This is a genomic window from Caballeronia calidae (genome assembly GCF_900044055.2).
GTDB lineage: Bacteria > Pseudomonadota > Gammaproteobacteria > Burkholderiales > Burkholderiaceae > Caballeronia > Caballeronia calidae.
On the sequence record NZ_FCOX02000011.1, the window covers coordinates 1 to 57,671 of the forward strand.

Genomic DNA, 57,671 nt, shown 5'->3' on the forward strand with positions numbered 1-57,671 from the left:
GGTCCAGTTTTCGCGCATCAGTTTTCGTATTCATACTTCTCTAACGCACGAGGCAGTATTTGGTGCACCGGTCAGTATCATCGCATCCGCGCCGCCATCAAGCAGGCCGCGAAGGAGGCGTGAGATGTCGCAAGGACTGATCGAAGCGGGACGTCATGCAGCTCGCAAGGAATTCTCGCGCCGCGCATTTCTGAAACTCGGTGTGAGCGCGGGCGTTGCCGCAAGCGGCGGATTGCTGATCGGCTTCAGCCTGCCCGCTGCGAGTCAGGATCAGGGCAAAGGCAAATCCGTGATCGGGGGCGATGGCATCGAGACGCCGCAAGACGGCGTATTCGCGCCGAATGCATTCGTGCAGATCGACAAGAGCGGCAAGGTCGTGCTCATCATGCCGAAGGTCGAGATGGGGCAGGGCGTCTATACCGCGCTGCCGATGTTGATTGCCGAAGAACTCGATGTGCCGCTCGATAGCGTCACCATCGATCATGCGCCGCCCAATGAGAAGCTCTTCACGGACCCATTGCTGGGCGGTCAACTGACGGGCGGCTCGACCTCCGTGCGCTATGCATGGGAGCCGTTGCGCAAGGCGGGCGCCGCCGCGCGCATGATGCTCGTCGCGGCGGCGGCGCAGCAGTGGCAATGCGATCCGTCGTCCTGTCAGGCGCAAGCCGGCAAAGTGATGCATGCATCGGGCGATCGCAGCGCAAGTTATGGCGATCTCGCCGAGGCCGCCGCGAAATTGCCCGTGCCGCAAGACATCAAGCTCAAGGATCACAAGGACTTCAAGATCGTGGGCACGCCGGTGAAGCGTCTCGATTCGCCGGAAAAAGTGGACGGCACCGCGGTGTTCGGCCTCGACGTGCGCCTGCCTGGCATGGTGTACGCCGCCATCGTCAATTGCCCGGTATTCGGCGGCACGCTCGCCTCCGTCGACGATAGCAACGCGAAGAAGATTCCCGGCGTGCGCCAGATCGTGAAGTTCGACAACGGTGTCGCGGTGATCGGCGATCATACGTGGGCCGCGAAACGAGGCGCGGCTGCGTTGCAGATTCAATGGAACGAAGGGCCGGGCGCGAAGGTATCGACGAAGCAGATCGTCGATGACATGGCGAACGCGTCGCAGCGCGCGGGTGCGGTCGCACGCAAAGACGGCGATGTGAACAATGCGTTCTCGAATGCGAAGACGCGTGTCGATGCAATCTACGTCCAGCCGCTTCTCGCGCATGCGACCATGGAACCGGTCAACTGCACCGTGCATGTTCGCCCCGATGGCTGCGATATCTGGCTCGGCACGCAAGTGCCCACGCGCATCCGCGATGCGGGCATGAAAGCCACGGGTCTGCCGGCGGAGAAGATCGTCGTGCATAACCATCTGCTCGGCGGCGGCTTCGGCAGGCGTCTCGAATTCGATATGGCCACGCAGGCGCTCAAGATCGGCAAGGCGCTCGGCGTGCCGGTCAAGGTGACATGGTCGCGCGAAGAAGATATCCAGCACGATATGTATCGTCCGTGCTATTACGACAAGCTATCCGCGGGACTCGATGCGAACGGCAAGCCGATTGCATGGACGCATCGCATCGTGGGATCGTCGGTGCTCGCGCGTTTTGCGCCGCCCGCCGTGAAGGACGGTGTCGATCCCGATGCGGTGGAAGTCGCCTCCGATCTTCCCTACGATCTGCCGAATCAGCTCGTCGATTACGTGCGGCTCGAACCGCATGACGTGCCCACCGCCTTCTGGCGCGGCGTGGGACCGACGCGCGGTACCTTCGTCGTGGAAAGCTTCATCGACGAACTGGCGGCGCAAGCGAAAGCGGATCCCGTCAAATACAGACGCGATCTGCTCGGCAAGTCACCGCGTGCGCGCAATGCGCTCGATGTCGCGACGCAGGCGGCCGGCTGGGGACAAGCCTTGCCGCAAGGACAAGGACGCGGCGTTTCGGTGATGCACGCATTCGGCAGCTTCTTTGCGATCGTCGCGGATGTCGCCGTCGATAAGGACGGCGCGGTGAAGGTGAACCGCATCGTGTGCGCGGTGGATTGCGGCATGGTCGTGAATCCCAATACCGTCGAAGCGCAAGTGCAGGGCGGCATCATCTTCGGCATCACGGCTGCGCTCTATAGCGAAATCACGATCAAGGACGGACGCGTCGAGCAAAGCAATTTCACCGATTATCGAATGCTGCGCATTCATGAAACGCCGCCGGTGGAAGTGCATATCGTCAAGAGCACCGAGGCGCCCGGCGGCATCGGCGAACCGGGCACGGCGGCGCTCGCGCCCGCCATCACCAATGCAATCTATGCCGCGACGGGCAAGCGACTGAGACAGTTACCCGTAGGCGATCAATTGCGTAGCGCTTGAGGAGGCCGTCCATGAAGAACGCATTCAAGCCGCGCTTTGCAGCGCTGATCGGTGCAGGTCTCGCGTTTGGCATGATGTCTTCCGCAAGCGCCGCCGATGATGCACTCGTCGCGCGCGGCGCGTATCTCGCCAAAGCCGGCGATTGCATTGCCTGTCATTCCGCGCCGCGCGGCAAACCGCTCGCCGGCGGCTTGCCGATGATGACGCCGTTGGGCGCGATCTACACGACCAATATCACGCCCGATGCGGACACAGGCATCGGGCGCTATGCGGAAGAGGATTTCGCGCGCGCACTGCGCGAAGGCGTGGCGAAGGACGGCCACAATCTCTATCCGGCGATGCCTTATCCGTCGTATGCGAAGATCAACGACGAGGACATGCACGCGCTCTACGCGTATTTCATGCATGGCGTCGCGCCCGTCAGGCAGGCCAATCGCGAGCCGGACATCAAATGGCCGATGAACATGCGCTGGCCATTGAAGTTATGGAATGCGGTGTTTCTCGACAAAAGCGTTTATCAGAGCAAAGCCGGAAAAGATGCCGCCTGGAATCGCGGGGCTTATCTGATTCAGGGGCTCGGACATTGCGGATCGTGTCACACGCCGCGCGGCATTGCCTTTCAGGAAAAAGGACTGGATGAGAGCAGCAGCACTTATTTGACGGGCGGCCTGCTCGACAACTGGTTCGCGTCCAATCTGACCAACGAGCACAACACCGGGCTCGGACGCTGGTCCGAGCAGGATGTCGCCACCTTTCTAAAGACAGGCGCGAACGCGCACGCATCGGCATTCGGCTCGATGACGAGCGTCATCAACAACAGCACACAGGAATTGACCGACGCGGATATCGCCGCGATGGCGCGTTACCTCAAATCCTTGCCCGCGGCGGGCGGCAATGGCGGCGCGCCGTATTCGTATGATGCGAAGGCCACGAAGGTATCGCTGACACGTCCCGCCGCAAGCGACTCGGGCGCGCGTGTCTACACGGCGTATTGCATGCATTGCCACGGCGCGGACGGACGCGGCTTCGCGCCGATGCTCGCGCCGCTCGCCGGCAATCCGAACGTGCTGGAAAGAGATGCGTCGTCGCTCATCAATGTGACGTTGAACGGCACCGGCGACCTCGTTCTTCATGGCGTGCCCGCGCCTTATCCGATGCCGCGTTATGCACCGGTGCTGAGCGATCAGCAGATCGCAGACGTGCTGACGTTCATTCGCGGCGCCTGGAACAACAGCACGCCGGCGGTTAAGACGGAGGATGTCGCGAAGATGCGCAAGGCGACTCAGGCGGCGCGCTGATCGCGCCGCTTAGTGCTGCTTTTGCAATAGCGGATGCATCAGGAAGAAAAGTCGATGACGTCCAGATTGACCGAATTGGACGGATGTGCAAGAAACTTTCGATGCACGCGCGCGCTGATGCGTTCGTAGCCGTCGCTCAGCGCTTTCAGCAAACGCTCGTCGCTCGCTCCCGTCGGCGCCCAGAAGCATTGCTCCAACGCCTTGCGCGTGATGTTGCATGGAATCGCCCGCTCCCGGGAGAACGCGATAAAGCTGACGGAGGCGCGGTCCGCCGAGATGGTGGCATCGATCGAGAGCTTGCTTGTCATGATTCGACAGGAGAAATCCGGGTTTGCTGGTTTTTATTGTGTCAGAAATCGACGAGTTCGCGCATCCTCGAATAAACGCGAAACGTGCGCAAACGGTCAAATGAAACCGTGCGGCCGGGCTTTGTTGTATCGACGAGACTCGGAGCGTGGGGCACCGCACAAACGTATGAATATTATTTCGAACGTTCGTTCGATTGAAGCAGCCGTTATACGTTGTCCAGCTTTCGACCCGGCGTCGCGCTTCCGCAAGACCACAGTTGACGCACCTGTTCGAGCTTGTCCAGGAAAAATGAAAAGAAAAGCATGCTCAGGTGTACTACTCTAGGAACGATCATCCGAAGCGGCGCGGCACACCGGCTCAGGAAATGGGACGTGCGGCGCATTCCCGGAACTCCATCGGCAACGTCCGCCCAACTTCTGTTAAGGCGCGCGCTGTCGCCAGCAGGAGCGGAACATGAAGCATCCATCATTGATGGATCCCTGGAGCCGTACCCTGGCAATGCTCGATAGCCGTTCGAGCCGGCCGTCGGAAGTGAACGACAAACTACCGTTGATGTCACGATCGCTCGTGCGCAATGTGCCGGGCAAGAGCATGTGCGCCGGATCGGGCGAAGGTCATTGTGTCAATATTCGCGTGCTGGAGCGCCTGAGCGATTCCACGCTGGCGCTATCCTGGCACGATCCCACTTCGTTCAATTACTCCGAGCAGGTCTGGGCGCTTTGCACTGCGCGCAAGCGTGGAACATGCGCTCTGAGCGGGCAGGCCATCAGACGAGGCCAACCGGTTTATCGACCAAGGCGTGTCGGCAGCTCGGTTCCGCTCAATAGCGGCGCGATGATTCTCGCGCTTGCGCTGACACCGGCTGAACAGGAAGAGAGCCTCGTTTCCGATTGATTGCCTGAAGACTCGCGGGACGCGTGCGCAATGCACGCCTTGTGTCAATCGCGCGTGTCAGGCGATCGGCATATGTGATATCGCTTGAATCGGACGAATGCATGAAGCCCGTATAGGGCAACTTGCTGATGATATGCACCTTTGGAAATTGAAGTATTCAAAGGAAATGTTTTGCGAAAGAGTGCTTATCATCGACGTCGTCCCTATGAGCTTTTCAGTGCATCGGAGTCTGGGCGCAGAGCCACGAAGTGGGGAGGAAGAATGGCCACATTGGAACAGCTGGAAAGCCAGATTCAAAAATTGCAGCGCCGGGCCGATGCATTACGGGAAAGAAAATCAGCGGAAGCGATCGCCAAAATTCGCGCGATGATGGACGAATACGGCTTGACCACAGCCGATCTCGCCAAGGCTGGCTTAGGGGCGGCGAAGAAGCGCGGACGTCCGCCCGGATCGAAGAATGCGGGCGGTTCGGGAAAAGGTGCAACCGGGTCCAGGCTCCCGCCGAAGTACCGCGACCCGGTATCGGGCGCAACCTGGAGCGGTCATGCGCGTCCGCCCGCATGGATCAAGGATGCGCCGGACCGCAGCGCATATCTGATCGATGCTGCGGACGGTGCCGCAACGGCGAAAAGCGGTGCGGCGAAGAAAGGTGCGCGGCGCGGGCGCGCGGCATCGGCATCGCGCGCCGCGGGTGCGAAGCGGGCCACTCGAAGCGCGGCCAAGAAATCATCGAAACGCGTTGGCCGAGCGGCCGCCAGGAAAACCGCGCGCAAGCATGCGCCAGCCGCCGCCTGAACCTCGCGCGCTTCAATCGAGCAAGGGACTGCGCGCGCCGGAAAATCCGCTCGCGCGATCGTATGCGAGCCCGATCTGCAGGACGCCCAGATCGCATTGCGTCGGCCCGATGATCTGCAATCCGGCCGGCAGGCCGCCAGGGCCGAAGCCGGCCGGCGCGCTCAGCGCGGGCAGCGAAGCCATCGTTGCAGGAACGACCGTTTCCATCCAGCGATGATAGGTATCCATCCCGCGGCCGGCAATGGCATGAGGCCAGTCCAGTCCGGCGTCGAATGGAAACACTTGCGCCGAAGGCAAGACCAGATAATCGAAGCGATCGAACAGCGCATTGATCGCCTGATACCAGGCCGAGCGATTGCGCACGGCGCGCGAAACGTCTTCGCCCGATAACTTCAGGCCCCGCTCTATTTCCCATATCGCTTCGGGCTTGAGCAACTTGCGCTTCGCGTCATCCCGATAGAGCGGCGCGTTGGTGCCGGAGAACGTGAGGCTGCGCAGATCGATCCATGCTTCCCAGAGACGGTCGAGATCGAAATCGATCCTGGCCGCATCGACGGTGCAGCCCGCCGTTTCGAAGTGACGCAGCGCCGATACATACGTGTCCATCAAACCTGCTTCGATCGGCAAGCGTCCATTCAGATCGCCGAGCCATCCGATGCGCGTGCCGCGCATGTCGCGCTCGAGGGAACCGGCGAAATCGGCGGGATTGTCGCTTCGGCGCGATAGCGGCGCGCGCGCATCGAAGCCCGCCTGCACGGACAACAACAAGCCGAGATCCGGAATGTTTCGCGCGATCGGACCGGCGACACTGAATTGCTGAAAGAAGACATCGTCGCTCGGCGCATAAGGCACGCATCCCGGCGTCGTGCGAAAGCCGAACACGTTGTTGAATGCGGCCGGCGTGCGCAACGAGCCCATCATGTCCGAGCCGTCCGCGCAGGGCAGCATGCGCAATGCGACGGACACGGCCGCGCCGCCGCTGCTGCCGCCCGCCGAGCGCGATGGATCGAAAGCATTGCGCGTCGTGCCATAGACCGGGTTATAGGTATGGCCGCCCAGGCCGAACTCCGGCGAATTCGTGCGGCCGACGAAGATCGCGCCCGCCCTGCGCATGCGCTCGAACACGACCGCATCGACCTGCGTGACTTCGCCTGCATAGATGGGCGAGCCTTTCGTCGTCACCAGGCCGGCGACGGGCAAGATGTCCTTGGGCGCCTGCGGAAAGCCGTGCAAAGCCCCGAGGCTTTCGCCTTTGGATAACTGTGCGTCGCGCTCGGCGGCGAGGGATAACAATGCATCGCGATTCTGCATCGCGACGATCGCATTGACGGCCGGATTCAAGCGATCGATCTGCGCGAGATAAGCGTTCATCACTTCGACGCACGAGACGTTGCGTGCGTGAATCGCGCGGGAAAGCGCGACGGCATCGAGCGAAACGATATCGTCGGGCGGCGAGGTAGCGGAATTTGCGTCGAGTGCGGTCATGGTCTTGTCGTGAATGAACGGGCGGATTCAGCGATGAAACTCGGGAAGCACATAGGCGGCGACTTCTTCGATGATATCGCGCGCGGGCCGTCGTTCCGAACTGATGTTGAGCGTGACGTGGTGCGTGCCGCGCTCGCGCATGTCATGCAGCAGCGATGCGAGCGCGTGACGTCCGGTGCGATAGCCGAGCGGGATATCGGTTGCAGGCTCGTCTGCGTCGTCACTGAGATCGAGCCGCATCGCGACGCCGAATGCGCGAAAAGCGCCCGATGCCGCGCGCTCGACAGCCGCGCGCCACATGCCATAACGGCCGCGTTGCGCTTGCGGCTCGCGATGATAAGTCATCCAGCCGAGCGAATGACGCGCTATCCAGTCGACGCTCTGACCGCCCGAACCCACCGCGAGCAGGGGAATGGATAGGTTTTGACGCGGCAAGAGATAGAACTCGGGCGCGCCTTCGGGGGTGCTGTCGGGAATCACGCGAGAGGGCACGTTGACAGTGGCGGCGAGCGTTTCCCAATGCTGCCGGTACAGATCGCGTCGTTCGTCGGGATTTCGGCCGAATGCGGCGTATTCCGGAGGACGATCGCCTGAGCCGATGCCGAGGATGAAGCGTCCGTGAGAGAGCGTATTCACGGAGATCGCGCCCTTCGCGACATGGAGCGGATGTCTGAGCGTCAGCACGATCGCGCCGCTGATGAGCGCGATGCGTTCCGTGTTCGATGCGAGCGCACCGAGCAGCACCCATGGGTCGAGATGCCCGACAGGATCGGGATAGTCGATGCTGTTGAGCGGCACGTCGCGAACCCAGAGCGCGCGATAACCGAGTTGATCGGCGAGCCGTGCAAGCGCGATCTGCTCGCTGAAGTCGACGATGCTCTGATGCTCGTGCGTGATCGGCAGCGTAATGCCGATGGAGAGCTTGCCCTCTTCGAACACGGTGTTATCGCTTGCGGTCATGAGCGCTTGCCGACGAGCATCGCGCGCTTGCCGCCGAAGCCCGCGACCTTGCGATACTCGAAGCCGTTGTTGAGGAGCGCGCGTTTGACATCGCCCGCGCTGGTAAAAGTGGCGAAGGTCGCGTCGTGCGTGGCGATGCGTGCGAGCGACGCGAAGATGGCGGGCGTCCACATGTCCGGGTTCTTGGCGGGCGCGAAACCGTCGAGATAGATGGCGTCCACCGTGACGCAATGGTCAGCGAGGCGTTGGAGAACATCGGCTGCATCGCCGAAAGCGAGCGTCAATGTCATCATGCCGGCATCGAACGCAAGCCGATGCAGACCTGCTTCGAGCGGCGGCCATGCCGAGACGAGCGATGCGGCGAGCGGGACGACAGCGGCATCGTCGATGATCGCCGCATGTGCGCGGTGCAAATCGTCCACGCTGAACGGATGCTTTTCTATCGAAATGAATTCGAGCATCGTCGCGTGATGTGCGTCTTCTCGCCATGCCGCCCATGTCGCAAGAAAATTGATGCCCATGCCGAAGCCGGTCTCCAGCACGATGAAACGTTTGCGCGCGCGCCAGCGCGCAGGCAGGCCGTTGCCCTGGAGAAATACATGACGCGCCTGAGCCAGCGCGCCCGCCGCGCTGTGATAGATATCGTCGTGACGCGGCGAATACGCTGTTCCGTCGTCGCGAAACACGAACGATGCCGATGTCAGCAGCGCGTCCATGAGTCAGGCATCGGACGGCGGCTGATCCAGCGCAATGCCCAATTCACCTGCCATGCGCTCAACCATCGCGCGCAATTGCGCGACTTCGTGAGCAAGGCGCTTTTGCTCCGACTTCAGCGCTTCGAATTCGGAAAGCGAATACGATTCGCCGCCTTGCCCTTCGCGTAAAGGCATATCGCTGATGTTTACTTCGCCGCAAAGCAGATGCATCCAGCGGCTCTCACGCTCGCCGGGCGTGCGCGGCAGCTTCACGACGCGCGGCGGGTCGTTCTCGGCGAGTTCGTCCAGAAAGCTTTCTACCGATGATATGTCCGCAAACGAATGCAGCCTCGCGCTGTTCGCGCGCAGTTCCGCCGCCGTCTGCGGGCCGCGCAGAAAAAGCGTCGCGAGCAGTGCGACGGACTGGCTCGGCACGCCGAGCACGCGGTTCACGTTATGTTCGAAGCGCGGCACGCGGCTGCTGCTTCCTTCGATGACGAGGCTCAAGCGCTTGAGGCCATCGATGGTAGTCAGCACTTCGTCCTCGCTGACGCTCATGACAGGCGAGCGCGCGGTCTTCTGATTGCAGCCCGATGTTAGGGAATTCAACGAAAGAGGATAAGTGTCCGGCACGGTATGCTGCTTTTCGACAAGCACGCCAAGCACGCGCGCCTCGAGAGGCGTGAGTTCGCGCAGGGCGGGACGGGGTGCGGCTTCGGAAGGCGTATTCATATGCGTAGTGACGTGCGGTGAGACGCCTATGATACCGGTGCCGCGAAGGGTTCCCGCATTTCGCGCACCGTCGTGCAGCATGAAACCGATCCTCATGCTGTGCAGACGCCTGAAGTGATGCGTCGTTATGGTGCAAGCGCGTGATTCAATCCTGATTAAACGTGCGTATCGCAAGGAGGCACATCACATAACACATTGGCATTGAAGTTGCTTTTTCTGATTCGGCACTGGGCTGCCCACGCAAGCGATGTTTCACACGAAACGGTGTGAAAGTTATGGAGCATCGCGCTTCGAGGTTGCCTATCGACGGGTCCGCAATGCGGGGCGCGTCGCGTCTTTCGGGCTCTTCAAGCGTCTTGCGAGTGCGACCAGGAATACGAGCGAAGGGGAATCGCCACCCCGGTATGCACTTCATATGGAAGACCGGTTATGACGCAAGCATTCTTCAATGAGATGTTCGAGCGCAGCGATCTGGAGGCGCGCGGCCTGCCGGCGGCGGCGTTCCGCGCCGTGGGCGATCCGCGCACGCATTACCGCGACTTCTTGATGTGGCTCTCCGCGCAAAGCGAGCAGCAGATCGATATCAAGCGCGCGGAAGCGGATCTCAACTTCAGGCGCGTTGGCATAACATTCGCGGTATATGGGACGAGCGATCTGCCGGGCATCATTCCCGAGCGCACCATTCCCTTCGATGTCATTCCGCGCATCTTTCCCGCCGACGAATGGCGCGCATTGGAGCGCGGTCTGCGGCAACGCGTGAACGCGCTCAACCGCTTTATCCGCGACATCTATCACGAGCAGGACATCATTCGCGCGGGCATCATTCCCGAGGCGCAGATTCTCGGCAACGCGCAGTATCGTCCGGAAATGCGCGGCGTCGATGTCACGCGGGATATTTATGCGCATATCGCGGGCATCGATATCGTGCGTGCGGGACAGGGCGAATTCTATGTGCTCGAGGATAACCTGCGCGTTCCGTCGGGCGTGTCGTACATGCTCGAAAACCGCAAGATGATGATGCGGCTCTTTCCCGATCTCTTCGCGCGCAACCGTGTTGCGCCGGTCGCGCATTATCCGGACTTGCTGCTCGATACCTTGCGTGCCGCCGCGCCCGCCGCAGCGGAGAATCCGACGATCGTCGTCATGACGCCGGGCATGTACAACTCGGCTTATTTCGAGCACGCGTTTCTCGCGCAGCAAATGGGCGTCGAGCTGGTCGAAGGGCAGGATCTCTTTGTCGAGAACGACTATCTGTATATGCGCACGACGCAAGGGCCGCAGCGCGTCGATGTGATCTATCGCCGCATCGACGACGATTTTCTCGATCCGCTCGTGTTCCGTGCGGACTCGGCGCTGGGCGTGCCCGGTTTGATCGGCGCCTATCGTGCGGGCAATGTCTCGCTGTGCAATGCGGTGGGCACGGGCATCGCGGACGATAAATCGATCTATCCTTACGTGCCGGACATGGTGCGTTTCTATCTCGGCGAAGAGCCGATCCTCAACAACGTGCCGACGTGGATGTGCCGCAAGCCCGACGATCTCCGCTATGTGCTCGATCACTTGTCCGAGCTCGTCGTGAAGGAGACGCACGGCGCGGGCGGTTACGGGATGCTGGTCGGTCCTGCGTCGACGGCGGCGCAGATCGCCGAGTTCCGCGCGGTGCTCGAAGCGCATCCGGAAAAGTACATCGCCCAGCCGACGCTCGCCTTGTCCACATGCCCGACTTATGTCGAAGCGGGCATTGCGCCGCGTCACATCGATCTGCGTCCGTTCGTGCTGTCGGGCCATGAAGTGCGCATGGTGCCGGGCGGCCTGACGCGCGTCGCGTTGCGCGAAGGCTCGCTCGTCGTGAATTCTTCGCAGGGCGGCGGCACGAAGGATACGTGGGTGCTGGAGCGCTGAAACAAGACAAGCCGAAGCAGGCAATGCGGTCGTAAAGACAAAGATAAACAAACGGGAACACCCATGCTGAGCCGTACCGCGGATCATCTCTTCTGGATGGCGCGTTATACCGAACGCGCCGAAAACACCGCCCGGATGCTCGATGCGAACTATCAGCTCTCGCTCCTGCCGCAGTCCGATGAATATGCGGAGCTGGGCTGGCGCGCGATGCTGTCGATATCCGAGCTGAGCGGCATCTATTCGGCCGCGCATCACGGCATGAAAAGCCGCGACGTGATCGACTTCATGGCGCGCGATCTGACCAATCCGTCGTCGATCGTCAGTTGTTTGCGGGCCGCGCGAGAAAACGCCCGCGCCGTGCGCAGCTCGACGAATAGCGAGCTATGGGAATCGCTCAATACGACATGGCTCGACTGTCAGCGCATGCTCGCCGACGGCATTCTCGAACGCGAGCCTTATACCTTCTTCGAATGGGTGAAGTTCCGCTCGCATCTGTCGCGCGGCGTGCAGCTCGGCACGCTCGTCAAGGACGATGCGTTCTATTTCATGCGGCTCGGGACATTCATCGAACGCGCGGACAATACGGCGCGCATTCTCGACGTGAAGTTCGAAATGATGGAACAGCGCGCCGATACCTCCGCACAACCGTTCGATTATCACCATTGGGTAGCCGTGCTCGGTTCGGTGTCGGGTCTGGAGGTGTATCGCAGGGTTTATCGCGATGTCATTACGTCGGAACGTGTCGCGGGGCTGCTGATTCTCTATGGCGACTGGCCGCGCTCGCTCGCGGCGAGCATCGCGGAAGTCGAGCAGCTGATCGGGCAGGTGACGAAAGGGCGCGATACGGAAGCGGCGCGTCTTGCGGCGCAACTCAGCGCGGAGCTGAAGAACGGCCGCATCGGCGACATCCTCAAAGGCGGGCTGCACGCTTACCTCGTGGATTTCCTCGCGCGTGTGAATGATCTCGCCAGCCGTGTGAGCCGCGAGTTCCTGTTGCCGATCGCGCCCGAAGAACCCGCCGCGCCGGAGCCGACGCAGTCGCAGTCGCAGTCGCAGTCGCAAGGTACGGCCTGAGCGCATGCAATCAGCGCTTGGCAGCCGCCGCGACGACGCGATGGACGAAACGCAATTTGTCGATGACCGCGGGCGCGAGCGTGAACGGATAGCCATCCGGCATGCCGAGGCTGCGGTTGAGACTGTTCAGCACATAGGTGAGAGGAAACCAGCGTTTCATGAGGTTATCGAACGTGGTTTCCTCGACCGGCGTCTGGTCGGTGAGCGTGGGTTCGTGCGGGCTGTCGGGCACGAGCACGAGTCCGCACGATACCGCGGTGTCGAGGGTATCGACGATATGCAGGTAATGCGCCCAGGTCTCCGCCCAGTCTTCCCAGGGATGCACCGCGGCGTAGGCGCTGATGAAGTTGTCCTCCCAACGCACGGGCGGACCTTCCTTGTAATGGCGATCGAGCGCGGCGGCATAGTCGGCTTGTTCATCGCCGAAAGCGGTGCGAAACGGCGCGATGCGCGCAGTGTCGGCGATCAGGCGGTCGAAGAAATAGTGCCCGGATTCATGACGGAAATGACCGAGCAAGGTGCGGTAAGGCTCGTGAAGCGCGGAGCGTGTCTTCTCTCGATGGGCGTCGTCGGCCTCGGCGATGTTGAGCGTGATGATGCCGTTGTTATGCCCCGTCGTCACGCCGTGGCCTTGTGCGTCGCCTTCGAGAAACTGGAATTCGAGGCCGCGTTCGGGATCGTCCTGACGCGATATCACGGGCAGCCCCAGTTCCGAGAACGTGTAGAGCAGCCGGCGCTTCGCGGCCTCGATGCGATACCAGTAAAGGCGGTTCTCCGGATTCGAAAGGTTGGGAATGGTGCTCGTCAACTGACACGAGCAGCAGAGCGTCTCGGGCGTATCGGTTTCGGGCGCGGGCACCATCCAGTTGCAGACGTTCTCGACCGCATAGTTATGGCATGGCCGATAAAAAAGATCTTTCGCGAGCGGATGCAGGCTGCGCCAGCGGCCGTCACCGGTCTGGTCGAAGGCGCTGATCTGATTGATGTCGGGCACGTAGCCGAGCAACGCGCCGCAGCTTTCGCAATGCGTGTTTTCGAAGAACACGAGCTGGTTGCAGCGATTGCAGTGAAAGGTCTTCATCGTGTGGTCGGCGGAAGTGTTGTCGCGCGATGTGGCGCGCGTGCTGTCGGCTGTGCAGCCGCAAACATCGTGCCGCATATCGTGCAGGGAAAGCGGCGTTTTTTCCATGACAAACAGAAAACGCGTTGCAGCGCGTGTCGCGCGCACGGCGTCATTTGAACAAAGGAGTCAGGTGTGTCCATACGTGTCGCGTTGAACCATGTCACGCATTATCGTTACGACCGGCTCGTCGGCCTGTCGCCGCAGGTCGTGCGCTTGCGGCCGGCGCCGCATTGCCGCACGCCGGTCGTGTCCTATTCGATGCGCGTCGAGCCGGAAGATCATTTCATCAACTGGCAGCAGGACGCGTTCGCGAACTATCAGGCGCGCCTCGTCTTCCCCGAGAAAACGCGCGAATTCAAGGTGACGGTCGATCTCGTCGCCGAAATGGCCGTCTATAACCCGTTCGATTTCTTTCTCGAGCCGTCGGCCGATAACTTTCCGTTCGCCTATGCGCCCGAGTTGCTGCACGATCTCGCGCCCTACATGGTGAAGCGCGAGCCGACGCCGCGTTTCGCGGCATTCGTGGAAAGCATCGATCGTTCGCCGCGCGTCACGGTGGATTTTCTCGTCGAGCTCAATCAGCGGCTCGCGCGTGAAATCCGCTATCTGATCCGCATGGAGCCTGGCGTGCAGACGCCCGAAGAAACGCTCGAAAGCGCGGCGGGCTCATGCCGCGATTCGGGCTGGCTGCTCGTCGAGACGCTGCGTCATCTCGGTCTCGCCGCGCGCTTCGTGTCGGGCTATCTGCTGCAGCTCGCGCCGGATACGAAATCGCTCGACGGTCCGAGCGGCGCCGAAGTCGATTTCACCGATCTGCATGCGTGGTGCGAAGTGTTTCTGCCGGGCGCGGGCTGGATCGGCTTCGATCCGACGTCGGGACTGCTCGCGGGGGAAGGGCATATTCCCGTCGCGTGCACGCCGGAACCGGATAGCGCGGCGCCGGTCTCCGGCGCGGTGGACCCGTGCGAAGTCGAGTTCGTCCACACGATGTCGATCGAGCGCGTGCTCGAAACGCCGCGCGTGACGAAGCCGTATAGCGAAGAAGACTGGAGCGCGATGCTGCGCATGGGCGCGCAGGTGGATGAGCGGCTGAATGCATCCGACGTGCGCCTCACGATGGGCGGCGAGCCGACCTATGTGTCGGTGCGGGACCGCGACGTGGCCGAATGGAACACCGACGCGCTCGGCCCGACGAAGCGCGCCTATGCCGTCTCGCTGATGGACAAGCTGCGTGCGCAATACGGCGCGAGCGGCTTTCTGCATATCGGTCAGGGCAAGTGGTATCCGGGCGAGCAACTGCCGCGCTGGGCGCTGTCGCTGTTCTGGCGCGCGGATGGCGAGCCGTGCTGGCACGATCCGGCGCTCTTCGCGGACGAGCGCAAGCCCGCCTCGTACACATCGGACGACGCCGCGCGGTTCATTCACCATCTCGCCGGCAAGCTGTCCTTGGATTCAAAATACATTCAACCGGCATACGAGGACACCTGGTACTACCTCTGGCGCGAGCGCCGCTTGCCGGTGAACGTCGATCCTTTCGACTCGCGCCTCGACGACGAACTGGAGCGCGCGCGCCTGCGCCGCGTGTTCGACGCTGGCCTTTCGTCCGTCACGGGCTACGCGCTGCCGATCTCGCGCGAAGGCGGCCCGGAGATGCAGCCGGAGCGCTGGACGAGCGGGCCGTGGTTCTTCCGCGACGAGCGCATGTACCTGATTCCGGGCGATTCGCCGATGGGTTATCGCTTGCCGCTCGACTCGCTGCCGTGGGTCTCCGAAGGCGATTACCCGTGGCAGCACGCGCACGATCCGTTCGGCCCGCCGACGCCGCTGCGGACCGCAACGGAATTACGCATGCAATATGCGGATCTGAATAATGAATCACGCATGCAAAATGCCGATGCGGGCGGCACGCACTACGCCATCGCGACAGGAGAAGCGCGGGAGCGCAAGCCCGAGCGCGGCGAGTCGGCCGGCTGGATCGCGCGCACCGCGTTGTGCGTGGAAGCGCGCGACCCGGCGCGCGCGGCCGGTCCGAAGGCGGAAGCCGATGCGCTGGACACGCTCGGCAGCGGCAACAAGCTCGTGCACGTATTCATGCCGCCGCTCACCGAGGTCGACGATTATCTCGATCTGCTCGCCGCCATCGAAGCGACCGCCGCCGATCTGGAGATTCCGGTCATCATCGAAGGCTATCCGCCGCCGCGCGATCCGCGCCTCAGGATGCTGCAGGTGACGCCGGACCCCGGCGTGATCGAGGTGAACATTCATCCTGCGGCGAACTGGAACGATCTCGTCGAGCACACCGAGTTTCTCTACAACGCGGCCCACGAGTCGTATCTGAGCCCGGAGAAGTTCATGCTCGACGGCCGGCATACCGGCACGGGCGGCGGCAATCACTTCGTTCTCGGCGGCGCGACGCCCGCCGATAGTCCATTCCTGCGTCGTCCCGATCTGCTCGCGAGTCTGATCGCGTACTGGCATAACCATCCGTCGCTGTCGATGCTGTTTTCGGGGCTTTTCATCGGACCGACGAGCCAGGCGCCGCGCGTCGACGAAGCGCGCAACGATCAGGTGTATGAACTCGAAATCGCGTTCGCCGAATTGCAACGTCAACTCGACCTGCTCGGCGGGCGCGGCAATGCAACCGTGCCGCCGTGGCTCATCGACCGCATTCTGCGCAACATCCTCATCGACGTGACGGGCAACACGCATCGCGCGGAATTCTGCATCGACAAGCTGTATTCGCCCGATGGCCCGACGGGCCGTCTCGGCCTGCTGGAACTGCGCGGCTTCGAGATGCCGCCGCATGCGCGCATGAGTCTCGTGCAACAACTGCTGTTGCGCGCGCTCGTCGCGCGCTTCTGGGAGACGCCCTATACCGCGCGCCTCACGCGCTGGGGCACCGAGCTGCACGACCGCTTCATGCTCGGCACCTTCGTGCAGATGGATTTCGACGACGTCCTCGCCGAATTGCGCGATGCGGGCTTCGCCTTTGAACGAAGCTGGTTCGCGCCGCACTTCGAGTTCCGCTTTCCGCTCGTCGGCGCATACGATACGAACGGCATCGCGCTGACGATCCGCAACGCGCTCGAGCCGTGGCATGTGATGGGCGAAGAGGGCGCGATAGGCGGCACGGTGCGTTATGTGGATTCGTCCGTCGAACGTCTCGAAGTGCGCGTGCTCGGCCTGAACGGCAATCGTCATGTCGTGACCGTAAACGGCGAGGCGCTGCCATTGCAGCCGACCGGACGCGTCAGCGAATACGTCGCGGGCGTGCGTTTTCGTGCGTGGGCGCAGGCGGCGTCGCTGCATCCGACCATCAGCGTGCATGCGCCGCTCACTTTCGATATCGTCGACACATGGACGGGACGCGCGATCGGCGGTTGCCAGTATCACGTCGCGCATCCGGGCGGACGCAACTATCAGACGTTCCCGGTCAATGCGTATGAAGCGGAAAGCCGCAGGCGTTCGCGTTTCTTCTCGACAGGTCACACGCCGGGTTCCGTGCAAGTCGAATCGCGCGAACGCAGCCTCGAATTTCCGTTCACGCTCGACCTGCGCTATGGTTGAAGTGCAATCATCATTCGAATAAAGAACGAGACGACTTTGGCCTATCAATCGACCTTGCCGTTCGACATCGCCGCGGCTCGCATCGATGCGCTCGCGCTCTTGCGCACGCTGCCCGCGCGCGAAGGGCATTGGGACGAACTGCGCGATGCATCCGGCCAGTTGCGCGAGCCATGGCGGCAATTCTTCGAGCTGCTCGGCGAGCAGGGCATCGCACGGCTCGACGATGGCGTCGCCGCCGTCGCGCAGCAGATTCGCGACAACGACATCACGTACAACGTGTATGCCGACAACGGCAAGCCGCGCGCGTGGTCGCTCGATCTCTTGCCGCTCATCATCGACGAGGATGAATGGGCGGTGATCGAGCGCGGCGTCGCGCAGCGCGCGAGACTGATGGAAGCCATCGTCGCCGATGTCTACGGTGCGCAGACGCTGCTGCATCGCGGGCTCCTGCCGGCCGCGCTCGTGTTCGGGCATCCCGGCTATCTGCGTGCGGTGAAGGGTTTCGTGCCGCCGCTCGGGCGCTTCCTGCAGATCGTCGCGGTGGATCTTGCGCGTGCGCCATCGGGTGCGTGGACGGTCATCGCGCATCGCACGGAAGTGCCTTCGGGGCTGGGCTATGCGCTGGAAAATCGGTTGATCGTCGCGAGCCTGTTCTCGGACCCTTTTCGCGCCATGCGCGTGAGCCGTCTTGCGGCCACGTATTCGCAACTCATCGCGACCGTCGCGCAAGCCGCGCGCGCGACGATGCGCGATGACGAAGGCGGTCGCAGCGATGCATCCAACGGTGCGCCGCATATCGTGCTGCTGAGCCCTGGTCCCTTCAGCGAGACCTGGTTCGAGCATGTGTTTCTCGCGCGCTATCTCGGCGTGACGCTCGTCGAAGGCAAGGACCTCACGGTGCGCCACGACAAGCTTTATCTCAAGACATTGGCCGGTCTGTCGCGCGTGCATGCGGTGTTGCGGCGTCTGGATGATGCGTTCTGCGATCCCGTCGAGTTGCGCGCCGATTCGACCATCGGCGTGCCGGGACTTCTTCAGGTGATGCGCGCGGGCAATGTGATGGTGTCGAACGTGCCGGGCGCGGGCTTCACCGAATCGCCCGCGCTCAATGCATTCTTGCCGGGCATTGCGAAAGCATTGCTCGATGAATCACTCGAATTGCCCACCGTGCCGACATGGTGGTGCGGCGAAGAAGCCGCGCGCCGCGAAATCTTCGAGCGTCTCGACAGCGCACTCATCGCGCCGACGTGGCCGGGCACGCAGCCGGATCACGCGCCGGGCATCGACGCGGGCGTGCAGGAACTCGAATCGTGGCGCGAGCGCATCGAACGCGCGCCGGATGTTTTCACGGTGCAGGAGAACCTGCCGTTCTCGACCGCGCCGCGCTTTCACGATGGCGCGCTCGGCTCGCGTCCGTGCGTGCTGCGCGCCTATGCGATTGCCGACATCGACGGAAGCTGGAGCGTGATGCCCGGTGGCTTCACGCGGCTCGCCGCCGACAAGCGCGCGACGGTGTCGATGCAGTTCGGCGGCAGCAGCGTCGATACATGGGTGATGTCGAGTCACCCGGGTGCTGCGGGGTCGCTGCGTCCCACGCCGATGAAGCCCGGCGACTTGCGCAAGCATCGCACGGTGTCGAGCCGCGCGGCCGAAAACCTCTTCTGGGCAGGGCGTTACGGCGAGCGCGCGGAGAACAACGTGCGGCTATGCCGTTTGCTGCTCGGCATGCTGGACGGCAGCGACGCCGAGGAGCTCTTTCCGACGCTCGCCGAACTCGCATCGCAATGCGGACTGATTCCATCGATCGATACGCTCGCACGCAGCACGCCGCAAGCATTCGAGCGCGTGCTCGTCGCGGGGCTGCCGGAACAGAGCAATGCGACGAGCATCGGCGGCAATCTCGCGGATCAGGCGCGCGCATGCGGCGAGATACGCGACCGTCTTTCGACGGACCACTGGCGCACGATCCTCGCGTCACGCAACGACTTCCGCGATGCGCTCGCCGAGACGGGCGTGGAAGACGCGACGCGCGTGGGCCGCGGATATGATCGCCTGCTGCTGGCGAGCGCGCTCGAACATCTTTCGACGCAACTGTGCGCGATCAGCGGCGCGCAAGGCGATCGCATGACGCGCGACGAAGCATGGCGGCTGATTTTCATCGGACGGCACATCGAACGCATTTCGACGATGGCCACCATCCTGCGCGTCGTCGCGGAGTGCCGAACGCTCGCATCGCCAGCGGGCTTCGATCTGCTGTTGCAACTCTTCGACAGCACGCTCACATATCGCTCGCTTTATCCGGGAAGGCTGGAAGTGCCGGCACTGGTCGATCTGATTGTCGTCGATCAGACCAATCCGCGCGGACTGTATGGCGTGTATGCGCGTCTGCGCACGAAGCTCGACGAGATTGCCGCCGCCGCGGGCGGCGCGCGCCGTGCACAGGCGATGCGCTTCGCGGATCTGCTCGTTCGCGCAGATGCATTGCCGGACCTCGCGGCGCTCTGCGCAACGCGCGACGATGGCCGCCATGAAGCGTTGATCGCGTTGTGCGACAGGCTCGTTGCCTCGGTCAGCGCGGCATCGAATGAAGTGAGCGCGCGCTACTTCAGCCATGCGAACCCGTTTGCGGCACAGGTGTCGGCATGAGTCCCGGCCTGAACGACACCGTGCTCGCGGTCACGCATCGCACGACGTATCGCTATTCGACGCCGGTTGAGATCGCGCAGCATCTCGCGACCATTCGCCCGCTGCATTGCCCATGGCAGCAGGTGATCTCGCATACGGAGCGCATCGAGCCGGTGCCGTCGTATGTGCATAGCCGTGTCGATGCATTCGGCAACGACGTGCTGTACTTTTCGCTCGATGCGCCGCACGAGCGTCTTTCGATGACGAGCGAAACCACGGTGCGCCTCACGCCGCGCTGGAATGCACTCGATGCGGATGCAACGCCGCCGTGGGAAGAAGTCGCGCAACGATTGCGCTATCACGCGGGCGAGTCTTTCTATCCGGAAAGCGAGTTTTGCTATGCGTCGCACAATATCTCGCTCGATCACGAATTGCGGAATTATGCGCAGGCGAGTTTCGATGCCGGCACGCCGCTCGTCGCGGGCGCCATCGATCTGATGCACCGCGTTCACGCGGATTTCGAATACCGTCCGTCAGCGACCGCGTTCGATACGCCCGCATCGCGCGCCTTCGAATTGCGTCACGGCGTGTGTCAGGACTTCGCGCAGGTGATGATCGGTTGTCTGCGTGCGCTCGGGCTTCCCGCGCGCTACGTGAGCGGCTATCTGCGCAACGATCCGCCGCCGGGGCATCCGCGTCTGATCGGCGCGGATGCATCGCATGCGTGGGTGTCGGTGCATTGTCCGCATAGCGGATGGATCGATCTCGATCCGACCAACGATGTGCTCGCTGACGTCGATCACGTCACGCTCGCGACAGGACGCGATTACAGCGATGTCTCGCTGTTGCGCGGAATGATTCTCGGCGGAGGCGCGCATCATGTGGATGTCGCGGTGAATGTGCTCGCGTTATGAGATACGCGAGTCCTGCTCGATGAGGTCCGGACTAGAATGAATGTTCGAAGTCCAATTCAAGCAGGAAGAGGAAATGATGGATCTAGGTATCCTGGTGTACGTCGACGATAGCCCGAGCATGCTCGAAGAGTTCGACTGGCTTTATAAAAGCCTTTACTATTCGGGCGTTATTTCGCGGAGCGGCATTATTGCCGTTTGCAATCCAAAGATCATTCAGGCTTTGCCGAAGGATGAACGCATCACAGTCATCCCGAGTATTCCCTACGAGCAGCGCCACGCCGAATGGAACGGCTACAAGTTCATCAATTCCATCGGGAACCTGATTGAACAGCCCGTGCTCGACGCATGCGCGCAATTCGAGTTCATCCTCAAGACCGATTGCGATACTTTCGTCACGCCCGCCCTGCGCGATTTTCGTCCGTCCGGATTGTGCGCGGGCTTCGGCGGCTATGCATATCAGGACGACGTGCGCGAGAAGTTATCGGAAGTGAGCGCGCGCTGGGGCTTTCCGCATTCGGGGCTGCATAACGTCGGCGCATCGGTGCTTGGTCCGGCCGAGATGGTGAAGCAGTTTCTTCTCGCACAGCTGCGGGCCTGCGAACGCCTTTGGCGCGAGGAGTTTCAGAGCCATGACGGCGTGTGGCCGGGATGGTGCAAGCAGGTCGTCACCATGTATGCGGGCGAACTCGCGCTTCGTGTGACGTATCCGCAGCGTTGTTCCCTTGGCCTGCTCGATGCATTCCCCAGTGCGGATCGTGAACTGGCGAGCGACGTGCTGCACGTTCACGCGTGGCAGACGGAAGCGTACTGGTCCAAGCGGATCTATCGCGACGGCGGCTATGCGCATATCGCGCGCGACAGCATCGATCGCACGAAGCTCGCCGGTTATTGCCACTGGCTCGCCGAAGCCAGCATCGACGAAGTGAAGCGCGCGGCGCAATGAATCGCCCGCGCCGCGCGGCTCGCCTCTGTTACTGGCCTTCCGGAAAATCCGCACTCGCCGATACGTCTTCCCAGCCATCGAAGTCCTTGCGCAACGCATCGATCTTCACGCGCGCATGGGCGATGGCCGCCTTGCCGAGCAGCAGGCGCAGTGGCGGGTTGTCGCTTTCCACGGCCTTGATGATCGCTTCGGCCGCGCGCACCGGATCGCCCGGCTGCTTGCCGCTGTAGCCGCGAATCGTGTCGGTGCGGGCTTGCGCGGTGCTCGCGTAATCCGCGATCGTGCGCGGCGCTTCGTTTGCCGAGCGGCCGGCCCAGTCGGTGCGAAACGGTCCCGGCTCGACGATCAGCACCTTGATGCCGAGCGGCGCGAGTTCATGCGACATCGACTCCGACACCGCTTCGACGGCGAACTTCGTCGCGTGATAAAAGCTCACGCCCGGAAACGCGATGATCCCGCCGATCGACGATACATTCACGATGGTGCCGCGCTTCTGCCTGCGCATCTCGGGCAGCACGGCGCGCGTCATGTCGACGAGGCCCCAGAAGTTGATATCGACCATCTTGCGTACCTCGTCCATGTCACTTTCTTCGAACGAGCCGAAATAGCCGATGCCCGCGTTGTTCACGAGCACATCGATGCGCCCGAACTTCGCGATCGCCGCGCGAACGGCGGCCTGCACATGCTCGGGCTTCGTCACGTCGAGTTGCAGCACGAGCGCGAGAGCGCCGTATTGCCTTGCAAGATCGTCGAGCGCGGCGGGATTGCGTGCCGTGACGACCGTGGGATAACCGAGACTCAGCGTTTTCGCCGCAAGCTCGCGGCCGAAGCCCGTCGAGCAGCCGGTGATGAACCAGATGGGTTTGGTCAAGGGCGTGGTCATGATCGGCATCTCCTGCGAATGGTGGGGGACGAAAGAAGTCTGCGTTGCAGATAGCGTGCCCGAGCGGCGAAGCACGCAATGCGAGACTGCGTTAATGTCTAGGCTTTCTTCGCCATGCGCAAGTCATCGCGCGTGCCTTTCGTTCTGCAAGGAGATCCGCACGATGGACTATGTGAAACTGGGTTCGACCGGCCTCGACGTGTCGCGCCTGTGTCTCGGCTGCATGACTTATGGTGTGCCGGAGCGCGGCACGCATCCGTGGACGCTCGATGAAGAAAAGAGCCGTCCGCTCATCAGGCAGGCGCTCGAAGCGGGCATCAATTTCTTCGATACGGCCAATACTTACTCGGATGGCACGTCGGAGGAAATCGTCGGACGTGCGCTGCGCGATTTCACGAAACGCGACGACATCGTGATTGCGACGAAGGTGCTCAATCGGATGCGTCCCGGCCCGAATGGCGCGGGGCTGTCACGCAAGGCGATCTTCAACGAGATCGACAACAGCCTGAAGCGCCTCGGCACCGATTACGTCGACCTTTATCAGATCCATCGATGGGATTACACGGTGCCGATCGAGGAAACGCTCGAAGCGCTGCACGATGTCGTGAAGGCGGGCAAGGCGCGATATATCGGCGCGTCGTCGATGTATGCATGGCAGTTCGGCAAGGCGCTTTATACATCGCGCGCGAACGGCTGGACCGAGTTCAGGACCATGCAGAACCACCTGAATCTGCTGTATCGCGAGGAAGAGCGCGAGATGATGCCGCTGTGCAAGGATCAGGGCATCGGCATGTTGCCGTGGAGCCCGCTTGCGCGCGGACGTCTCACGCGCGAATGGGATGCGACGAGCGCGCGTCAGGAATCGGATGCGTTCGGCAGCACGCTCTATCGCACCGATGAAGCCGATCGCGCGGTGGTCGAAGCCGTCGCTGCCGTGGCGAAAGCGCGTGGCGTGCCGCGTGCGCAAGTCGCGCTGGCATGGGTCGCGCAGAAAGCGCCGGTCACTGCGCCGATCGTCGGTGCATCGAAGCCGAATCATTTGAGCGATGCGGTCGCGGCGCTGGAATTGAATCTCACGGCGGAAGAGATCGCGCAACTGGAAGCACCCTACGTGCCGCATGCGGTCGCCGGTTTCAAATGATGCGCCGATAAGCATGAAAGCGCGCGGCTCACAACTGCGACTCGATCGGCAATAACCCCAGCATCCAGATGCCCGCGCGCCTGAACGCCGACACGTCCGGCTCGCTATCGAGCACGGTCGTGTTGCCGCTTGCATCGGTATCGATCCATACCATGCGCGTGTTGCCGTTGCCGTCATCGCGCAACTCGACGCGCCACGCGATGCGATCGATATTCGTCCCGATGCCGTCCGCCACTTGCCCGGCCGCGGCCGCGCTCTCGCAATACACGCCGATCTCCGTATTCAACTGCACGGAACGCGGATCGAGATTCATCGAGCCGATGAAGATGCGCTTGCGATCGAACACATACGTCTTCGCATGCAGTGAAGCCTTCGACGATCCGAAGGTGGACTTCTTCGCGCTCTTGTCGTTGTCGGCCGATGCGACGGGCTTCAGTTCATACAGCCGCACGCCCGCTTCGAGCATGTCCTTGCGATAGCGCTGATAGCCCGCGTGCACCGCGGCGACATCGGTGGCCGCGAGCGAATTCGTGAGCACGGTGACGCGCACGCCGCGCGATGTCATCGAGCGCAGCCATTTCACGCCTTCCTTGCGCGGCACGAAGTAGGGCGACACGATCAGCATTTCCTGCTCGGGATCGAGACTCAGCGCCTTGAATTGCGACATCAGATGGCCTTCGGTATCGCCGGGCGCGCGCGTGATTTTCTCGGGATCGTCGTAGAGGAGCGTTGCCTTGCCCCACGAGAATTCGGTGTCGTGCTGCTGAATCACCTGGGCGAGACGCTCGCGCACTTGCGCGACATAAGGCGAATGCTTTTCCGACAACAGATACGCGTCGAGCTTCTCGCGATAGGCCGCGAGCGCATCGGGATCGGCATGACGCCGCATCAGGTTATCGATCGGATAGGCGGCGTCCGAGTTCCAGTAGAGATCGAACGCAATCGATACCTCGCGCACGACGGGACCATGCACGAGCACATCGAGATCGCCGAATGCGACCGTGCTCGATGCGCCGAAGTACTCGTCGCCGATATTGCGCCCGCCGAGAATCGCGGCCTGATTGTCGGCGATGAGCGCCTTGTTGTGCATGCGCCGGTTCACGCGAAAGAACTCGGCTGCCGAGCCGAGCTTCTTGAACGTGCGGTTCGCGACCGGATTGAAGAGCCGCACCTGCACATTGGGATGCGATGCGAGCGCGAGCAGGAACTGATCGTCGGCATTGGTGCCGAGATCGTCGAGCAGAAGCCGCACGCGCACGCCGCGGTCCGCCGCGCGCATGATCGATGCGGCCATCTCGCGGCCCGTAAGATCGTCGTGCCAGATGTAGTACTGGAGATCGAGCGTGCGCTCGGCGGTTTCGCTCAGGATCACGCGTGCGATCAGCGCATCCATGCCGTTCGATAGCAAGTGAAACGCGTTGTCGCCGGGATGCGCGGCTTCGCTCGCCGCGAAGGTGATGCCGAGGCGCGTGTTCGCGGTGTCGGTGAGGGCGTGAGTTTCCATGCGTCCGGTTTGAGGTGGAAGGCTGGCGCAGGCGGTCATCAACGAAATCAACGCAACGGCGAACCATGTACGGCATTTCATCGCGCGCCCTCCGTTATGTCATGCGCGTCTGGACCGTGCTCTTTTCCCGCCGCGCCGCTTCGCTCAAACGCGCGCGCACGAAGCTGACATGCTCGCGCAGCACATAGAGCGCATCGGCATGGGCGAGCGGCAGCCTGAGCGTATCGAGCGATTCCTCGATGTAATCCAGCTCGACGAGCAGCGCACGCCGCTCGTCTTCATTGGCGACGCGCATCGCGTTGCGTTCCACCGCGATCAGCGCGCCGTAATAGCGATAGATGCGCGAACGCACGCGCCATCGATAAAGCGCGGGCACGAGCCGCAACGCCGGAAAGATCAGCACCGCGACGGGCAGCAGCAGCACGAGCGCGCGATCCGCGATATTCGCGAGCCAGAACGGCAGCGTGCGATACAGGAAGCTCTTGCCGGAACGGTAGTAGCGGCTCGCATCCTCGCTGATCGGAAACTCGTGCGCGACCGCGCTCGGAAACTGACCCGCGTGCTGCAGCAGACCGGCCGCGCCGTGCACTTCCTGCGCGGCCTCGATGAGCAGATCCGTCAGCGCCGGATGCAGGCTCGGCCGCGCGATCAGCTCCACCGTCGGGCTGATCAGATGCACGGTCTCCGGCGGAATGCGCCGGCCGAGATCGAGCACGCCGGGCGGCAGCTCGATATCGTCGAGATAGGGAAAGAGGCGCGTGTAGGCGCGCGCCTCCTTGAAGTCCATCACCGAGATGCCGGGCACGCGCAACAGCCGCAGCATCAGGCTGCGCGTCGCGGAGTCGCCGGAGAGGAAGACCGCGTCGGCTTCGTTGCTGACGAGTTGCGTGGCGGCCTGCAGGCCGTCGGTCGAAAGAAGCTGAGTGTCGCCGCCCGGATAGATGCCGTTCGCTTCCAGCAGCTTGAGCGACAGCGTGCGCGTGCCGCTGCCTTCGCGACCTATCGCGATGCGCTTGCCTTCCAGTTGCGACAGCAGCGTGACTCCCTTGCCGCGATAGAACACGACGAGCGGTACATACGACACGCTGCCGAGCGACATCAGCTTCGACGCCTCTTCCTTCGTCGCGATGCCGCCTTGCACGAGCGCGAGATCGACGTGCTGCTTCGGATCGAGCAGGCGTTCGAGATTCTGCACGGAGCCGTCCGAGGGCAGCACCTTCAGCGTGATGCCGTTGCGCGCGAGGATCTTCGCGTATTCCTGCGAGATGACGTAGAACGAGCTGTCGGGCTGACCCGCGCTCATCGTGATGACTTTGGGCGGCGCGGGATCGACGAGCCAGTAGACGAGCGCGGCGACCATCGCAATGACCAGCACGACGGGACCGGCGGTCCACGTGATGTCGTGCAGGACGCCTTTGGCATGATCGCGAGGCAGATGCGGGCGCTTCATGCGGTGCCTCGTCATGAGGAGACGGTCCAGACTGCTTGCGTGTCGCGAGAGACATGGAGCATGTCGTGTCGGTGTCGGAAGCGGCGTTGCTTTGCAGTGTAACGCCGTCTGCACGCAAAACGACAAGGCCGGCGCGCATGCGGCCGGCCTTTCAGGTTTCGTCGTGGTTCCTCCTTTATGCCCAGTGCGCGGGAACCCAGAACCGGCCGACCCAGTGACCCGGGATCAAAACCGCGCGGTGCGGCATCACATAAACGGTCTTCGGGGCCGGCGCGACATACACGGTCTTCGGGGCCGGCGCGACATACACGGTCTTCGGGGCCGGCGCGACATACACGGTCTTCACGGGAGCCGGAGCCGGCGCGACATACACGGTTTTGGCGGGCGCCGGGGCCGGCGCGACGACCACGGTCTTCGCGGGCGCCGGCGGGGGCGGCGTGACCACGACCGTCGACGAAGCCGGCGGCGGCGCGACCACCACGGTCGTCGAAGGCGGCGGGGGCGGCGGCACGACCACGGGCACGGCCACCACCGTCGTGCCGGTGACGACCGGCGTCGTCGCGACCACGGTCGTGCTCGACGAAACCGTGCCGCCGCCGACGACCGTCGTGCTGTGCGAACCGCTCGTGACCGTCGCGGTGCCCGAAGTGGTGACGACGCCCGGCGCCACGCTCGTCGCGCTGCCCGAATGCGTGACCGTGCCGCCGTTCGCCGTGTTGACCGTGCCGGAGCGGTTGCAGGTATAGCCCGCGCAATTCGTCGATGCCGAGTGCGTCGACGTGTTGCCGTTCGGCCCCGTCACCGAGCCCGACGACGAGTACTGGCCGGGCGCCGTGCGCGTCACGGTATCGCTGCCGGTCGCGGTCTTGCCGTTCGGGCCGGTCGCGCTGCCGGTGTGCGAGCAGCTGCCGCCGGCGCAGCTCGTGTCGCCCGCATGCTGCACGGAGCGGCCGTTCGGACCGTAGGCGGTGCCGGAGTTGGAGAACTGGCCCGGCGCGGTGCGCGTCACCGTGCCGGAGTTCGTCGCGACGCGGCCCCACGGATTCTCGACGCCGCCCGCGTGCGAGCAGCTGCCGCCGCCGCAGGAGCCGACGTGCGCGCCCTGGTATTCGCCGCGGCCGGTGTAGGCCGTGCCGCCGCGCGCCCAGCCGGCGAAGGCCGAGCTGCTGCAGAGCGTGAGCGCGGCGGCGGCTGCGATCACGAGCGCGTGGCGCACGCGGCGCTTGCCGGAAGCCGCGTCGGAGGCGGAAGCAACGCGGACGTTTGAAGCGAAAGTCGATCTGTTTTTCACGGGATGTCCTTCTCGGTTCCTTAGGCCACGTTGCGTTTCGAGTGGCGACGGAAGTGACTATAGGGAATGCGCCGCGCGAAGTCCCGCGGTAACTTATTTCACGTTATGTCATGGATGGCGGGGCCGCGCTTTCCCTTGTGGCGCAACGCTTTGCGGGATTTCCGGCGGACCGTCCGCGTGCCCGTCCGACATGATTTCGAGCCTTGCGTCACACTAGCGGCTCTCATCCAATCCATTCGTCACACCAGACCGAACCGCCATGCCCACGTCCACTCCGATCAAGGTCGCCGTTCTCGACGACTACCAGAACGTCGCGCTTTCCATGGCCGACTGGTCGCCGCTCGACGGCCGCGCCGACATCACCGTGTTCAACGATCACATCGACGGGCGCGACGCGCTGCTCGAACGCCTGCGTCCCTTCGATGTCGTCTGCGCGATGCGCGAGCGCACGCCGTTTTCGCGCGACATCATCGGCAATCTGCCGAACCTGAAGCTGATCGCGTCGACGGGCGCGGCCAATGCGTCGATCGATCTCGATGCCGCCGCCGAACGCGGCGTGGAAGTGCGTCATACCGGCTATGCATCGACGCCGACGATCGAATTCACCTGGGCGCTGATTCTCTCGATGATGCGCAACATTCCCGCCGAAAACCGCTCGCTCAAGGAGGGCGGCTGGCAAACCGCGCTCGGCACCGAACTCGCGGGCAAGACGCTCGGCCTGCTCGGTCTGGGGCGCGTGGGCTCGGCGGTCGGCGTGATCGGCCGCGCGTTTCGCATGAACGTGATCGCATGGAGCCAGAACCTGACACGCGAGCGCGCGGAAGAAAAGGGCGTGCAACTCGTGGACAAGGACACGCTCTTCAAGACCTCCGACGTGCTTTCGATCCACGTGCGCCTGAGCGAGCGCACGCGTCATCTCGTCGGCGCGCACGAGCTCGCGCAGATGAAGCCGACGAGCCGTCTCGTGAACACATCGCGCGGGCCGATCGTCGATCACGCGGCGCTTGTCGATGCGCTGAAGTCGAACACGCTCGCGGGCGCGGCCCTCGATGTCTACGACGAAGAGCCGCTCGCCGCGAACGATGTACTGCGCGCGCTGCCGAACGTGCTCGCGACGCCGCATATCGGTTATGTGTCGGAGGAGCTGTATCGCACTTTTTATGGCGATACGGTGCGCAATATCGTCGAATGGCTCGACACGCGCAAGGCTTGATGTTGCGGTTATGACGCTTGCGATTCGCCGGGCGGCAGCAGCGCGAACAAGGTTTCGATGGCCACGCTCGCGCGGCGCTTGCCGTCCGTGCGGCCCACCGCGAGATCGATGACCGCGAGTCCGACGACGAGCGCATGCACCATCGACACATGCTCTTTCGTGACGGCGAGGCCCATTGCTTCGAGCATGCGCGTGATGCGCACCGCGACGCCTTCCGCAAGTTCGCGAAAGAGGCTGCGTATGGTCGGTTCTTCGTCGGCGGCTTGCGCGAGCGCCATCAACACGCGTGTGTTTTCGTGGCGTATCGCGACATGGGCGATGGATGCGGCCGTGACCTTGGGCGATGCTTCGCCCGCGAAGGCATCGACGGCGGCGAGCTGGCTGTCGATCGCGGTGCGCGCGACGGCTTCGATCAATGCGAGGCGCGTCGGAAAATAATAGGTGAGGTGACTCTGACGCACGCCCGCGCGCGCAGCGACGCGCGGTTGCGTGAAGCCCGCATAACCTTCTTCACGCAAGGTGGCGAGGGCGGCTTCGAGTATGGTTTGTCGGCGATCCTGCACGGGACGTGGTCGTTTGGTTGATGTACCAAACCTTAGCGCGCGCGATGCACGGCGTCAATCTCATTGGTCTCGTCGGGCTCATGAATTGCCGTACGAAGGCGGCTGCGGATTGTGCGCGGGGTTCGTGTCGAACTTGCGGATATCCGTGATCGCCTCGCTCGCGAGCAACTGCAGATCGGCTTCGAGCGCATCGGCCAGGGCTTTGTCATAGACTTCGTCGCCATTCACATAGAGCGTGAACGCTTCGAGATATCTCGCTTTTTTCGCGGGATTTTCGATGGTTTCGCGCGTCCATCGATAGAGCGGATAGTGCTCGATGCCATCGCGCTCTGCTTGGGCCACGTAATCGGCGAAGGCGTCGTACTGGCATTGCAATTGAGCATTGTGTCTGATGAGAAGCGCATTCAGGGGCGCGAGCTTCTCGCTCGCCGGATCTCTGCGCGCGAGTGCCGCATAGTCGGGCGCGAGCCTGATTCGAACTTGGTATTGCCAGGATTCGGTCATGATGTCCTTTCAGCATTGAAAGCGATAAAAACACTCGCGTGCGTTTCGGTCGATTCATGCACTACACTTCCTCTCGCATCGCGAAGCAAGCCGACCATCGATGTTCATCATTGCAGGCGACGAACAGAAGGAGGGTAACAGTGAGTCTTCGACACTCGATGTACTGCCCATGTTGCGACACGGCGCCGGCCGCCGCAAGCCGCCGCCGCTTTCTGGCGCTCGCGGGCCAGAGCGCCGCCGCGCTCGCGCTCTTCCCGCATCTCGCGTACGCCGACAACGACGTGCCGTCCATTTCATACGATTCCGTTCCCGATCCGGTGCGTCTGCCGCGCGACGTGTACTTCGGCGAATGTTCCGGCGTCGCGCTCAATTCGGCGGGACATATCTTCGTGCTCTCGCGCGGCAATACCACCGGCCCCGCTTATGGCGCGGCCGCCGCGCAACTCCTCGAATTCGACCGCAACGGACGCTTCGTGCGCGAGATCGGGCATAACCTGTATGCGTGGTCGTTCGCGCATACGGTCAAGGTGGATCGGCAGGATAACGTCTGGGTCACCGACAAGGGCTCGGACATGATCATCAAGTTCACGCCGGAAGGCCGCGTCGCGATGGTGTTCGGACGCAAGCAGGAAGCATCGGACGAAGAGACGGCGCCGCTCAAGCATCCGAATCCGCCGCTGCGTTCGGAGTCGGGCCGCTTTCGTCAGGTGACGGATGTCGCGTGGGATGCGCAGGGCAATACATACATCAGCGACGGCTATATCAACTCGCGCGTCGCAAAAGTGGACAAGGACGGCAACTGGCTCAAATCGTGGGGCGATCGCGGCAACGGGCCGGGGCAGTTTCATACGCCGCACAGCATTGCCGTCGATGCGAACAACCTGGTCTATGTCGCCGATCGCAGCAACCGGCGGATTCAGGTCTTCGACGGCGAAGGCAATTTTCAGCGTCAGTTCACGATCGACGTGCCGGTGCCGCCCGATGCGCGCCCGGCTATCGGCAACATGCCCGACGAAGCGGCGATCGCGGCGGGCACGTTCGCGCCGGGCTCGCCGTGGGCCATTTGCATTTCGCCGGGGCCGAATCAGGTGTTGTATTGCTCGGATGCGTTTCCGGGCCGCATTTACAAGTTATCGCTCGACGGCAAACTGCTCGGCGTGCTCGGGCGCTCGGGCAAGCAGTTGAAGCAGTTCGGCTGGATTCACGAGATGGCTTGTCCGGCGGAGAACACGTTGTTCGTGGCGGAGCTGCTCAACTGGCGCGTGCAGAAGCTCGTGCTGCATGCGTGAGTCGCATCGGCCGGTATCACTTGTGCGCAGCCTTGGTCCGCATCGACACGATCGGCCTGGGCTGCGCATCGCGTCGATCCTCGCGCCACGCGCGCAACGTGTCGAGCGCGACGGAATTGCGCACATAGCGGTGCCACACGAACGCGAGATCGAAGATGAGGATCGCGAGCCACCACGCGTAGAGAAAGAACGCGCCGCCGAGCACGACGGGCCATAGCGACGTGTCCCGCTCGTCCCATAGCCTCGCGCCGACGATCAGCGCCATCATCAGCGCGCCGAGCGCGACGAGCACGCGACGGCCCACACGCGGCTTGCGCGGCGCGAGCCATCCGCTTATCGCGCATACGAAGCCGGCGACGACGAAGACCACCTTGCCGGCGACAGGATCGACCGCATCGCGATGCAGCAGGGTCGCGAACGGGCTGGCAAGAAACGCCGCGACGTTGATCGGCAGCACGGACCAGAAGACCCATACGCCCGCGACGAATGCGAGCAGCGCCACGATGCGCCAGCGCAGCCATGCGCCCGTGCGCTGGCTGCCGCGCGCCTTGACGAGCCGCGGAAGGCGCGCGGCGACCGTCGTTCCCATCAGGAGGCAGGCGAGCGCGAACACCGAGCGCGTGAGATAGATGAACTCGGGCGCGCTGCTCGCCGTTCTTCCACTCGAGTCGGACGAAGCCGTGACTGCCTTGTAGATGAAGAACACCGCGAGAAGATGCAGCGCGAAGCTCAGCAGATAGGGAATCGCCGTGCTGACGATGCCGCGAAAACGCCTGTTTTGCGGGGCTTTTGCTGTGTTGCGATCGAGCACGACGTTCTCGATGAAATGGCCGAACACATCGGCATCGGTCCAGTAGTCCGTGTGTGCCTTGCCTGGCAGCCAATAGCGCGAGAAGCCGAAATCATGCGCCGGCTCGAATTCGAACGCACGGCAGCCGCGATGATCGAGATAGACGCGCGCCGTATCGAGCGCGAAGCCTACAGGATCGCCAAAGTCGTAATAGTTGCGCCACTTGATGCGCGAGGGCAGCGTGATCGGCCCGCCGGGACGCTCGACTTGCCTGACCGCATCGCCCTGCATTTCGCTTTTCAGCGCCATGCCTTCCCAGAGCTTCGGCCATAGCAGGATATGCTTGTCGATAGGCGAGCCGATGGTCATGAAGCCGCGCAGGCTTTGAACCCAGTCGGTGCTGATGATCTGCTTGGTGTCTTTCGGGTCCGTCACGGTCGACGCGGACAACGCCTGCAGAATGCCGAGAAAGCTGATCACGGTCCCTTCGCTGTGCGCGACGATATACACCTCGGGCGCGCACTGGCAACGCGCGGTGACGAGCGCGACGAGCCGCTCCATCACGCGATGAAAGCGAAACACGATCGTGTCGCGATGCTGCCGGAAATCCGCGACGAGCTGCACGTCGCCGACATAATCGCGCAGCACGGGCGCGAGATCGAACTTGAAGATGCCGGCTTTTTCCGCAACGGCGAGCAGGCTCTGCATGACCGCCACAGTCTCGACGATCTCCTCGACGACGCCCGACGCGAGCGAGAAATCGGCGGGCTCGAGCTTGCGCTCGTCGACATTGAGCATGTAGGCCGCTTGCGCGCGGCTCACGATCGACAGTCCCCACGCCTTGCTTTCCTCTAGCGTGTCGTCCTGCTTCACGACTTCGCGCGGAATGTCGGCCCAATACACTTCCGCGAAACCGAGCGCCGAGTAGAAGTCGCGCTGCTCGGCCGTGTAAGGGCCGCCCACGGGAAGATCGAGCTGGCGCACATCCACTTCGCCGACGCCCGCGATATCGAAATAGCCGAGCGGCATCACGGGCAGCGGTGGGTCATAGCGCGCGCCGAACTGGCTCGCCACCGAACGCACCGTGTCGCTGTGCAACTGATTGCCGATGCCATGTATCGCGACGACGATCTTCTGCACGCGCGGCGCGATCGGCACATCGGGCAGGGGTGTCGCCTGCGCGGCGGCGTGTGCGTGGTGCCGGTCTCGCGCGTCGAGGGATGATGCGTTCATGAGCGTCTCCCGATGGCGTTTCGTCAGCGCTTCTTCGTCTCGAACGTTGCCGCCGCGTGCTGTCCCGCGGCCTCGGCGGTGCGCGGCTGCTCGATGCAGATTAGTCCATTTTCAAGACTACGGAACGAAATTGTCTGCGGGATGCATGCGAGTCATGCGCCGTCCACCGTGCCGATGGCATTTTGCATGCATCATGCTGCACCCAAGGTGCGCGCGCGGTCGAATGCATGCAATCTCAGCCGCCGCGCGCGAGCCCGGTTTCCATCGCCACGCCGTTCCACAGGTGCATCGCCGCATAGGCGCGCCAGGGGCGCCAGCGCTCGGTGCGGGCGCGCTGCTGGGCGGGTTTCGCAAGCGACGGCTCGCGCCGGGCGATCGCCTGCATGAGCACGAGATCGGCGTCGGGCCATGCGTCGGGATCGCGCAGGGCGCGCATCGCGACATAGCCGACGGTCCACGGCCCGATACCCGGCATCGCGAGCATTTCGCGTTTCAAGAGATCGGGATCGGCGTGGGGATCGTCGAGCGGCAGCGCGCCCGTCGCGACCGCCTGTGCGAAGTGTTGCACGGTCTCGATGCGCTTCGTCGGCATGCCGATCTTGTCCAGATCGGCGGCGGCGAGCTCGGCGGGCGTGGGAAAGCGCCATGCCGTGCCTTCGTGCGGATGTCCCTCGATTCTTCGGCCGGCGCGCTGGACGATGCGGCTCATGATCGTCGACGCGCCTTTCACGCTCACCTGTTGCCCGACGATGGTCCGCACCACCAGCTCGAAGCCGGACCACGCGCCCGGCACGCGCAGACCGGGCGCGGCCTCGACGAGCGGCGCGAGCACCGGATCGGCCGCGAGGCAGCGGGCGATCTCGCGCGGGTCGGCGTGCAGGTCGAACATGCGGGCGAGCGGCGCGGCGAGCGAATCGGCGTGGCGCGCCACCGCGCCCTCGACCGTGGCCACCAGTCGATGCCTGCGTTCATGCGGCCTGACTTCGATGATGCCGTCATCGCCGCGCCATTCGATCGCGCGCCGGTACACGCCGTCCTCGACTGATTCGACACCCGCCGACGCACGCCCGCCGATGAATTTCAGCATGCGTGTCCAGTCGAAGGGCCGCTTGAAAGGCAGCTCCAGCGTGGCGGTCGTTGTGTCGAATGTCGAATGCATTTTGAATGCCGATTTGCGCGATGGTCGTTTGCATGCCGATGTTACCGCGGCACGCGTGCGCCATTGGCGATGCTCATTCTTCGCTAACTCTCGGTGACCACAATGCTTTTCACCGACAGCAACGATTCAGCCACATCAGGCAGCCAAAGGAGCCAACCATGAACGCCATCTCGATCAGCATCGTCGCCATCGTCCTCACCGCCGCACTCGCGGCCATCGCGCCGGTCACGCATTACACGCGGCACGAGATTGCCGTGCTGAGCGCGCATGCCGCGAGCACGCGCGCTCAGGTTCGACTCGGTGAGGGCAGCGGACTGACGGTTTGAGAGAAGGACTGTCTTCAGGGAGTGCGCGGGACCGTGCTACCCGCTATTGCTCATCCTGCGCGGTCTTGTTCGCCGCGCGCTTTTTCGCCGCTGCGGGCTTTACCGTCGACATCGTGCGTTCGGCGAGCACCGCATCGCGCTTCGACAGCAAATGCTTGCGCAGGATCTCGCCCATGCGCTTGCCATCGCGCGTCTCCAGCGCTTCGATCATCTCTTCGTGATCGTGAATCGCCCTATCCCACTTCGGCGTCTGGAAGTTCGAGCGAAAGCGCAGCGCCATCAGACGCCGGTTGATCGACACATAGGTCTGGCGCAAGGCCGTGTTGCGCGCCGCTTCGTTGATCTTGTCGTGAATCGCCTGATTGCGGCTGTAGTAGCCGGACAGGTCGTTCTGCGCGCGGCACGCGAGCATCGCGTAATGCAGCGCCTTGATCTCGGCGATCTCGAGCGGCGTGATGCGTTCGCATGCGAGCTCACCGGAAAACGCTTCGAGCCCGCTCATCAGTTCGAACATCTCGCGGATTTCGAACTCGCTCATCTGCGATACCGACGCGCCGCGGTTCGGCGAAATCTCGATCAGCCCCTCGGCGGCCAGCACCTTGAGCGCCTCGCGCAGCGGCGTGCGTGAAATGCCGAGCGTCTCGCACAGCTTGCGCTCGTTGAGCTTCACGCCGGGCGCGAGCAGACCCTCGACGATGAAGCCGCGCAAGTGATCGACGACGGTGTCGTGCAGGCGCAGCCGCTCGACTTTCGGTAGCGGCGACGAAACGTGCGTTTCTGGCAGATCGGGATTTTGCATTCAATACCTCGAATTCCTTTTGCGGCAATTTTAACCCGACGCAAGTGGAAAAAACCGCCAGCGGGTTATCCCTAGGCCGTTCGGCCTATGTATTCCTTTACGCGACCTGATCGCTGCGTTATTGTATTTTGCATGCAAAATTACATTTCAAAGGACGCGCACCCATGCTGAAGCTCGATTCCCATCCTGCTGGCCGTCACTTCCTGCAGATTCCCGGGCCGAGCCCGGTGCCCGATCGCATTCTTCGCGCGATGAGCTACCCGACGATCGATCATCGCGGTCCGGAGTTCGGCGCGCTGGGTCTGAAGGTGCTCGATGGCATCAGGAAAATCTTCAAGACGAACCAGCCGGTGGTGATCTATCCGGCATCGGGCACGGGCGCGTGGGAGGCGGCGCTGTGCAACACGCTGAGTCCCGGCGATGCCGTGCTGATGTACGAGACCGGCCACTTCGCGACGCTGTGGAAGAAGATGGCCGAGAACCTCGGTCTGAAGCCGGAGTTCCTGGGCTTGCCCGGCATCGAAGGATGGCGGCGCGGCGTGCAGGCCGACATGATCGAAAAGCGCCTGCGCGACGACACGCAGCACGCGATCAAGGCCGTCTGCGTCGTGCATAACGAAACGTCGACCGGCGTGACGTCGGATGTCGCCGCGGTGCGGCGCGCCATCGACGCCGCGAAGCATCCCGCTTTGCTGATGGTCGACACGATCTCGGGTCTTGCGTCCGCGGACTATCGCCACGACGAATGGGGCGTGGATGTGACCGTTTCCGGCTCGCAGAAGGGCCTGATGCTGCCGCCGGGGATCAGCTTCAACGCGGTGTCGGAGAAAGCGCGCGAGGCTTCGAAGCGCGCCACGCTGCCGCGCGCGTTCTGGGACTGGACCGACATCATCGAGATGAACAAGCAGGGCTACTGGCCCTACACGCCGAACACGAACCTGCTGTATGGCCTGTCCGAAGCGCTCGACATGATCCTCGGCGAAGGGCTCGACAACGTGTTCGCGCGTCATCAGCGGCTCGCGGCGGCGTGCCGCGCGGCGGTCAGCGCGTGGGGACTCGAGATCCAGTGTGCGGACCCGGCCGTGTATTCGCCGGTGCTCACGGGCGTGATGACGCCCGAAGGCGTCGATGCCGATGCGGTGCGCAAGCTCATCTACGAACATTTCGACATGTCGCTCGGCACGGGGCTCGGCAAGGTGAAGGGCCGCATGTTCCGCATCGGCCATCTGGGCGACTGCAACGATCTCACGCTGATGGCCGCGCTTTCCGGCTGCGAGATGGGCCTGAAGCTCGCGGGCATCGAACTCAAAGACAGTGGCGTGGCCGCGTCGATGGACTATCTGACGAGCCACGTCGCGAAGCCCGCGCTGAAGGCGGCCGCATGAGCGCCGCTTTCGACGCCGACGCGCTCGCGCGGCTGTTCGTCGAGGCACGCGCGCATCGCGCGAAGCTCGACGCGTTGCCGCACGGCGCGCGCCCGGCGAATGCCGACGAAGCCTACCTCGCGCAGGAAGCGACATTGCGTGCGCTGCGCGCGGACATCGGCGGATGGAAAGTCGGCGCGAAATCGGCCGATGGCCCGATTCAGGGCGCGCCGCTTCCCGCCGACGGCGTGCATGCCTCGGGCGCGCGTCTGTCGAGGGAGGCGTTCGGCAAGGCAGGGCTCGAACTCGAAGTGGCGTTCAGGCTCGGCAGGCGCTTCGAGCCGGGCAGTGGTCCGTATCGCGATGAAGAGGTGCTGGCCGCGATCGAGTCCGTGCATGCGGCGATCGAAGTGGTGGCAAGCCGCTTCGCCGCGTGGCCGGATGTCGAGAAGCCCTGGCAACTCGCCGACCTGCAGAACCACGGCGCGTTGATCGTAGGCGAGGGCGTGCCGTATGACGCGGCGTTTCCGTTCGTATCGCCCGCGATGACGTTCACGTTCGACGGCGCAGCGCTCTTTCAGGGCGACCCGGCCAACCCGGCGGGCGACCCGCGCCGGCTGCTCGCCTGGACGGTGAATCACAGCGTATCGCGCGGGCTTGCCGTCGAGCGCGGGACCGTGCTCACCGCGGGCACCTATACCGGCCTCGCATTTCCCGCCGCGCCCGGCACGGCGGTGGGCCGCATCGAGGGCTTGCCTGCCGTCGAATTGCATTTCGCATAACGCATTCATAAGGCCAGGACCGCACCTGATTCCGGCACTCACCGACAGCGACGATGCTCAATTCCCCCACCGACCCGCTCATCAAGCCGATCCATCTGATGCCGGCTTCCGCACGTGCGCGGCTCGCGTCCACGCCGACCCCGCTGCAGGCGCGCCTGCAACGCGAGCTGAAGGGCGATGTGCTGTTCGATCGCGCATCGCGCGGGCGCTACGCCACCGATGCGTCGATCTATCAGATCATGCCGCTCGGCGTCGTCGTGCCGAAGGATCAGGACGACTTGCGCCTCGCATTGCAGATCGCGCGCGACACGCACGCGAGCGTGCTTGCGCGCGGCGCGGGCACGAGCCAATGCGGTCAGACGATGGGCGAGGCGCTCGTCATCGACACGACGAAGTGGCTCAACAACATCGTTCACTTCGACAAGGACGCGCGCACCGTCACGGTCGAGCCGGGCGTCGTGCTCGATCATCTGAACGCGTGGCTCAAGCCGCATGGCCTGTGGTTTCCGGTGGATGTCTCGACGGGCGCGCAGTGCACGATCGGCGGGATGGCGGGAAACAACTCGTGCGGCTCGCGCTCGATGGAATACGGGATCATGGTGCATAACGTCGATGCGATCGACGCGATCCTCGCCGATGGCCATGAAGCGCGTTTCGGCAGGCTCTCGTCGATGATGGGCGATCTACGCACGCGCGATCTCGTCTCCGGCGTGCGCAGCATCGCTATGCGCGAACAGCAGGAGATGCGCGAACGCATTCCGAAGGTGCTGCGCCGTGTGGCCGGCTACAACCTCGATCTCTTCGATTGCCAGAGCCCGCTGCCCTTCAGCGCTGACGGCGAACCGAATCTCGCGAACCTGCTCGTCGGATCGGAAGGCACGCTCGCATTCAGCCGTCAGCTGACAGTGAAGCTCGCGCCGTTGCCCGAGCACAAGACGCTCGGCGTGGTGAACTTCCCGAGCTTCTACGATGCGATGGACATGACGCAGCACATCGTGAAGCTCGGGCCGGTCGCGGTGGAACTGGTCGATCGGACCATGATCGAACTCGCGATGTCCAACCCGGCGTTCCGGCCCGTGATCGAAAAGGCTCTCGTCGGCCGGCCGGAAGCGGTGTTGCTCGTGGAGTTCGCGGGCGCGGATCGCGACACGCAAGTCGCGAAGCTCGCGCAACTCGTCGAGTTGATGAGCGATCTCGGCTTGCCGGGCTCGGTCGTGCAGATGCCCGATGCCGGTCCGCAAAAGGCGCTGTGGGAAGTGCGCAAGGCGGGCCTGAACATCATGATGAGCATGAAGGGCGACGGCAAGCCGGTGTCCTTCATCGAAGATTGCGCGGTGCCGCTCGAACATCTCGCCGAGTACACGAGCCGTCTCACGGAAGTCTTCAGAAAGCACGGCACCGAAGGGACGTGGTACGCGCATGCGAGCGTCGGCACGCTGCACGTGCGGCCGATTCTCGACATGCGACGCGATGGCGCCGTGAAGATGCGCGCGATTGCGGAAGAAGCCGCGGCGATGGTGCGCGAATACAAGGGCGCGTTTTCGGGCGAGCACGGCGATGGTCTGTGCCGCGGCGAATGGGTCGCATGGCAATACGGCCCGCGCATCAACGAAGCGTTTCGCGATATCAAGCAGCTCTTCGACCCCGAGAATCGCATGAGCCCGGATCGCATCGTCGCGCCGCCGAAAATGGACGATGCGAGCCACTTCCGCTTTCCGCCTTCGTACCGCGAGCGCGCGATGACGCCGCATCTCGACTGGTCCGCATGGAACGTGACGCGCGACCCGATGACGGGCCAAGAGGGCGCGCCGGGTTCGGGCGGCGATCTCTCGGGCGGCCTCGCGAAAGCGGTCGAGATGTGCAACAACAACGGGCATTGCCGCAAGTTCGATGCAGGCACGATGTGCCCGAGCTATCGCATCACGAAGGACGAGCAGCATCTCACGCGTGGCCGCGCGAATACGCTGCGGCTCGCCTTGTCGGGACAGTTGGGCGACGACGGGCTCGCAAGTCAGGACGTGAAGGACGTGCTCGACCTGTGCGTATCGTGCAAGGGCTGCAAGCGTGATTGCCCGACGGGCGTCGATATGGCGCGCGTCAAGATCGAGGCGCGCGCCGCGTGGACCGAGCGTCATGGTCTGCGCCTGCGCGAGCGGCTGATCGCGTTTCTGCCGCGCTATGCGCCGTATGCGAGCCGCATGCCGGCGGTATCGAATGCATTCGAAGCGAACATGCCGGGCGTTGCGCGCTGGCTCAAGACAAGGCTCGGTCTCGCGCCGCAACGGGCGTTTCCGCGCTTTGCGAGGCCGTTTCTCGCGGGCGAGAAAAGCAAACAAGTTGCATCCGCAACCAATGAGGTCCTGCTCTTCGTCGATACATTCAACAACTACATGGAGCCGGACAACGCGCGCGCCGCGAAGCGTGTGCTCGAAGCCGCCGGTTACACGGTGAATCTCAACGTGAAGGCGGGCGAGCGGCCGCTGTGCTGCGGGCGCACGTTCCTCTCGGCGGGTCTCGTCGATGAAGCGAAGGCAGAAGCGCGTCGCGCGCTCGATGCGCTGATGCCCTATGTCGAGCGTGGCGTGGCGATCGTCGGGCTGGAACCGTCGTGCCTGCTTTCGTTGCGCGATGAATTTCTCGGCTACGGCTATGGCGATGCCGCGCGCAAGCTTTCGCAAGCGTCGTTTCTGTTCGAGGAGTTTCTCATGCGCGAAGAGGCGGCAGGCCGATTGCAATTGAAGCTGAAAGCACTGGATAAACCGAAGGCCTTGCTGCACGGGCATTGCCATCAGAAAGCATTCGACGCCGTGCGTCCCATCGAGAAAGTGCTCGGCTGGATTCCGGGTCTCGATGTGAAGACGATCGAATCGTCGTGCTGCGGCATGGCGGGCAGCTTCGGCTATGAGGCAGAGCATTACGACGCATCGCAGGCAATGGCCGAGATGTCGCTGTTGCCTTCGGTGCGCGCGGCGCCCGATGCGTTGATCGTCGCGGACGGCACGAGTTGCCGTCATCAGATCGCGGATGGCGCGCAAAGAGAAGCGTTGCACGTCGCGCGCGTGCTGGCGATGGCGCTCGATATGAAGCATTGAAGACAGCGAGACGAGAGATTCATTCACCGATGCAAAACAGCGGACCTAGACGAGCCGCGACCAGGAGACGAGCCATGACATCACCGCGCAAACCACGCATCCGCAAGCTGCGCCGCCGCACGCAATAAGCAGCCGCAATCGAGCCGCAACCTTCATCCGACGTACCCAAGCGAAGTTCCGCATGCCGTGATATCCGGCGCCTCCCGACATCCGAAGGCGCCGGGCCCACGCACGCGGTTACACAAGGAGACGATGATGTTCCGTCGAGCCACGACGCGCGTCCTGCTGCTGCTATGCGCGATGTATTTCATCACCTATATCGACCGGGTCAATGTCAGTACCGCGGCGAGCCAGTTCGGCGCGGAGCTGGGTCTTTCGCATACGCAAATCGGTTTCGTGTTTTCCGCATTCGCGTATCCGTATCTCGTGTTCCAGATCATCGGCGGCTGGGTGGGCGACCGCTTCGGGCCGCGCCGCACGCTCACGCTGTGCGCGATCATCTGGGCGGGCGCCACCGTGCTGACGGGTCTCGCGGGCGGCTTTGCCTCGCTGATCGTGGCGCGCGTGCTGCTCGGACTCGGCGAAGGCGCGACCTTCCCGACCGCGACGCGCGCGATGTCCAACTGGATGCCCGCCGATCAGCGCGGCTTTGCACAAGGCATTACGCATGCCGCATCACGCATCGGCAATGCGGTGGCGCCGCCGCTCATCGTCTGGCTGATGGTCGCGACGAGCTGGCGCGGCGCGTTCGTCATCACCGGGATCATCAGTTTCCTGTGGGCGATCGCATGGGTCTTCTACTTCCGCGATAACCCGCGCGATCATCCGCGCATCACGGACTCCGAGTGCGCGACGCTCGCGACCTACTCGGGCGTGAAGCAACGCACGCCGGTGCCGTGGCGCACGCTGCTCGGCCGCATGGCGCCCGTCACGGCCGTGTACTTCTGCTATGGCTGGGTGCTGTGGCTCTTCCTCGGCTGGATTCCGCAATACTTCCTGCACAGCTATCACATGCAGCTCGGCAAGTCGGCGCTGTTCGCTTCGGGCGTGTTCTTCGCTGGCGTGCTCGGCGACTGGCTCGGCGGTTCCATCACCGACCGCATCCTGAGAAAGAGCGGCAACGTCCGCCTCGCCCGCAACGTGATGGTCGGCGTGTGCATGCTGCTGACGCTGCTGTCGCTCGCGCCGATCATGCTGATCTCCAACATCTCGATCACGCTCGCGGCGGTATGCCTGTCGGCGGGCTTCTTCTTCAACGAAATGACGATCGGACCGATGTGGTCCGTGCCGATGGACATCGCCCCGAAGCATGCGGGCACCGCTTCCGGCATCATGAATTCCGGCTCGGCGCTCGCGGCGATCATCAGCCCGGTGGTGGGCGGCTGGCTCATCGACCGCACCGGCAACTGGAACCTGCCGTTCACGGTGTCGATGATCCTGATGGCCGTGGGCATCATCCTGTCGTTCACGATGCGCCCCGACCGCTCGCTCGAAGTCGAGGAGCAAAAGCAGGACGCGGCGGAAGCGCGCGAGTTCGTGTGACCGGGCGGACTCGCCGTTGAATTTCCGGTTCAATGCATTTTGCATGCATTGAACCGGATCGAATAACGCATGCAGCATTCAATTCAAGGAGGCGATGTGGCGGAACCATCCATCCTGATCGAGCGCGACGGCGATATCGCGACAGTCGTCATCGACCGGCCCGACAAGCTCAACGCGATGACCAAGCACTTGTGGCGCTCGCTCGGAGAGACCATCGAGACGCTGTCCGGCGACGATACGCTGCGCTGCATCGTGCTGCGCGGCGCGGGCGAGAAAGCCTTCTCGCCGGGCAACGACATCGCGGAATTCCGCACGGACCGCTCGAACGTCGAGCAGGCGAGGGCGTACGGCGCCATCATGCATCGCACTTTGCATGCATTGCGCGCGTGCCGGCATCCGATCGTGGCGATGATTCACGGCATCTGCGTCGGCGGCGGTCTCGAAATCGCGGCGATGTGCGATCTGCGCATCTGCGGCGAATCGAGCCGCTTCGGCGTGCCCATCAAGAATCTCGGCCTCGTGATGGCGCATGCCGAAATGGAAGGGCTCGTGCGTCTGGCCGGGCCTGCCGTCGCGCTCGAGATTCTTCTCGAAGGCCGCGTGTTCGATGCGAAGGAAGCGCTTGCGAAAGGGCTCGTCACACGCGTCTTCGCGGATGCGGAAGTCACTTCGCATGCGTATGAGACCGCGCGGCGCATCGCGGACGGCGCGCCGCTCGTCGCGCGCTGGCACAAGCAGTTCGTGCGCCGCGTAATGGACTCCGCGCCGCTCACGGACGAAGAGCGCGACGAAGGCTTCGCCTGCTTCGGCACGGAGGATTTCCGCACCGGCTATCAGGCCTTTCTCGACAAGATCAAACCGCAATTCAAGGGACGTTGACATGGCAGACACGAAACCAGCGGCCGCAACGGGCGCGGGGCCGCTCGCGGGCATGCGCGTGATCGAGCTCGCGCACATCATGTCGGGGCCGATCTGCGGGATGATGCTCGCGGACATGGGCGCCGACGTCATCAAGGTCGAAAAGATTCCCGGCGGCGACGATTGCCGGCGATTCGCGCCGCTCCTTGCGAGCGGCGAATCCGCGTCGTTCATGATCGTGAACCGCAACAAGCGCGGCATCGCGCTCAATCTCAAGACAGAAGGCGGCAAGGAAGTGCTCAGGAAGATGCTCGCGAGCGCGGACGTCGTCACCGAGAACTATCGGCGCGGCACGATGGAAAAGCTCGGCATGGGATATGAAGCGCTGAGGGCGGTGAACCCCGGCCTCATCTATTGCGCGATCTCGGGCTATGGCCGCAGCGGTCCGATGGCCGACAAGGGCGGCTTCGATCTGATCGCGCAAGGCCTGAGCGGGCTGATGAGCATGACCGGCGAGCCGGGGCAGGCGCCGATCAAGGCAGGCTCGCCCGTGACCGACATCAATGCGGGCATCCTGGCGGCGCTCGGCATCAGCGCGGCCTATGCGAGAAAACAGGCGACGGGCCTCGGCCAGATGGTCGATACATCGCTTTTCGAAGCGGGCCTGCAGCAGATGTACTGGGCCTTCGCCAATTACTTCGCGGACGGCACCGTATTGCCGAAGGCGGGCTCCGCCAATCCGACGAGCGCGCCGTATCAGGCGTTCCGCACGCGCGACGGCTGGGTCAACATCGGCGCGGCCAATCAGAGCAACTACGAACGTCTCGTCGGCGTGTTGAATATTCCCGGCCTCGCCGAAGACGAGCGCTTCCGGACGAATGCGGGACGGCTGAAGCATCGCGAAGTGCTCGTGGAGATCCTGACCGCGCGCCTCGTCGAACGCACCACCGACGAGTGGCTCGCGAGCTTCGACGAGATCGGCTTGCCGAGCGGCGCGGTGCTCGGCGTGCCGGAAGCGTCGTCGCACGAGCAGGCGATTGCGCGCGGGATGATCGTCGAGACGGAGCATCCGCTTGCGGGACCGATGCGCGGCATCGGCTTGCCGATTCACTTCTCAGACGGATGCACGAAAGCCTCGCGTCCCGCGCCGCTTCTCGGTCAGCACACGAGCGAAGTGCTCGGCGAATACGGTTTCGACGACGCGCGCATTCAGGCGCTCAAGGACGAAGGCGCGATCCTCGAAACGGAAGTGGCGGCATGACATCGACATACGCGCGAATGGTTTTATGCATTCATCATGCAGAATGCCGCGCGCTATGATCGATGCCTGATCCACTTTCATCGCCACGACCCGCCATGACGCTCGCACCTCCTCCCGCCGCCCGCGTGGGCGACACGCTCGCATCCGTCGCCACGCCTTCGCTGATGATCGATCTCGACGCCTTCGACGCCAATCTCGCGGCGATGTCCGCGTTCGCGGCGAAGCACGGCGTCGCCTTGCGTCCGCATGCGAAGGCGCACAAGTCCAGCGCAATCGCGAAGCGCCAGGTCGAAGCGGGCGCGGTCGGCGTGTGCTGCCAGAAGTTGTCGGAGGCGTATCCGTTCGCGGCGGCGGGCATCGCGAGCATTCATGTGAGCAACGAGTTCGTCGGTGCCGATAAGCTGGCGATGGCGGTCGAGCTCGCATCGCATGTGCGCTTGTCCGTTTGCGTCGATGCGTTGCCGCAAGTGCAGGCGCTCGGCGAAGCCGCGCAACACGCGGGCGTGACGATCGACGTGCTGCCCGAAGTCGATGCGGGGCAGCATCGCTGCGGCGTGACGAGCGAAGATGCGCTGCTTGCGCTCGTCGACGGCATCGCCGCAAAGAGCGCGCTGCGCTTCGCGGGCATTCAGGCGTATCACGGCGGCATCCAGCACGTCGCCGACTGGAACGCGCGCAAGCGCGAAGCCGGCCGCGCCGCGGATATCGCCGCACGCTACGTGCGCGCGCTCGATGCACGCGGCGTGCGCTGCGGCATCGTGACGGGCGGCGGCACCGGCACCGTCGAGTTCGATGCCACGAGCGGCGTCTTCACCGAACTGCAACCCGGCTCCTATCTCTTCATGGACGGCGATTACGGCGGCATTGACTGGGGCGGCGAATTGCGCTGGAGTCATAGCCTTTTCGTGCTGTCGACGATCATGAGCGCTACGCGGCCCGGCATGGCGGTTTGCGACGTGGGCCTGAAGGGTCTCGCGGTGGATTCGGGCCTGCCGCGCAGCGTGCACCGGCTCGACGCGCACACCGAGCCCGCGCTGACCTATATCTCCGCGAACGACGAGCACGGCATGTTGCAAGCGCAAGATGCGCCCGATGACGACTGTTCGGACCTCGTCGGCAAGCGTGTTCTGTTGCCGCCGGGACACTGCGATCCGACGGTGAATCTCTACGACGAATACGTGTGCTATCGAGGCGAGCGTGTGACGGATGTATGGCCCATCGATGCACGCGGCCTTTCGCGCTAGGCCGAACGCTCCTTGAGCGGATAGATCGTCGCGATCAACGCATCGAGATCCGCGACGATCAGCCCGACGACGAACTGCGCCACTTCCTGCGCGCCGTGCGTCGCTTCCTGAGTCGCGAGCGTGCTCTTGAGTTCGCTCACGGCTGAACGGGCGCGAGCGAGCTTTGCATCGTCCTGACGATCCGATGCGAGCACGCTCGCGAGCGTCTCGAACAATGCCTGCAGTTCGCGGCTCGTGGTATTGAAGCGCGCCGCGCACGTCTCGCGATCGAGGCGCGATACCGCCTTGGAGAGAAAGAGCGCATCGCCATGCAGGCGCCGCAGAAAAGGCGCGGCCTTGTCGATGGCGTCGGCACGATGGTTCTGCACGAGCACGATGATGTGCTCGCGTCCGGCTTCCTTCAGCGCGTCGTCGAATGCCTGTTGCGCGTCCGTGCTTTGCCCTTCGAGGCGCGTTGCGCGGGCTTCATCGCGTTCGCCCGACAGATAGAGCCCGATCAACTGACCCAGACTCTTCAAGGTATCGCCGACACTGCGATGCGCGGCCGTGAGCGCACGATTCGGCCACAGCGCCGACACGACGAAGGACGATGCCGCGCCGATCAATATCTCCAACACGCGATGCATGGGACGCTCGAAGGGCGAGCCGGGACCCGCGGGAATCAGCACGACGATCACGAGCGTCACGCACGCCAGCCTGAATGCGGGACGCTTCGCGCTCAACGCGGCAAGCGGCACGAGCGCGACGCTGAAGACCGCGAGCGGCGGCGCGCCACGCTCCATCGCGACGATGCCGAGCATGCCCGCGACGGCGCCGATGAATGCACCGATGATCTGATCGCGCGCGATATCGACTGCCTGCGCGAGACTCGGCTGCGTCACGATGACGAGCGTCGTGATGAGCGCCCAGTATCCCTCGGGCAACGCGGCGAGTCGCGCAGCGCCGTAGCTGATCGCGCAACTCATCAGCGTCCGGATCAGTCTTCTTGCTTCGGGCGCGCCGAAGGAGGCGCGCAGGCGGCGTCGGGTGCGGGTAATCGCGAACATGCGGTCTCGGTCGGTAACGAAACGGTGAACAAGACAACGGCGAAGACGCGGCGTGCGCGCCCGGTGCTGCATTATGCCAATGCGCACCGCGCGAAATGAAAGAGGGCGTTCAGGAAGAGGAAAGACAAAGCGGCAACATGCCCGCTGTTGCCGGGCGTGCTGCCGCCTTGTTATCGCGACGAAACGTCAGGTGAGCATCGGCACTGCTTCGATCAGCGCAATCCCGAGTAGCGCCCCGATAGCTGCGCTGATGAGCTTCGGATGCCAGCGATCCAGATGCAGCGCCGTGAGCAGCGCGCCGATCAGAATGACGCCGAGCAAAGCGAAAATCACGACAAGATAGCCGATTTCGAACTGGTTATTGATAAGCACGACGCTGGCCTCCCGCCGGCTCTGGCCGGCTGATTTGCGCATTGCGCCGCGTTGCGGCACATGTCGATCCGCTCACGCGACATCTCGATTATATGTCACGTTGTGATGTATTTGAAGGCGCGCGGCGGGCGTACGGATCGCGAACTTAACGGCCAGGTCCGGCGTTGAGCGGCAGGGTCGAGGCGCGCGCGCTGTCGGCCGTCATCTTCGCACCACCTGGCTTGTATCCGTTCGACATCAACAGAAACGCCATGATGTCCGCGTAATCCTGATCCTTCATCTTGCCGGGACGATCGGCGGGCATATTGGTCGCCATGTAGCCGAAGATGCCGCCAACCGTCAGATGAGAGTTCGATGCCGGCGCGAACGATGGCCCCTGCAATGCGGGCGCCGTCATGCCTTGAAGCTGCGCCCCATGGCACTTCGCGCACGAACTCGAATAGAGTGCCTTGCCGTGGGCGATTTGCGCCTGTTCGAACGAGGGCGGTTCAGCGCTTGCTTCATTCGCCACCTTGATGAAGCGGCCCGCGCGCGAAGCGTTCGCGTCCGCGAGCATGATGCCCCCATGCAGGTTCGATGCGGCCGAAGGTGTGTCGAGATAGCGCGCCGCCGAAGCGGTTTGCGCGGGCAAGGTCCATTGCTTCGTCAGCGCGTGCAGGCGGCCATCGCTGGTCATCGCGGCGAGCGCATCGTCGATACGCGGACGCAACGCGGCGGTTCTTTCGCCGAAAGCGAAGGTCAGATGCCAGTCCGCATACGGCGAATCCGCGTTCGCCACGGTGAACCTGTGCTCCGGATGCGCAATGCGATAAGCGACGACCGCGGGATACCAGACGATCGCACGTTGCGCGTGTCCGTTCGCGACCGCTTCGACCGTCGATGCCGATGTGTTCTCGAGATCGAGCGTCATGTCATGCTCTTGCACGGCGATCAGTTGCGCGGGGCTCGCATAGGTCGCGGCGACCGTGCGCTTCGCGGCATCCTTCAGTTCCGCGCCGGGCGCTTCGATGCTGACATAGCCTGCACGAAGATAGCCTTGCGAGAAGCGCATCTTGCCGCCGGATGCATCGGCGACGGTGGAGCGCGGAAAGCCCGCGATCACATCGCAATTGCGCGCGAGCGTCTTGTCGAGTTCGTGAAGCGATACGCCGTCGTCGTCGCCTTCGCCGATACCGTTCGATACGAACGTCGCCGCGATATGGGCCCGCGCGAAGACCGCTTGCGCAACGGCGCGATCCATCGCCGCCGACGGGCTGCCGGGAAACGTGCAGATCTTCACGGCGGCACTGGAAGGCGTTGGCGTGAGCGCGATGGATGCGGCCAGCATGCTGACCGCGCGAATGCGATTGAGTGAATGATTCATGTCGAAGCGTCCGATGAAGTCGATGAACCCCGCGAGCGCGCAATGCAGCGCACTCGCGGTTCGATCAGTGGTCAGGTGCGATTGAGCGCGAACACGTAGAGCGTGCCGCCGCGCGGCACCTTCTCCGCGGCCTTCGCCATGGGGCCGCCCCAGATCGGATTCGCGCCGCCATAACCGGCGAGAATGGCGACGTATTCCTTCCCGTCGATCTCATACACCGAAGGCTGCGCGATGATGCCGCTCGCGAGCTTCGGGCTTTGCCACAAGACCTTGCCGGTCTTTTCATCGAATGCGTAGAGATGGCCATCGAGCGAGCCGCTGAATGCGAGGCCGCCGGCCGTCGTCGCGACACCGCCGTTCCAGGGCAGCTTGCTCCAGTGGCTCCAGACCTTCTTGCCGGTATCGACATCGATCGCCTGCAGTTCGCCGTAGCCCTTGCTGTTGGGCTCGGGCTTGATCTCGAAGCCTTCACCGAGATATGGCAGGCCTTCCATGTAGGTCACCGACTTGCCCGACAACGACATGCACGCATGCAATGCCGGGACGATCGCGAGATGCGTCTGCGGATCGTATGACACGGACCACCAGTTCTTGCCGCCCAGGAAGCTCGGGCATGTTTCGATGGTCGTGCCCGTCTTCGGATACTTCGATGCATCCTGAATCGGCTTGCCATCGTCCGTATAGCCCGTGACCGATGTCGCGGTGACGAAGGGCCGCGCATAGATCAGTTTGCCGTTGCTGCGATCGATCGCATGGAAGAAGCCGTTGCGGTCCGCATGAATGATCGCGTCGTAGTCTTTGCCTTCGTACTTGATGTTCGCGAGCACGGGCGTGTTGACGCCGTCATAGTCCCAGGTGTCGTGCGTGGTGTATTGATAGTGCCACTTGAGATCGCCCGTCTTCGGGTCGAGCGCGAGCAGCGAGTCGGAGTAGAGATTGTCGCCGGGGCGAAGATCGGCGAGCCACGGTCCTGGATTGCCTACGCCCCAGTAAAGCGTCTTGCTTGCCGCGTCATACGTGCCGGTGAGCCATGCGGGCGCGCCGCCGTGCTCCTGCATGCCATCGGGCCATGTATTGCCGCCGGGTTCTTTCGCGCCTGGCACGGTATAGCGTTTCCAGAGCACGTTGCCATCCTTGGGATCGAGTGCCGCGATGAAACCGCGTGCCCCATACTCGCCGCCCGAGCTGCCGACGACAAGCGCGCCATCGAGCGCAAGCGGCGCAAGCGAGAACGAATAGCCGACGCCCGGATCGAACATCGCCTTCTTCCATACGAGCGCGCCCGTTTGCGCATCGAGCGCGGCCACTTCGCCGCTCAACATCGCGACGTACACGTTCTTGCCATACAACGCCACGCCGCGATTGATCACATCGCAACATGCGGTCTTCAATGATTTCGCATCGAGATTCGGCTCGTATTTCCAGAGCTGTTTGCCCGTCGCGGCATCGAAGGCATAGACGTTGTCCTTGGGCGTCGTCACGAAAAGAAAGCGTCCGTTGACGATGGGCGTCGCTTCGAAGCCTTGTTGCAAGTCCTTGGGAAACTTGTAGCTCCATACCTGCTTCAGTCCCTTCACGTTGCTCGTGTCGATCTGCTTGAGCGGCGAATGCGCGTGACCGTTATACGTGCGGTAGTACGTGAGCCAGCCGGGATCGTCCTGCGCGCTCGTGAGACGTTCATAGGTGACGTCCGGATATTGCGCCGACGTGTCGCTGGCCGCGATCGCCTGATGTTGTGCAAAGCCGAATGCGGCAGCGGCGCCTGCAGCGAGGGCCGCGATGCGCATTGCCGGACTGAAGCGAGTCTTCATCGTTGTCTCCTGGGTATTGTCGGTGCAACGTATTCCGGAATCTCGATAAGCGATGCGAACGGTTGCGAGGTCATCAAGGCAAGTCATGTGCCATTGACGATGCATGCGCGCGTGTGCCTTGCTGCATGCGGATCTCATGTGCGATGCGTTGCATTCGAACGCTATGGCGCGTGCGTGCCTGTGTGTTGCATCGTGGAGCAGTGGGACGTTTGGCGTGTTGCCCGATGTGACAGCGCCCGGTTCAATCGAGCCAGCCAAGACGGCGCGCTTCATCGATGAAGCGATACACGTCCGTCGCAAGACCCGATATGCCGAAGTGCGCTTCGAGCTCGCCGATGATGTCGTCGAGCTCGCGCGTGCCATCGCAGCGTGCGAGTATCTCGCCCGCACTGCGATTGAGTTCGACGCTGCCGCTCGGATGCACGATCTCGCATGTGCGCATATTCGCGTGCCAATGCAGCTTCAATGGCGCGCGCAGACGCGGGCGCGTGAGCGCGCCCGCACGCGCGGTCGTTGAGTTCATGTGGAGAAGAGAAGAGGGCGCAAGGCCGGGTCGGAAGAGCCACCCGGCCTTGTCTTTATCGAAGCATTAACGCGTGGCGATATACATCGTGATCTCGAAGCCGAAGCGCAGATCGGTGAAGGCGGGCGTCGTCCATTGCATGTTCATCTCCTTGGTGATGTTCGAGTAAGATCGCGAACCGTTTCGCAATCGGACGTCGAAAATGCAAGCTCCGTGCCTTCGATGAAGCGACCGTGCATGTACACGCCGCTGCCTTTCAGTTCTATTTCGATGATGCGCGGTCATCGTGGCCGCGCTGTGTCTTCCCGCAACACGGGTGTATCGAAGTGGAACACCGTATGGAACAGGTCATTGTTCCATCGCTGAACATGCGGGCATCTTGCGATAGATCGTGTTGCGCGAAACGCCGAGTGCGCGCGCGGCCGCCGACACGTTGCCACGATGCCGCGCGAGCGCCGCCGCTATCACCGAGGCCGTCACTTCCTGCAGACGCCCCGAAGCGAACGTCGATGAAATACATGCTTCAGACGGGCTTTGCACCCTCGTGCGTGGTTCATCGAAAAAGTCTTCGGGAAGATGCTCGCGGCGAATGCAGCCGTCGTCGTCCACCATTGCGGCCGCCGTGCGAAGCAGATTGCACAGTTGCCGGAAGTTGCCGGGCCACGCGTAGTGCTCGAACAGCGCCATCACTTCGTCGTCGATGGACAGGCGCATGCCGCACGCTTCATCGGCGCTCACGGCGCGCAGCATCTTCGTGATGACGGCCGCGAGGTCGGTGCGCTCGCGCAATGGCGGGAGCTTCACGACGAGACCGTTCAGCCGGTAATACAGGTCCTCGCGAAAGCGGTTCTGCTCGATCATCTCGCGCAGGTTGCGGTGCGTCGCGCAGATGATCGCGACGTCGACCGGTATCGACTTGCTCGAGCCGAGCGGATCGACGACGCGTTCCTGCAGCACGCGCAACAGACGCACTTGCAGCGGATAGGGCATGTCGCCGATCTCGTCGAGAAAGAGCGTGCCGCCATTGGCTTGCAAGAGCTTGCCCGCCGCGCCTTTGCGACGCGCGCCTGTGAACGCGCCTTCCTCATAGCCGAAGAGTTCCGATTCGATCAGGTTCTCCGGAATCGATGCGCAATTCACCGCGACGAACGGCCCCGCGCGGCGCGGCGAATCGCCGTGAATGGCCTGCGCGAGCAGTTCCTTGCCGGTGCCTGTTTCGCCGGTGATGAGTATCGGTATGTCCTTGCCGATGACCTTGCGCACCTTGCCGATGACGGCGGCCACCTTGGGGTCGCCGGTATCGAGCGATGCGAGTTTCGATGAGGTGTCGATCACGGCCGGTGCGCGCGGCGCGCTTCTGGACACCACGGAAGACGCGGCAGCGCCCTCGCCGATGGGCGCGCGATTCAGGCGCACGCGGGCACACACGACGGTGCCGTTGTTCAGATCGAGCGGGATGTGCGACATCCGGTTCAAATGCGAACGTTCGATCAGTTGCGCGCTCGTCAGCCCGAAGAGCGACGACAGGGTATGCGCGCGCAACGCCGAGAGGGGCAGGCCGAACTGGAATTGCGCGCTGCGATTGGCCGAGAGAAAGCGCCCGTCGCACGTGAAGGCCATGATGCCTTCCATCAGCGTGCCAAGAAATTCAGGGCGGCCATGGAACGCGATCTGCAGCATGCCCTGGAAAGTGCTGGAAAACAGGTGGTTTTCGATCATCTGCACCGACATGCGCGCGAGCGCCATCGTGTGACGATGGTAGCTGCGATGATCGCCGGTGACGTCGAGCACGCCGATCAGATCGCCGTAGGGATCGAGGATCGGCACGCTGGAACACGTGAGAAAGCGATTGGCGGCGAGATAGTGCTGATCGCCATGCACGACAGTCGGGGAGCGTTCCGCGATCGCGGTGCCGATCGCATTGGTGCCTTGCCGCTCTTCCGCCCAGTTCGCGCCGGCCCTGAGCGCAACCTTTTCGGCGCGTGCGAGGAAATCATCATCGCCTGTGGAGTGAAGGATGAGCCCTTGAGCATCGGTCAGCACGATCATGCTTTGCGTGTTGACGATCTGTTCCCGCAGCGTTTCCATCACCGGCGTGGCGTGCGCGCACAGCACCCGGTTCTGCTCGAGCTTGAGCAGCAGATCGCCTCGGGTCAGGACGTCGTAGTCGGGTCGCGTCGACGCGTTGAGGCCGAATGTCTCCGACCGTTCGTGCGCCTTGCGGATCGATGGAATGAGCCAGCCGCTCTCTCGTTCATCGTGGGAAGCCGTGATCTCGCGAATATCGTCTTGCATCGTCTCCTCCTTGTGCAAGTGCCGGTCGTGTCGCCGGATGTTTGAGCGCAGGATAAAAAGCAAGTCCTGCGCCAATGAGCGCGAGGGATTTTGTGCGTCAGCTAAACGAAAGGAGTGAGGTGTCGTCAATCGCGAACGATGGCGCGCCTGGTCTTCTGCATTCAGAATGCCGCGGCGCGTTTTGCGTTATGCGTTTTGCATGCGGAATTACAGGCCGGTCTTGCCCGCCGTGAGAACGAGGCGCAGGCCGAGTGCCGCGATCACGCCGGCTGCGATGCGGTCGATCCACTTCTTCGCGCGCAGGTACATGTCGCGCGGACGCTGGCTGGAGAAGCCCAGAGCCACGACGGTGTACCAGCCGGTCTCGATCGCGAAGACCATCGGCGGCAGCACGAAATAGCACCACAGCGGGGGATGTTGCGGCAGAAGCGCCGCGAAGATGCTGCCGTACCAGATCGCCGTCTTCGGATTGCTCAACTGCGTGGTGAGGCCGAGCCAGAACGACTTGCGTGCGCTTCGCGTGAGGTCGCGCGCATGATCTTGCGCGGGCATCCGCATCGGCTGCGCGGCGCTGCGCCAGACCTTCGACGCGATATAGATCAGATAGAGGCCGCCGGCGACCTTCAGCGCGACATAGAGCCATTCGACGGCGACGAGCAGCGTATAGAGCCCCGCGAGCGCGATGCCGCCGAAGAAGATGCCGCCCACGCCCATGCCGAGCGCGGTCGCGAGGCCATCGGCGCGCGATATGCCGATGGCGTTGCGCGCCACGATCACGAAGCTCGGTCCGGGAATCATCGCGCCCAGCAGCAACGAGAAGAGAATCGCGAGTACGGCGCTCGATGCGGTCATCGAATTGTCTCCTTCCGGAAGCGTCCCGGATGTGATCGATTGCTTTTGCATGCGGCATGCAAAACGCCTGATTGCATGCCGCATGCATGATACGCCCGATGCCGCGCGCGTCGCTTCACGCGCCGCTGTCTTCGTGTATCGCGCGATTGCGTCCTGTGCGCTTCGCGAGATAGAGCGCAGCGTCGGCGCTGCTGAGCAGCTTGAGGGCGTCGTCGCTTTGGCGCGGCGACGCCGTGGCGCAGCCGATGCTGATCGTCAGGACGCGCCTGGGCGCGGCGCCGTTGGGGATCGCGAGCTCCTCGACCTTCACGCGCAGGCGCTCCGCGAACGTGAACGCGCCGCTCGCGGCGGCGCCCGGCAATACCACGACGAACTCCTCGCCGCCATAACGCGCGACGATATCGCCGGGCCGCTTCGCGGAATTTTGTATGCAATCGGCCACCGCGATGAGCGCGTCGTCGCCCATCGCGTGACCGTAGGTGTCGTTATAGAGCTTGAAGTAATCGACGTCGACGAACAGCGCCGAAAGCGGCTGGCCGACCCGGCGCGCACGCCGCCATTCCTCGTCGAGCCGGCGGTCGAGCGCGCGGCGGTTGCATAGCCCGGTGAGCGAATCGGTGCCCGCGAGCCGTTGCAGCTTCTCTTGCGCGATCGCCCGCGAACGCAGCGAGATCGCGAGCAGCCAGGAGATGATGATGAAGCCGCCGCCGAACATCAGCGTCAGGCCGCCGATGATAATGCTGCGCTGGCGCCAGGCGCTGAGCACATCGTGTTCCGCGGGCGCGACCGCCGCGATCAGATGCGTGCCCGGCACGTGCTGGAAGGTGTAGAGCCGCCGCACGCCGTCGATCGCCGACCTGGAGATGTAGGAGCCGGAAGGTGCGTCCTTCATCGCGGTCAGCGTCGGCGACTTCACGACGTATCGCGCTTCTTCCGACTGCAACGCCGGCTCGCGCGCGATCACCACGCCGTCCTCCTGCACGATGAACACCGAGCCGGACGGGCCGACGCTCACATGCGCAAGCAGGTTCGTGAAGTAAGAGACGTTCAGGGCGATCACGGCGACGCCCGCGAACGAGCCGTCCGGCGCATCGATGCGCCGGCTCATCGCGAGCGAACTCGCGCCCTTGCGCAACCGTGACGCGTAAGGTTCGGAGATGAAGAGGCCCGCGTTAGGGTTGTCGGCGTGAATCCTGAAGTAATCGCGGTCGTTGAACAGCAGGTCCGCATGCTGGGACGGATCGCGTTCGACGACGATGCGTCCTTCGCGATTCATCACGAACGCGCCGCCGACATAACTCATACCGGTGGCGCCATCGAACAGGACGAGCTTGCGCAGATCGGGCGGAAGCGCCATCACTGCGGGGTTTTGCGCGCCGCTGATGATGGTGCGCAGCGAGAGGTCGCTCGCTTCGATATTGCGCGCGATATCGGCGCTCAAGGTGGCGACTAGATTGGCCGATGCCTGATGTGCGTTCTGCAACGCTTGCGCGCGTCCCTGCCAGAGCGCGGCGAAGGACAGCACGGCCATGGAAACGGCGATGGCGGTGCCGAGAAGTCCGGCGAGCACGGGAAACCGCGAGAACGCCTCGGCGAAGCGCATCGCCGCGCTGCGGTTGCGACGCATCAGCCGGCGACTGACCATGCGTCCAGTCTTGCGAACGGCATTCAATCTGGCGGGCATTCAGGTTCTCCGCATGGCGCCATTTCCGCACGGCAGAGCACGGCATGACGTCCGGCGCTGCCCTGCATTGCGTCGAAACACTCCGTGTTTTATGGGTTGAAATGATGTGACGCGCATCCGGAGCATCCGGCAAACACGCGCTCCACGCGCCTTTGCATAAGGATTGTAGTCGGTCGTGCCTCGGCCGTTTCGCACGGCCGTCCGCGAATCAGTTGCCGCGTCCGCTCATGCGCTTGCGAATCTCAGAGTCGAGAATGAGCCGCCCGCGCAGCTTGCCCTTCATGCGCTTCACGTAGCGGGGCGCTTCGGTCATGTGGACCACCATCAACTCACGTACCTTCTCCGCATCCCGCGCGCGCGCCGCTTCGGTGATCGCCTTGTGAATCTTCACGTTTGCGCGGCCGAAGCGTTCATGCTCGGCTTGTGGCGTGTCGTTCCTGAACTCGATGAGCTGCCGGATCATCTCGTTGATGAGCTCGCACGTGAAGCGCAGGAAGGGGTTGGGATTTGCGGCGGCGAGGATGTCGTGGAAGTTCACGTCCTCCTGACGCTGCCTGACGATGTCCCGATTCGCATGCGCCGAAGCGGGTTCATCGCAACACGCGATGTTCGCTTCGAGCGCCGCGAAATCTTCATCGGTGAGATGCGGCACCGCGCCTGCCGCGAGCTCGGGCTCGAGCAGTTGACGCACGGTGTAGATATCGTCGATGCTCACGTCCTTGAAGAACAGATAGTTCTGCAAGAGCTGCAAGGTGCGATCGAGCGGCACTTCGACGATGGTGCCGCCGCCCGATGGCCCCGTCGTCACTTTGATGAGGCCTTGCACTTCGAGCGACTTGAGCGCTTCGCGCGTCGTGCTCTTGCTTACTGAAAAGAGTTGCTGCAATTCGACTTCACGCGGCAGCTTGTCACCGGGCTTCAGGTTCTTTTCCGTGATCAGCCGCTTGATTTCCTCGGCGACCAGATCCGCGCGCTTCGGCTGTTTGATCGGCTGCTGCGCGATCTCGATTGCCGCGCCGGCGCGCTTTGCACGCTCCATCACCATGTCGATGCTCCTTTCTTTGTCCGCTTGTCGGCTTTGTACGCGCGCGCACGAATTCGCTCACCCGAATTTTGCCTTATTGACACCCGAATTTATTGTTCCTAGCATCAGGTTCATTCTATTTATCATGATAAATAGAATGAACCGAGCCGAGGCTTGAACGTACCATGAAAATAACGCGGGGCGGCTGCGCGAGTCATCTTCTCAAGGAGCGTCAATTTTGAATCGCCGAAACATGTTGAAGCTGGCCGCGCTGTCGGCCATTCCCGGATCGTTCGAGGCGCTCGTCGCAAGAAGCGCCTTTGCTCAGGGCTCGCCGATCCAGTTCGCGTGCCCGGTCCCGATGTCCGGTCCCTTCGCGGCCAACGGCAAGTATGCGGACCTCGGCATGAAGCTCGCGATCGAGCAATACGGCAAGGTGCTCGGTCAGCCGCTCGCTTATACGACGCTCGATACCGAGGGAAAACCCGCAACCGCCGTGCGGCGCGTGCAGGAAATCGCGCAGCAAAAGAACGCACGCTTTTTCGCGGGCGGCATTCTTTCGTCGGAGGCGCTTGCGATGGGCAAGGAAGCCGAGAAGGCCGACGGCATTTTCATCACGACGGCAGGCGCGGACGAGCTCACCGGCAAGGACTGCAACAGCGCGACCTTCCGCTGGTCGGTGCCGACCTTCGGCGCGATCGAGCAGACCGTGCGCCCGCTGATCGAAACGATGCCCAAGGC

47 protein-coding genes (1 of these 47 running past the window's edge) are annotated in these 57,671 nt (G+C 63.3%); 22 read left to right on the forward strand and 25 right to left on the reverse strand.

The window, feature by feature from the left end:
- Positions 1-124 precede the first annotated feature (124 nt).
- Complete coding sequence (locus tag AWB78_RS12625; protein WP_062604927.1) at positions 125-2,356, forward strand: xanthine dehydrogenase family protein molybdopterin-binding subunit; 2,232 nt, start codon at positions 125-127, stop codon at positions 2,354-2,356.
- A gap of 11 nt (positions 2,357-2,367) precedes the next feature.
- Entirely contained in the window at positions 2,368-3,654 is a 1,287-nt protein-coding gene (locus AWB78_RS12630; protein ID WP_062604928.1) for a c-type cytochrome, read from the forward strand.
- Between the two features lie 38 nt (positions 3,655-3,692).
- Here AWB78_RS12630 and AWB78_RS12635 read toward each other — a convergent pair whose 3' ends face one another.
- Entirely contained in the window at positions 3,693-3,962 is a 270-nt protein-coding gene (locus AWB78_RS12635; protein WP_062604929.1) for a DUF1488 family protein, read from the reverse strand.
- A gap of 454 nt (positions 3,963-4,416) precedes the next feature.
- Between AWB78_RS12635 and AWB78_RS12640 the strand changes: the two genes are divergently transcribed.
- Positions 4,417-4,857: a DUF3331 domain-containing protein gene (locus tag AWB78_RS12640; protein WP_062604930.1), complete on the forward strand. Its 441-nt coding sequence runs from the start codon at positions 4,417-4,419 to the stop codon at positions 4,855-4,857.
- Positions 4,858-4,998: 141 nt separating this feature from the next.
- Positions 4,999-5,652: an H-NS histone family protein gene (locus AWB78_RS12645; protein WP_232477682.1), complete on the forward strand. Its 654-nt coding sequence runs from the start codon at positions 4,999-5,001 to the stop codon at positions 5,650-5,652.
- Positions 5,653-5,664: 12 nt separating this feature from the next.
- On the opposite strand, the gene AWB78_RS12650 is transcribed toward AWB78_RS12645, so the two are convergent.
- From AWB78_RS12650 to AWB78_RS12665, 4 genes are read right to left on the reverse strand one after another with little or no spacing between them, the layout of a single operon-like run.
- Entirely contained in the window at positions 5,665-7,137 is a 1,473-nt protein-coding gene (locus AWB78_RS12650) for an amidase (protein WP_062604932.1), read from the reverse strand.
- Between the two features lie 27 nt (positions 7,138-7,164).
- Complete coding sequence (locus AWB78_RS12655) at positions 7,165-8,097, reverse strand: LLM class oxidoreductase (RefSeq protein WP_062604933.1); 933 nt, start codon at positions 8,095-8,097, stop codon at positions 7,165-7,167.
- A complete protein-coding gene (gene mnmC2, locus AWB78_RS12660; RefSeq protein WP_062604934.1) occupies positions 8,094-8,813 on the reverse strand; it encodes a tRNA (5-methylaminomethyl-2-thiouridine)(34)-methyltransferase MnmC2 in 720 nt (239 codons plus the stop codon). The genes AWB78_RS12655 and mnmC2 overlap by 4 nt, the downstream gene beginning before the upstream one ends.
- A 3-nt stretch (positions 8,814-8,816) precedes the next feature.
- Positions 8,817-9,524: a YceH family protein gene (locus AWB78_RS12665; RefSeq protein WP_062604935.1), complete on the reverse strand. Its 708-nt coding sequence runs from the start codon at positions 9,522-9,524 to the stop codon at positions 8,817-8,819.
- A 429-nt stretch (positions 9,525-9,953) separates the two neighbouring features.
- Here AWB78_RS12665 and AWB78_RS12670 point away from each other — a divergent pair, with 429 nt between their 5' ends.
- A complete protein-coding gene (locus tag AWB78_RS12670) occupies positions 9,954-11,426 on the forward strand; it encodes a circularly permuted type 2 ATP-grasp protein (RefSeq protein ID WP_062604936.1) in 1,473 nt (490 codons plus the stop codon).
- 63 nt (positions 11,427-11,489) lie between these two features.
- Positions 11,490-12,500: an alpha-E domain-containing protein gene (locus AWB78_RS12675; RefSeq protein ID WP_062604937.1), complete on the forward strand. Its 1,011-nt coding sequence runs from the start codon at positions 11,490-11,492 to the stop codon at positions 12,498-12,500.
- A gap of 10 nt (positions 12,501-12,510) precedes the next feature.
- Here AWB78_RS12675 and AWB78_RS12680 read toward each other — a convergent pair whose 3' ends face one another.
- Positions 12,511-13,581 carry a zinc-binding metallopeptidase family protein gene (locus AWB78_RS12680; protein WP_062605059.1) on the reverse strand — a complete coding sequence of 357 codons (1,071 nt, stop codon included), beginning with the start codon at positions 13,579-13,581 and terminating at the stop codon, positions 12,511-12,513.
- 174 nt (positions 13,582-13,755) lie between these two features.
- Here AWB78_RS12680 and AWB78_RS12685 point away from each other — a divergent pair, with 174 nt between their 5' ends.
- From AWB78_RS12685 to AWB78_RS12700, 4 genes are read left to right on the forward strand one after another with little or no spacing between them, the layout of a single operon-like run.
- Complete coding sequence (locus AWB78_RS12685) at positions 13,756-17,190, forward strand: transglutaminase family protein (RefSeq protein ID WP_062604938.1); 3,435 nt, start codon at positions 13,756-13,758, stop codon at positions 17,188-17,190.
- Positions 17,191-17,226: 36 nt separating this feature from the next.
- Positions 17,227-19,836, forward strand: coding sequence for a circularly permuted type 2 ATP-grasp protein (locus AWB78_RS12690; protein ID WP_062604939.1), 2,610 nt, complete (start codon positions 17,227-17,229; stop codon positions 19,834-19,836).
- Positions 19,833-20,729 (forward strand): transglutaminase family protein, encoded by an 897-nt coding sequence (locus AWB78_RS12695; protein ID WP_096031777.1) that lies wholly within the window; start codon positions 19,833-19,835, stop codon positions 20,727-20,729. The genes AWB78_RS12690 and AWB78_RS12695 overlap by 4 nt, the downstream gene beginning before the upstream one ends.
- Before the next feature lie 40 nt (positions 20,730-20,769).
- Positions 20,770-21,672 (forward strand): DUF7164 domain-containing protein, encoded by a 903-nt coding sequence (locus AWB78_RS12700; protein WP_232477683.1) that lies wholly within the window; start codon positions 20,770-20,772, stop codon positions 21,670-21,672.
- Between the two features lie 28 nt (positions 21,673-21,700).
- On the opposite strand, the gene AWB78_RS12705 is transcribed toward AWB78_RS12700, so the two are convergent.
- On the reverse strand, positions 21,701-22,555 hold the full coding sequence (locus tag AWB78_RS12705) for an oxidoreductase (protein ID WP_062605062.1): 855 nt from the start codon (positions 22,553-22,555) through the stop codon (positions 21,701-21,703).
- A gap of 163 nt (positions 22,556-22,718) precedes the next feature.
- Between AWB78_RS12705 and AWB78_RS12710 the strand changes: the two genes are divergently transcribed.
- The gene (locus AWB78_RS12710; protein ID WP_062604940.1) at positions 22,719-23,696 is read left to right on the forward strand and encodes an aldo/keto reductase; all 978 of its coding nucleotides are present in this window, start codon (positions 22,719-22,721) and stop codon (positions 23,694-23,696) included.
- Between the two features lie 28 nt (positions 23,697-23,724).
- On the opposite strand, the gene AWB78_RS12715 is transcribed toward AWB78_RS12710, so the two are convergent.
- From AWB78_RS12715 to AWB78_RS12725, 3 genes are all read right to left on the reverse strand, one after another.
- Entirely contained in the window at positions 23,725-25,281 is a 1,557-nt protein-coding gene (locus AWB78_RS12715; RefSeq protein WP_062604941.1) for a phospholipase D family protein, read from the reverse strand.
- Positions 25,282-25,294: 13 nt separating this feature from the next.
- On the reverse strand, positions 25,295-26,650 hold the full coding sequence (locus AWB78_RS12720; RefSeq protein WP_374729462.1) for a TAXI family TRAP transporter solute-binding subunit: 1,356 nt from the start codon (positions 26,648-26,650) through the stop codon (positions 25,295-25,297).
- 175 nt (positions 26,651-26,825) lie between these two features.
- On the reverse strand, positions 26,826-27,941 hold the full coding sequence (locus AWB78_RS12725) for a hypothetical protein (RefSeq protein WP_062604943.1): 1,116 nt from the start codon (positions 27,939-27,941) through the stop codon (positions 26,826-26,828).
- A 259-nt stretch (positions 27,942-28,200) separates the two neighbouring features.
- Here AWB78_RS12725 and AWB78_RS12730 point away from each other — a divergent pair, with 259 nt between their 5' ends.
- Complete coding sequence (locus AWB78_RS12730; protein ID WP_062604944.1) at positions 28,201-29,154, forward strand: D-2-hydroxyacid dehydrogenase family protein; 954 nt, start codon at positions 28,201-28,203, stop codon at positions 29,152-29,154.
- Positions 29,155-29,162: 8 nt separating this feature from the next.
- Here the strand turns inward: AWB78_RS12730 and AWB78_RS12735 are convergent, their stop codons facing one another.
- Together AWB78_RS12735 and AWB78_RS12740 are read right to left on the reverse strand one after the other, a co-directional pair.
- Positions 29,163-29,717, reverse strand: coding sequence for a TetR/AcrR family transcriptional regulator (locus tag AWB78_RS12735; RefSeq protein WP_062604945.1), 555 nt, complete (start codon positions 29,715-29,717; stop codon positions 29,163-29,165).
- A 78-nt stretch (positions 29,718-29,795) separates the two neighbouring features.
- On the reverse strand, positions 29,796-30,221 hold the full coding sequence (locus AWB78_RS12740; RefSeq protein ID WP_062604946.1) for a hypothetical protein: 426 nt from the start codon (positions 30,219-30,221) through the stop codon (positions 29,796-29,798).
- 158 nt (positions 30,222-30,379) lie between these two features.
- Between AWB78_RS12740 and AWB78_RS12745 the strand changes: the two genes are divergently transcribed.
- Positions 30,380-31,510 (forward strand): peptidyl-alpha-hydroxyglycine alpha-amidating lyase family protein, encoded by a 1,131-nt coding sequence (locus tag AWB78_RS12745; protein ID WP_374729464.1) that lies wholly within the window; start codon positions 30,380-30,382, stop codon positions 31,508-31,510.
- Between the two features lie 16 nt (positions 31,511-31,526).
- Here the strand turns inward: AWB78_RS12745 and AWB78_RS12750 are convergent, their stop codons facing one another.
- Complete coding sequence (locus tag AWB78_RS12750; protein WP_062604948.1) at positions 31,527-33,533, reverse strand: MFS transporter; 2,007 nt, start codon at positions 33,531-33,533, stop codon at positions 31,527-31,529.
- Positions 33,534-33,768: 235 nt separating this feature from the next.
- Entirely contained in the window at positions 33,769-34,692 is a 924-nt protein-coding gene (locus AWB78_RS12755) for a DNA-3-methyladenine glycosylase family protein (RefSeq protein ID WP_062604949.1), read from the reverse strand.
- 158 nt (positions 34,693-34,850) lie between these two features.
- Between AWB78_RS12755 and AWB78_RS43425 the strand changes: the two genes are divergently transcribed.
- Entirely contained in the window at positions 34,851-35,018 is a 168-nt protein-coding gene (locus AWB78_RS43425; RefSeq protein ID WP_232477684.1) for a hypothetical protein, read from the forward strand.
- 43 nt (positions 35,019-35,061) lie between these two features.
- Here AWB78_RS43425 and AWB78_RS12760 read toward each other — a convergent pair whose 3' ends face one another.
- Entirely contained in the window at positions 35,062-35,817 is a 756-nt protein-coding gene (locus AWB78_RS12760) for a GntR family transcriptional regulator (protein ID WP_062604950.1), read from the reverse strand.
- A gap of 164 nt (positions 35,818-35,981) precedes the next feature.
- Between AWB78_RS12760 and AWB78_RS12765 the strand changes: the two genes are divergently transcribed.
- From AWB78_RS12765 to AWB78_RS12795, 7 genes are all read left to right on the forward strand, one after another.
- Positions 35,982-37,202, forward strand: a complete 1,221-nt coding sequence (locus tag AWB78_RS12765; RefSeq protein WP_062604951.1) for a pyridoxal-phosphate-dependent aminotransferase family protein — start codon at positions 35,982-35,984, stop codon at positions 37,200-37,202.
- Entirely contained in the window at positions 37,199-37,963 is a 765-nt protein-coding gene (locus AWB78_RS12770; protein ID WP_062604952.1) for a 2-keto-4-pentenoate hydratase, read from the forward strand. Before AWB78_RS12765 ends, AWB78_RS12770 begins: the two co-directional genes overlap by 4 nt.
- Before the next feature lie 53 nt (positions 37,964-38,016).
- Positions 38,017-41,055, forward strand: coding sequence for an FAD-binding and (Fe-S)-binding domain-containing protein (locus AWB78_RS12775; RefSeq protein ID WP_062604953.1), 3,039 nt, complete (start codon positions 38,017-38,019; stop codon positions 41,053-41,055).
- Between the two features lie 252 nt (positions 41,056-41,307).
- Positions 41,308-42,597 carry an MFS transporter gene (locus tag AWB78_RS12780; protein ID WP_062604954.1) on the forward strand — a complete coding sequence of 430 codons (1,290 nt, stop codon included), beginning with the start codon at positions 41,308-41,310 and terminating at the stop codon, positions 42,595-42,597.
- 69 nt (positions 42,598-42,666) lie between these two features.
- Positions 42,667-43,476, forward strand: a complete 810-nt coding sequence (locus AWB78_RS12785) for an enoyl-CoA hydratase/isomerase family protein (RefSeq protein ID WP_198399259.1) — start codon at positions 42,667-42,669, stop codon at positions 43,474-43,476.
- A 1-nt stretch (position 43,477) separates the two neighbouring features.
- Positions 43,478-44,716 carry a CaiB/BaiF CoA transferase family protein gene (locus tag AWB78_RS12790; protein WP_062604955.1) on the forward strand — a complete coding sequence of 413 codons (1,239 nt, stop codon included), beginning with the start codon at positions 43,478-43,480 and terminating at the stop codon, positions 44,714-44,716.
- Between the two features lie 95 nt (positions 44,717-44,811).
- The gene (locus tag AWB78_RS12795) at positions 44,812-45,960 is read left to right on the forward strand and encodes a DSD1 family PLP-dependent enzyme (protein ID WP_062604956.1); all 1,149 of its coding nucleotides are present in this window, start codon (positions 44,812-44,814) and stop codon (positions 45,958-45,960) included.
- On the opposite strand, the gene AWB78_RS12800 is transcribed toward AWB78_RS12795, so the two are convergent.
- The 10 genes from AWB78_RS12800 to AWB78_RS12845 form a co-directional block, all read right to left on the reverse strand.
- The gene (locus AWB78_RS12800; RefSeq protein WP_062604957.1) at positions 45,957-47,006 is read right to left on the reverse strand and encodes an FUSC family protein; all 1,050 of its coding nucleotides are present in this window, start codon (positions 47,004-47,006) and stop codon (positions 45,957-45,959) included. The genes AWB78_RS12795 and AWB78_RS12800 overlap by 4 nt on opposite strands.
- A gap of 186 nt (positions 47,007-47,192) precedes the next feature.
- The gene (locus AWB78_RS12805) at positions 47,193-47,378 is read right to left on the reverse strand and encodes a hypothetical protein (RefSeq protein ID WP_062605064.1); all 186 of its coding nucleotides are present in this window, start codon (positions 47,376-47,378) and stop codon (positions 47,193-47,195) included.
- A 145-nt stretch (positions 47,379-47,523) separates the two neighbouring features.
- On the reverse strand, positions 47,524-48,741 hold the full coding sequence (locus tag AWB78_RS12810; RefSeq protein WP_062604958.1) for a c-type cytochrome: 1,218 nt from the start codon (positions 48,739-48,741) through the stop codon (positions 47,524-47,526).
- Between the two features lie 71 nt (positions 48,742-48,812).
- Positions 48,813-50,552, reverse strand: a complete 1,740-nt coding sequence (locus tag AWB78_RS12815) for a methanol/ethanol family PQQ-dependent dehydrogenase (protein WP_062604959.1) — start codon at positions 50,550-50,552, stop codon at positions 48,813-48,815.
- Positions 50,553-50,793: 241 nt separating this feature from the next.
- Positions 50,794-51,075 (reverse strand): pyrroloquinoline quinone biosynthesis peptide chaperone PqqD, encoded by a 282-nt coding sequence (gene pqqD, locus AWB78_RS12820; protein WP_062604960.1) that lies wholly within the window; start codon positions 51,073-51,075, stop codon positions 50,794-50,796.
- 66 nt (positions 51,076-51,141) lie between these two features.
- A complete protein-coding gene (gene pqqA, locus AWB78_RS12825) occupies positions 51,142-51,216 on the reverse strand; it encodes a pyrroloquinoline quinone precursor peptide PqqA (protein ID WP_008347847.1) in 75 nt (24 codons plus the stop codon).
- Between the two features lie 207 nt (positions 51,217-51,423).
- On the reverse strand, positions 51,424-53,370 hold the full coding sequence (locus tag AWB78_RS12830) for a sigma-54-dependent Fis family transcriptional regulator (RefSeq protein WP_062604961.1): 1,947 nt from the start codon (positions 53,368-53,370) through the stop codon (positions 51,424-51,426).
- A gap of 207 nt (positions 53,371-53,577) precedes the next feature.
- On the reverse strand, positions 53,578-54,222 hold the full coding sequence (locus tag AWB78_RS12835) for a LysE family translocator (RefSeq protein WP_062605065.1): 645 nt from the start codon (positions 54,220-54,222) through the stop codon (positions 53,578-53,580).
- Between the two features lie 115 nt (positions 54,223-54,337).
- On the reverse strand, positions 54,338-55,906 hold the full coding sequence (locus AWB78_RS12840; protein WP_232477685.1) for a sensor domain-containing diguanylate cyclase: 1,569 nt from the start codon (positions 55,904-55,906) through the stop codon (positions 54,338-54,340).
- Between the two features lie 208 nt (positions 55,907-56,114).
- Positions 56,115-56,951: a FadR/GntR family transcriptional regulator gene (locus AWB78_RS12845; protein ID WP_062604962.1), complete on the reverse strand. Its 837-nt coding sequence runs from the start codon at positions 56,949-56,951 to the stop codon at positions 56,115-56,117.
- A gap of 217 nt (positions 56,952-57,168) precedes the next feature.
- Between AWB78_RS12845 and AWB78_RS12850 the strand changes: the two genes are divergently transcribed.
- Positions 57,169-57,671, forward strand: the start of a protein-coding gene (locus tag AWB78_RS12850) for an ABC transporter substrate-binding protein (RefSeq protein ID WP_062604963.1). The gene runs 706 nt beyond the window's last position; only the first 503 of its 1,209 coding nucleotides appear in the window; its start codon is at positions 57,169-57,171; its stop codon lies beyond the right edge, outside the window.

Coding starts and splice junctions, on each gene's coding strand:
- AWB78_RS12625 (WP_062604927.1), top strand. CDS start 125: ATGTCGCAAGGACTGATCGAAGCGGGACGTCATGCAGCTCGCAAGGAA.
- AWB78_RS12630 (WP_062604928.1), top strand. CDS start 2,368: ATGAAGAACGCATTCAAGCCGCGCTTTGCAGCGCTGATCGGTGCAGGT.
- AWB78_RS12635 (WP_062604929.1), bottom strand. CDS start 3,962: ATGACAAGCAAGCTCTCGATCGATGCCACCATCTCGGCGGACCGCGCC.
- AWB78_RS12640 (WP_062604930.1), top strand. CDS start 4,417: ATGAAGCATCCATCATTGATGGATCCCTGGAGCCGTACCCTGGCAATG.
- AWB78_RS12650 (WP_062604932.1), bottom strand. CDS start 7,137: ATGACCGCACTCGACGCAAATTCCGCTACCTCGCCGCCCGACGATATC.
- AWB78_RS12655 (WP_062604933.1), bottom strand. CDS start 8,097: ATGACCGCAAGCGATAACACCGTGTTCGAAGAGGGCAAGCTCTCCATC.
- mnmC2 (WP_062604934.1), bottom strand. CDS start 8,813: ATGGACGCGCTGCTGACATCGGCATCGTTCGTGTTTCGCGACGACGGA.
- AWB78_RS12665 (WP_062604935.1), bottom strand. CDS start 9,524: ATGAATACGCCTTCCGAAGCCGCACCCCGTCCCGCCCTGCGCGAACTC.
- AWB78_RS12670 (WP_062604936.1), top strand. CDS start 9,954: ATGACGCAAGCATTCTTCAATGAGATGTTCGAGCGCAGCGATCTGGAG.
- AWB78_RS12675 (WP_062604937.1), top strand. CDS start 11,490: ATGCTGAGCCGTACCGCGGATCATCTCTTCTGGATGGCGCGTTATACC.
- AWB78_RS12680 (WP_062605059.1), bottom strand. CDS start 13,581: ATGAAGACCTTTCACTGCAATCGCTGCAACCAGCTCGTGTTCTTCGAA.
- AWB78_RS12695 (WP_096031777.1), top strand. CDS start 19,833: ATGAGTCCCGGCCTGAACGACACCGTGCTCGCGGTCACGCATCGCACG.
- AWB78_RS12700 (WP_232477683.1), top strand. CDS start 20,770: ATGTTCGAAGTCCAATTCAAGCAGGAAGAGGAAATGATGGATCTAGGT.
- AWB78_RS12705 (WP_062605062.1), bottom strand. CDS start 22,555: ATGACCACGCCCTTGACCAAACCCATCTGGTTCATCACCGGCTGCTCG.
- AWB78_RS12710 (WP_062604940.1), top strand. CDS start 22,719: ATGGACTATGTGAAACTGGGTTCGACCGGCCTCGACGTGTCGCGCCTG.
- AWB78_RS12715 (WP_062604941.1), bottom strand. CDS start 25,281: ATGAAATGCCGTACATGGTTCGCCGTTGCGTTGATTTCGTTGATGACC.
- AWB78_RS12720 (WP_374729462.1), bottom strand. CDS start 26,650: ATGAAGCGCCCGCATCTGCCTCGCGATCATGCCAAAGGCGTCCTGCAC.
- AWB78_RS12730 (WP_062604944.1), top strand. CDS start 28,201: ATGCCCACGTCCACTCCGATCAAGGTCGCCGTTCTCGACGACTACCAG.
- AWB78_RS12740 (WP_062604946.1), bottom strand. CDS start 30,221: ATGACCGAATCCTGGCAATACCAAGTTCGAATCAGGCTCGCGCCCGAC.
- AWB78_RS12745 (WP_374729464.1), top strand. CDS start 30,380: ATGTACTGCCCATGTTGCGACACGGCGCCGGCCGCCGCAAGCCGCCGC.
- AWB78_RS12750 (WP_062604948.1), bottom strand. CDS start 33,533: ATGAACGCATCATCCCTCGACGCGCGAGACCGGCACCACGCACACGCC.
- AWB78_RS12755 (WP_062604949.1), bottom strand. CDS start 34,692: ATGCATTCGACATTCGACACAACGACCGCCACGCTGGAGCTGCCTTTC.
- AWB78_RS43425 (WP_232477684.1), top strand. CDS start 34,851: ATGAACGCCATCTCGATCAGCATCGTCGCCATCGTCCTCACCGCCGCA.
- AWB78_RS12760 (WP_062604950.1), bottom strand. CDS start 35,817: ATGCAAAATCCCGATCTGCCAGAAACGCACGTTTCGTCGCCGCTACCG.
- AWB78_RS12765 (WP_062604951.1), top strand. CDS start 35,982: ATGCTGAAGCTCGATTCCCATCCTGCTGGCCGTCACTTCCTGCAGATT.
- AWB78_RS12770 (WP_062604952.1), top strand. CDS start 37,199: ATGAGCGCCGCTTTCGACGCCGACGCGCTCGCGCGGCTGTTCGTCGAG.
- AWB78_RS12775 (WP_062604953.1), top strand. CDS start 38,017: ATGCTCAATTCCCCCACCGACCCGCTCATCAAGCCGATCCATCTGATG.
- AWB78_RS12780 (WP_062604954.1), top strand. CDS start 41,308: ATGATGTTCCGTCGAGCCACGACGCGCGTCCTGCTGCTGCTATGCGCG.
- AWB78_RS12785 (WP_198399259.1), top strand. CDS start 42,667: ATGCAGCATTCAATTCAAGGAGGCGATGTGGCGGAACCATCCATCCTG.
- AWB78_RS12790 (WP_062604955.1), top strand. CDS start 43,478: ATGGCAGACACGAAACCAGCGGCCGCAACGGGCGCGGGGCCGCTCGCG.
- AWB78_RS12795 (WP_062604956.1), top strand. CDS start 44,812: ATGACGCTCGCACCTCCTCCCGCCGCCCGCGTGGGCGACACGCTCGCA.
- AWB78_RS12800 (WP_062604957.1), bottom strand. CDS start 47,006: ATGTTCGCGATTACCCGCACCCGACGCCGCCTGCGCGCCTCCTTCGGC.
- AWB78_RS12810 (WP_062604958.1), bottom strand. CDS start 48,741: ATGAATCATTCACTCAATCGCATTCGCGCGGTCAGCATGCTGGCCGCA.
- AWB78_RS12815 (WP_062604959.1), bottom strand. CDS start 50,552: ATGAAGACTCGCTTCAGTCCGGCAATGCGCATCGCGGCCCTCGCTGCA.
- pqqD (WP_062604960.1), bottom strand. CDS start 51,075: ATGAACTCAACGACCGCGCGTGCGGGCGCGCTCACGCGCCCGCGTCTG.
- AWB78_RS12830 (WP_062604961.1), bottom strand. CDS start 53,370: ATGCAAGACGATATTCGCGAGATCACGGCTTCCCACGATGAACGAGAG.
- AWB78_RS12835 (WP_062605065.1), bottom strand. CDS start 54,222: ATGACCGCATCGAGCGCCGTACTCGCGATTCTCTTCTCGTTGCTGCTG.
- AWB78_RS12840 (WP_232477685.1), bottom strand. CDS start 55,906: ATGCCCGCCAGATTGAATGCCGTTCGCAAGACTGGACGCATGGTCAGT.
- AWB78_RS12845 (WP_062604962.1), bottom strand. CDS start 56,951: ATGGTGATGGAGCGTGCAAAGCGCGCCGGCGCGGCAATCGAGATCGCG.